54 protein-coding genes (2 of these 54 running past the window's edge) are annotated in these 55789 nt (G+C 74.9%); 10 read left to right on the forward strand and 44 right to left on the reverse strand.

Translation table 11 applies throughout. The features are described from left to right. A protein-coding gene (locus CUT44_RS01345; RefSeq protein ID WP_100200222.1) for an SDR family oxidoreductase crosses the window boundary here: on the reverse strand, positions 1-50 show its beginning. Its footprint begins 700 nt before the window's first position; the window shows 50 of its 750 coding nt (coding positions 1-50); it begins with the start codon at positions 48-50; its stop codon lies off the left edge, out of view. A 198-nt stretch (positions 51-248) separates the two neighbouring features. Between CUT44_RS01345 and CUT44_RS01350 the strand changes: the two genes are divergently transcribed. Beyond that, positions 249-1001 carry a GntR family transcriptional regulator gene (locus tag CUT44_RS01350; RefSeq protein WP_100200223.1) on the forward strand — a complete coding sequence of 251 codons (753 nt, stop codon included), beginning with the start codon at positions 249-251 and terminating at the stop codon, positions 999-1001. Positions 1002-1170: 169 nt separating this feature from the next. On the opposite strand, the gene CUT44_RS01355 is transcribed toward CUT44_RS01350, so the two are convergent. The 3 genes from CUT44_RS01355 to CUT44_RS01365 form a co-directional block, all read right to left on the reverse strand. After that, positions 1171-2325 (reverse strand): ROK family transcriptional regulator, encoded by a 1155-nt coding sequence (locus CUT44_RS01355; protein WP_100200224.1) that lies wholly within the window; start codon positions 2323-2325, stop codon positions 1171-1173. Positions 2326-2437: 112 nt separating this feature from the next. After that, positions 2438-3088, reverse strand: a complete 651-nt coding sequence (locus tag CUT44_RS01360; protein ID WP_100200225.1) for a response regulator transcription factor — start codon at positions 3086-3088, stop codon at positions 2438-2440. Between the two features lie 4 nt (positions 3089-3092). Then, positions 3093-4304, reverse strand: coding sequence for a sensor histidine kinase (locus CUT44_RS01365; RefSeq protein ID WP_100200226.1), 1212 nt, complete (start codon positions 4302-4304; stop codon positions 3093-3095). 109 nt (positions 4305-4413) lie between these two features. On the opposite strand from CUT44_RS01365, the gene CUT44_RS01370 reads away from it, so the two are divergent. After that, positions 4414-5175 (forward strand): ABC transporter ATP-binding protein, encoded by a 762-nt coding sequence (locus tag CUT44_RS01370; protein WP_199185546.1) that lies wholly within the window; start codon positions 4414-4416, stop codon positions 5173-5175. Between the two features lie 3 nt (positions 5176-5178). Next, positions 5179-5913 (forward strand): ABC transporter permease, encoded by a 735-nt coding sequence (locus CUT44_RS01375; RefSeq protein ID WP_100200228.1) that lies wholly within the window; start codon positions 5179-5181, stop codon positions 5911-5913. Positions 5914-6044: 131 nt separating this feature from the next. Here the strand turns inward: CUT44_RS01375 and mug are convergent, their stop codons facing one another. The 12 genes from mug to bioB form a co-directional block, all read right to left on the reverse strand. Further along, positions 6045-6575, reverse strand: a complete 531-nt coding sequence (mug, locus tag CUT44_RS01380) for a G/U mismatch-specific DNA glycosylase (RefSeq protein WP_408646695.1) — start codon at positions 6573-6575, stop codon at positions 6045-6047. 44 nt (positions 6576-6619) lie between these two features. Continuing rightward, positions 6620-8050, reverse strand: coding sequence for an adenylosuccinate lyase (gene purB / locus CUT44_RS01385; protein WP_100200230.1), 1431 nt, complete (start codon positions 8048-8050; stop codon positions 6620-6622). Between the two features lie 11 nt (positions 8051-8061). Next, entirely contained in the window at positions 8062-8940 is an 879-nt protein-coding gene (locus CUT44_RS01390) for an SGNH/GDSL hydrolase family protein (RefSeq protein WP_100200375.1), read from the reverse strand. A gap of 80 nt (positions 8941-9020) precedes the next feature. After that, positions 9021-10028 carry a hemolysin family protein gene (locus tag CUT44_RS01395; RefSeq protein WP_100200231.1) on the reverse strand — a complete coding sequence of 336 codons (1008 nt, stop codon included), beginning with the start codon at positions 10026-10028 and terminating at the stop codon, positions 9021-9023. Next, positions 10025-11503 (reverse strand): hemolysin family protein, encoded by a 1479-nt coding sequence (locus tag CUT44_RS01400; protein WP_100200232.1) that lies wholly within the window; start codon positions 11501-11503, stop codon positions 10025-10027. The genes CUT44_RS01395 and CUT44_RS01400 overlap by 4 nt, the downstream gene beginning before the upstream one ends. Before the next feature lie 188 nt (positions 11504-11691). Further along, positions 11692-12150 carry a GNAT family N-acetyltransferase gene (locus CUT44_RS01405; RefSeq protein WP_100200233.1) on the reverse strand — a complete coding sequence of 153 codons (459 nt, stop codon included), beginning with the start codon at positions 12148-12150 and terminating at the stop codon, positions 11692-11694. Between the two features lie 70 nt (positions 12151-12220). Next, complete coding sequence (locus tag CUT44_RS01410) at positions 12221-13111, reverse strand: LLM class F420-dependent oxidoreductase (RefSeq protein ID WP_100200234.1); 891 nt, start codon at positions 13109-13111, stop codon at positions 12221-12223. 70 nt (positions 13112-13181) lie between these two features. Beyond that, entirely contained in the window at positions 13182-13961 is a 780-nt protein-coding gene (locus CUT44_RS01415; protein ID WP_233221084.1) for an ABC transporter ATP-binding protein, read from the reverse strand. 150 nt (positions 13962-14111) lie between these two features. Further along, positions 14112-14798, reverse strand: coding sequence for a class I SAM-dependent methyltransferase (locus tag CUT44_RS01420; protein ID WP_100200235.1), 687 nt, complete (start codon positions 14796-14798; stop codon positions 14112-14114). 147 nt (positions 14799-14945) lie between these two features. Further along, positions 14946-15671: a dethiobiotin synthase gene (gene bioD, locus CUT44_RS01425; RefSeq protein WP_100200236.1), complete on the reverse strand. Its 726-nt coding sequence runs from the start codon at positions 15669-15671 to the stop codon at positions 14946-14948. A gap of 76 nt (positions 15672-15747) precedes the next feature. Then, the gene (locus CUT44_RS01430; protein WP_100200237.1) at positions 15748-17055 is read right to left on the reverse strand and encodes an adenosylmethionine--8-amino-7-oxononanoate transaminase; all 1308 of its coding nucleotides are present in this window, start codon (positions 17053-17055) and stop codon (positions 15748-15750) included. Beyond that, a complete protein-coding gene (gene bioB, locus CUT44_RS01435; RefSeq protein ID WP_100200238.1) occupies positions 17048-18235 on the reverse strand; it encodes a biotin synthase BioB in 1188 nt (395 codons plus the stop codon). Before bioB ends, CUT44_RS01430 begins: the two co-directional genes overlap by 8 nt. A 203-nt stretch (positions 18236-18438) precedes the next feature. Between bioB and CUT44_RS01440 the strand changes: the two genes are divergently transcribed. Next, complete coding sequence (locus tag CUT44_RS01440) at positions 18439-19599, forward strand: 8-amino-7-oxononanoate synthase (RefSeq protein WP_100200239.1); 1161 nt, start codon at positions 18439-18441, stop codon at positions 19597-19599. A 61-nt stretch (positions 19600-19660) separates the two neighbouring features. Here the strand turns inward: CUT44_RS01440 and CUT44_RS01445 are convergent, their stop codons facing one another. The 3 genes from CUT44_RS01445 to CUT44_RS01455 all read right to left on the reverse strand — a co-directional run bounded on the left by CUT44_RS01445 (position 19661) and on the right by CUT44_RS01455 (position 21246). After that, on the reverse strand, positions 19661-20176 hold the full coding sequence (locus CUT44_RS01445) for a DUF6328 family protein (protein WP_100200240.1): 516 nt from the start codon (positions 20174-20176) through the stop codon (positions 19661-19663). Positions 20177-20266: 90 nt separating this feature from the next. Further along, positions 20267-20584 (reverse strand): hypothetical protein, encoded by a 318-nt coding sequence (locus CUT44_RS01450; protein WP_100200241.1) that lies wholly within the window; start codon positions 20582-20584, stop codon positions 20267-20269. A 17-nt stretch (positions 20585-20601) separates the two neighbouring features. After that, a complete protein-coding gene (locus CUT44_RS01455; protein ID WP_100200242.1) occupies positions 20602-21246 on the reverse strand; it encodes an ATP-dependent Clp protease proteolytic subunit in 645 nt (214 codons plus the stop codon). 88 nt (positions 21247-21334) lie between these two features. Between CUT44_RS01455 and CUT44_RS01460 the strand changes: the two genes are divergently transcribed. Continuing rightward, the gene (locus CUT44_RS01460) at positions 21335-21637 is read left to right on the forward strand and encodes a type II toxin-antitoxin system Phd/YefM family antitoxin (protein ID WP_100200243.1); all 303 of its coding nucleotides are present in this window, start codon (positions 21335-21337) and stop codon (positions 21635-21637) included. Positions 21638-21734: 97 nt separating this feature from the next. Here the strand turns inward: CUT44_RS01460 and CUT44_RS01465 are convergent, their stop codons facing one another. Then, a complete protein-coding gene (locus CUT44_RS01465; protein WP_100200244.1) occupies positions 21735-22451 on the reverse strand; it encodes a lysophospholipid acyltransferase family protein in 717 nt (238 codons plus the stop codon). 344 nt (positions 22452-22795) lie between these two features. Here CUT44_RS01465 and CUT44_RS01470 point away from each other — a divergent pair, with 344 nt between their 5' ends. After that, entirely contained in the window at positions 22796-23326 is a 531-nt protein-coding gene (locus CUT44_RS01470) for a DUF421 domain-containing protein (protein ID WP_100200245.1), read from the forward strand. 66 nt (positions 23327-23392) lie between these two features. On the opposite strand, the gene CUT44_RS01475 is transcribed toward CUT44_RS01470, so the two are convergent. Beyond that, a complete protein-coding gene (locus tag CUT44_RS01475) occupies positions 23393-24082 on the reverse strand; it encodes a hypothetical protein (protein WP_199185548.1) in 690 nt (229 codons plus the stop codon). 147 nt (positions 24083-24229) lie between these two features. On the opposite strand from CUT44_RS01475, the gene CUT44_RS01480 reads away from it, so the two are divergent. Further along, the gene (locus CUT44_RS01480) at positions 24230-25465 is read left to right on the forward strand and encodes a cation:proton antiporter domain-containing protein (RefSeq protein ID WP_100200378.1); all 1236 of its coding nucleotides are present in this window, start codon (positions 24230-24232) and stop codon (positions 25463-25465) included. Next, complete coding sequence (locus CUT44_RS01485) at positions 25462-26469, forward strand: potassium channel family protein (RefSeq protein WP_100200246.1); 1008 nt, start codon at positions 25462-25464, stop codon at positions 26467-26469. The genes CUT44_RS01480 and CUT44_RS01485 overlap by 4 nt, the downstream gene beginning before the upstream one ends. A gap of 70 nt (positions 26470-26539) precedes the next feature. Here CUT44_RS01485 and CUT44_RS01490 read toward each other — a convergent pair whose 3' ends face one another. Beyond that, positions 26540-28258, reverse strand: coding sequence for a helix-turn-helix domain-containing protein (locus CUT44_RS01490; protein ID WP_100200247.1), 1719 nt, complete (start codon positions 28256-28258; stop codon positions 26540-26542). Positions 28259-28416: 158 nt separating this feature from the next. Here CUT44_RS01490 and CUT44_RS01495 point away from each other — a divergent pair, with 158 nt between their 5' ends. Further along, positions 28417-29553 carry a helix-turn-helix domain-containing protein gene (locus tag CUT44_RS01495; protein ID WP_158239551.1) on the forward strand — a complete coding sequence of 379 codons (1137 nt, stop codon included), beginning with the start codon at positions 28417-28419 and terminating at the stop codon, positions 29551-29553. Here the strand turns inward: CUT44_RS01495 and CUT44_RS01500 are convergent. From CUT44_RS01500 to CUT44_RS01575, 17 genes are all read right to left on the reverse strand, one after another. Next, entirely contained in the window at positions 29493-30353 is an 861-nt protein-coding gene (locus tag CUT44_RS01500; RefSeq protein ID WP_100200249.1) for an AfsR/SARP family transcriptional regulator, read from the reverse strand. The two genes, CUT44_RS01495 and CUT44_RS01500, sit on opposite strands and share 61 nt — an antisense overlap. A gap of 231 nt (positions 30354-30584) precedes the next feature. After that, complete coding sequence (locus tag CUT44_RS32640; RefSeq protein WP_146252154.1) at positions 30585-31379, reverse strand: zinc ribbon domain-containing protein; 795 nt, start codon at positions 31377-31379, stop codon at positions 30585-30587. 872 nt (positions 31380-32251) lie between these two features. Then, positions 32252-32860, reverse strand: a complete 609-nt coding sequence (locus CUT44_RS01510; RefSeq protein WP_233221085.1) for a phage tail protein I — start codon at positions 32858-32860, stop codon at positions 32252-32254. Then, positions 32857-34809: a putative baseplate assembly protein gene (locus tag CUT44_RS01515; protein WP_100200251.1), complete on the reverse strand. Its 1953-nt coding sequence runs from the start codon at positions 34807-34809 to the stop codon at positions 32857-32859. Before CUT44_RS01515 ends, CUT44_RS01510 begins: the two co-directional genes overlap by 4 nt. Then, on the reverse strand, positions 34809-35258 hold the full coding sequence (locus CUT44_RS01520) for a GPW/gp25 family protein (protein ID WP_100200252.1): 450 nt from the start codon (positions 35256-35258) through the stop codon (positions 34809-34811). Before CUT44_RS01520 ends, CUT44_RS01515 begins: the two co-directional genes overlap by 1 nt. Continuing rightward, complete coding sequence (locus CUT44_RS01525) at positions 35258-37048, reverse strand: VgrG-related protein (RefSeq protein WP_100200253.1); 1791 nt, start codon at positions 37046-37048, stop codon at positions 35258-35260. The genes CUT44_RS01520 and CUT44_RS01525 overlap by 1 nt, the downstream gene beginning before the upstream one ends. After that, positions 37035-37754, reverse strand: coding sequence for a CIS tube protein (locus CUT44_RS01530; RefSeq protein ID WP_100200254.1), 720 nt, complete (start codon positions 37752-37754; stop codon positions 37035-37037). The genes CUT44_RS01525 and CUT44_RS01530 overlap by 14 nt, the downstream gene beginning before the upstream one ends. Before the next feature lie 68 nt (positions 37755-37822). Beyond that, positions 37823-38245 carry a phage tail protein gene (locus CUT44_RS01535; protein WP_100200255.1) on the reverse strand — a complete coding sequence of 141 codons (423 nt, stop codon included), beginning with the start codon at positions 38243-38245 and terminating at the stop codon, positions 37823-37825. 108 nt (positions 38246-38353) lie between these two features. Then, positions 38354-38629 carry a hypothetical protein gene (locus tag CUT44_RS32645; protein WP_146252155.1) on the reverse strand — a complete coding sequence of 92 codons (276 nt, stop codon included), beginning with the start codon at positions 38627-38629 and terminating at the stop codon, positions 38354-38356. A gap of 2752 nt (positions 38630-41381) precedes the next feature. Continuing rightward, entirely contained in the window at positions 41382-41537 is a 156-nt protein-coding gene (locus CUT44_RS33380; RefSeq protein WP_199185550.1) for a DUF6760 family protein, read from the reverse strand. Next, positions 41534-42010 (reverse strand): hypothetical protein, encoded by a 477-nt coding sequence (locus tag CUT44_RS01545; protein WP_199185551.1) that lies wholly within the window; start codon positions 42008-42010, stop codon positions 41534-41536. Before CUT44_RS01545 ends, CUT44_RS33380 begins: the two co-directional genes overlap by 4 nt. Next, a complete protein-coding gene (locus CUT44_RS01550; protein WP_100200257.1) occupies positions 42010-42456 on the reverse strand; it encodes a phage tail protein in 447 nt (148 codons plus the stop codon). Before CUT44_RS01550 ends, CUT44_RS01545 begins: the two co-directional genes overlap by 1 nt. A 65-nt stretch (positions 42457-42521) precedes the next feature. Next, entirely contained in the window at positions 42522-44120 is a 1599-nt protein-coding gene (locus CUT44_RS01555) for a phage tail sheath family protein (protein WP_100200258.1), read from the reverse strand. Positions 44121-44279: 159 nt separating this feature from the next. Continuing rightward, positions 44280-46445: an ATP-binding protein gene (locus CUT44_RS01560; protein WP_408646696.1), complete on the reverse strand. Its 2166-nt coding sequence runs from the start codon at positions 46443-46445 to the stop codon at positions 44280-44282. Continuing rightward, positions 46442-47167, reverse strand: coding sequence for a DUF4255 domain-containing protein (locus CUT44_RS01565; RefSeq protein ID WP_100200259.1), 726 nt, complete (start codon positions 47165-47167; stop codon positions 46442-46444). The genes CUT44_RS01560 and CUT44_RS01565 overlap by 4 nt, the downstream gene beginning before the upstream one ends. Before the next feature lie 16 nt (positions 47168-47183). Further along, a complete protein-coding gene (locus CUT44_RS01570; protein WP_158239552.1) occupies positions 47184-50420 on the reverse strand; it encodes a DUF11 domain-containing protein in 3237 nt (1078 codons plus the stop codon). A 159-nt stretch (positions 50421-50579) separates the two neighbouring features. After that, positions 50580-51203 (reverse strand): helix-turn-helix transcriptional regulator, encoded by a 624-nt coding sequence (locus tag CUT44_RS01575; RefSeq protein WP_100200261.1) that lies wholly within the window; start codon positions 51201-51203, stop codon positions 50580-50582. 214 nt (positions 51204-51417) lie between these two features. On the opposite strand from CUT44_RS01575, the gene CUT44_RS33385 reads away from it, so the two are divergent. Next, positions 51418-52752 (forward strand): COG1470 family protein, encoded by a 1335-nt coding sequence (locus tag CUT44_RS33385; RefSeq protein WP_100200262.1) that lies wholly within the window; start codon positions 51418-51420, stop codon positions 52750-52752. 66 nt (positions 52753-52818) lie between these two features. Here the strand turns inward: CUT44_RS33385 and CUT44_RS01585 are convergent, their stop codons facing one another. The 5 genes from CUT44_RS01585 to CUT44_RS01600 form a co-directional block, all read right to left on the reverse strand. Beyond that, the gene (locus CUT44_RS01585; protein WP_199185553.1) at positions 52819-53211 is read right to left on the reverse strand and encodes a DUF4280 domain-containing protein; all 393 of its coding nucleotides are present in this window, start codon (positions 53209-53211) and stop codon (positions 52819-52821) included. Between the two features lie 244 nt (positions 53212-53455). Then, entirely contained in the window at positions 53456-53614 is a 159-nt protein-coding gene (locus CUT44_RS33390) for a hypothetical protein (RefSeq protein WP_199185555.1), read from the reverse strand. Between the two features lie 56 nt (positions 53615-53670). Beyond that, positions 53671-54621, reverse strand: coding sequence for a cytochrome c oxidase assembly protein (locus CUT44_RS01590; RefSeq protein WP_100200383.1), 951 nt, complete (start codon positions 54619-54621; stop codon positions 53671-53673). A 94-nt stretch (positions 54622-54715) separates the two neighbouring features. Next, complete coding sequence (locus CUT44_RS01595) at positions 54716-55444, reverse strand: type 1 glutamine amidotransferase (protein ID WP_100200263.1); 729 nt, start codon at positions 55442-55444, stop codon at positions 54716-54718. Between the two features lie 95 nt (positions 55445-55539). Further along, positions 55540-55789, reverse strand: the final stretch of a protein-coding gene (locus CUT44_RS01600) for a MurT ligase domain-containing protein (protein ID WP_100200264.1). The gene runs 989 nt beyond the window's last position; 250 of the gene's 1239 nt are visible here — the last part of the coding sequence; its start codon lies off the right edge, out of view; it ends in the stop codon at positions 55540-55542.

Below are 55789 nucleotides of genomic sequence, written 5' to 3' on the forward strand. Positions count from 1 at the left end.
GCTCCTATACCGCGGCTCCCGCCGGTGACGATCGTTACCTGCCGTGCCATGCCGTTCTCCCTCGCTCGCCGCCGGACCGCCGGATACGACAGCCGGGGAATATGATCGATCATTCACGGGGAGGGGCGCCAGTGGGCTGATTGGTCTTGACCAAGTGACCGGTGCATCCCTATCGTCGGCATACGCAAGGACCTTTAAAAAACAAGCGCACGTAAAACCGGCAGGACACGGCGACTGCGGAGGCAAGGGTGGGGACCACGCAACTGGAGACGGTGCCGGAGCCGAAGTACTGGCATCTCCGGACGGTGCTGTCGAACGCGCTCGACTCGGAGTTCGAGGTGGGGGAGATCCTGCCGAACGAACGGGAGCTGGCCGCACGCTTCGGCGTCGCCCGGGCCACGCTCCGCCAGGCGCTGGAGCAGCTGGAGCTGGAGGGCCGTCTCCAGCGTCGCCGCGGGGTGGGCACCACCGTCGCGCCGCCGCGTGTGGGCGTGGAGGTGAACCCCACCCGGCACAGCTGGCCCGGTGCCCCGGGGGACGCCTGGCAGACCGAGGGCTGCGCGGAGGACGTGCCGCCCGCCGTGGTGGGCAGGGCGCTCGGCAGGGGCGACGAGAAGGTGTACACCGTGCACCGGGTCCGTACGGTGCACGGCCAGCCGGTCGCCACCGAGCTGCTGTACGTACCGCCGGCCTCCGTGCCGGGGCTGTCCGGCATCGCCGGCCTGGAGACCGACGCGGGTGTCGCCCGAGGCCGGGCCGTTCTGCGCGAGCTGCAGCGCCTCGAACTGGGCGGTCAGGAGCGGACGGTGGAGCTGGGTTCGGCCCGCGCGGAAGACGCCAAGCGGCTCGACCGCCTGCCCGGCGCGCCCGTCCTCGTCCTCACCACCCGCTATCTCGCCGCGGGCGGCACGGCGGCGGTCGCGGTCTCCACCTACCGGGCCGACACCTGCCGGCTGACCTTCGGGGAATCCGCCGGCACCGGTCTGCTGGCGGCGGGCTGACGGCTCACCGGCCGGATCCCGGCGGGGTGCGGGGGCGCCTTCCCTGTCCAGGGAAGGCGCCCCCGCACGTATGTCCGCTGTCCGCGCGGAGCAGGCCTCAGCGGGGCCCGGCGGAGCCCGGCACCCTCGGTGCTCCAGTGCCCTCGGTGCTCCAGCGCCCTCAGCGCCCTCAAAAGGGCCCGGTGCCCTCCACGGTGAACAGTTCCTCCTCGACATGGCCGAGGGCCAGCCGCAGCGCGCCGGTCGTGATGGCCTCGCCGGCCAGCAGGGACAGCTCCACCCGCGGCGGCCGCAGACAGTAGCGGGCCAGTTCGCGGCGGAGCGGATCCAGCACGTCGTCCAGCCCGGTGGCCCAGCCGCCGACGACCACCAGCTCGGGATCCAGGGCCAGCACCAGCGCCGCCACGTCGTGCACCAGCCGCCGGTTGAACCGCTCCACGGCCCGCTGTGCCCGCGCGTCGCCCTCCCGCGCCAGTGCGAACACCTCCGCCACCGCCGCCTCGTCCAGCGGGTGAAGTGGTTCGCCGGTGGTGGACAGCAGTCGCTCCGGAGTGGCCTCACGGCCCAGCAGGTGCAGCGCGCCGATCTCTCCGGCCGCGCCGCCGAACCCGCGGTGCAGGCGTCCGCCGATCAGTGAGCCGGCACCCGGGCTCAGCCCGGCCAGGACGAACACCATGTCGCCGGAACCGGCCGCCACTCCCTTCCAGTGCTCGGCCAGCGCGGCGGCGTTCGCGTCGTTCTCCACCAGCACCGGGCAGCGGAACGAGCGCCGCAGCCGTTCGCCCAGGGGCAGTCCGGTCCAGCCCGGCAGTGCCGTGCACAGCCGTACCGTGCCGTCGGACTCCACGATTCCGGGGCTGCCCACCCCCACCGCCCGCAGAGTGCTGCGCGGCACCTCACAGGTACGCAGCAGTTCGGCGACGGTACCGCGTACCCGCTCCAGCCGCTCGTCGGCGGTGGCATGCTCGGACACCTCCCGCCCGAGCATGCCCAGCCGGTGCCCCGACAGATCGGCGAGGACGGCGGCCACCCGGTGCGGGCCTATCTCGACGCCGAGCAGATGGCCCGCCTCGGCGCGGAAACGGTAGCGGCGCGCCGGCCGGCCCTGTCGCCGGACGTCACCGGGACCCACCGCCGCCTCGGCCACCAGCCCGGCCGTCACCAACTGCTCCACCACGCCCTCGACCGTCGGCCGGGACAACTCCGTGGCCTGGGACAGGTCGGACAGGGTGGGTGCGCCGTCGGCGGCGCGCAGCGCGCGCAGAACGACCGTGGAGTTGATCCTGCGCAGCAGGGAGGGATCCCTGCCGGTGAGCCGCCCCAACGTCCGCCTCCTGGGAAGTGCGCATCTGTGGGCGGATCGTATCCGGTGAGCGGCAGGGCGGCGAGAGCCAGGGCGGGAGAGCCACGGAGGGCCCGGCCCCGGCCCGTCCCGCTCAGCCCGGCACGACGAAGCCCGACTCGTAGGCGGTGATCACCGCCTGAGTTCGGTCGCGCGCTCCCAGCTTCGACAGCACCGAGCTGACGTGCGACTTCACCGTCTCGGTACCCAGTACCAGCCGGCCGGCGATCTCCGCGTTCGACAGCCCTCGTGCCATCAGCCGCAACACCTCCTGTTCCCGCACGGTCAGCGCGGCCCGTTCCAGTACCCGCCGGGACCGTTCGTTGCCGCGTCCGACGGCCAGCCGCCGCAGGGCGGCGGGAAAGAGCAGTGACTCGCCCTCCGCCACCAGCCGCACCGCGTGCGCGATCTCCGCCGGACGCGCCCGCTTCAGCAGGAAGCCGTCCGCCCCGGCACGCAGCGCCTCGTAGACGTAGGCGTCCTCCTCGAAGGTAGTGATCACCAGGATGCCCGGCGGTTCGGGCACCGACCGCAGGACCGCACGGGTCGCCTCGATGCCGTCCAGCAACGGCATCCGCACATCCATGGCCACCACATCCGGCCGCAGCCTGCGCACCAGGGGGACGACCGCCACGCCGTCGGCGGCCTCGCCGACGACCTCGATGTCCGGCTGGGCGTCGAGGATCGCCCGCAGCCCGGCGCGTACCAGTTCCTCGTCGTCGACGAGCAGCACCGTGACAGCCATTCCGTCACCCCCGCGTGTATCCGCCCAGGGGGAGGCGGACCTCCAGCCGCCACTCGTCCCCGGCCGGCCCGGCCTCCGCCGCACCGCCCAGCAGCGCGGCCCGCTCACGGATGCCGCGCAGTCCGCTGCCGGTGCCCGTCGGCGGGGACGGCTCGGGCAGCGGATTGCGCACCGCCAGCCGCAGCTCCTCCCCGGTGGCGGCCACCCGCACCGCCACGGGAACGGGGCCCGCGTGCCGCAGCACATTGGTCAGCGCCTCCTGGAGGATGCGGTAGCCCTCCCGGGAGATCACCGCCGGTACGGCATCCAGCCCGCCGCCGGTCTCCGCGGTGACCAGGGCGCCCGAGGCCCGTGCCGACTCCAGCAGGCGTGAGGCGTCCTCCAGCTTCGGCGGCTTCCCGGCGGTCCGCGCCTCGTCGTCCTCCCGCAGCAGCCGCAGTACCCGCTCCAGGTCCTCCAGGGCCCGCCGGCCGGTCTCCTCTATCGCGGTCAGTGCCCGCTCGGTGAACCGGGCCGACCCGGCGGCCCGGGCCGCACCCGCCTGGACGACGGTGGTGGTCAGGGCGTGGCCGATCGAGTCGTGCAGTTCGCGGGCGAGCCGGTTGTGCTCCAGCAGCCGCTCGGTGCGCTGCTCCAGGGCGGCCAGCCGCTCGGCCGCCGAGGGCGCCAGCAACCGTCTGGCCAGGGCGGCCGTCAGTGCCCCCGACGAGACGACCAGGACCAGCAGGAGCAGCGGCGGCAGCGGTGCCAGCAGGGCGTACCAGCCGCCGAGGACGAAGGCCAGGTGCCATGCCGGTATGAGCAGCCAGACGGACAGCACCGTCAGAGGCAGACCCAGCGCCACTCGCAGCGCCAGCCACAGCGCCGTGCGCCACCGGTCGGGCCAGGAGCCCGAAGGTGTCACCGCGATCCCCGTCTCCGCGGCGGCGGGGCCCAGCGGCTCGCGCTGCCCGGGGACGAGCATCAGACGGGCCTGGATGCCCTCGGCCTGCCGCAGCACCGGCACCCCCAGGCCGAAGACCGCGGCCAGCCCGACGGGCACCGCCATGGCCCGCAGCCACTGCCACGTGGGGGCGTCCTCGAGTCCGGGGAAGACCATCATCACGACCATCGCCACCAGCCCTGCCAGCATCAGATGCAGCCAGCGGGTGTAGGTGACCGTCCGTGCCGATGCCTGCACCAGTGCGCGGAGGGGAGCCGGAAGGCGAAGGGACATACCGCCATCGTGCCAGCGTGCGCGATCACCGCGCCTCCCCCGCACGGGGGAGACCGAACCCACGGACGGGGGAAGCGGCAGGCCTCCGCCGGGCGGCAGCGTGGTGACCATGACCGCGATCGAACTGTGTGAGCTGACCAAGGAGTACGGCAGGGGCGGGAAGGCCGTCCGCGCCCTGGACGGACTCACCGTGACCGTCCGCCCCGGCACTGTCACCGGATTCCTCGGTCCCAACGGCGCCGGCAAGTCCACCACCATGCGCATCGTCCTCGGCCTGGACCGGCCCACCTCGGGCACCGCCCTGCTGGACGGCCGCCCGTACGGGGCGCGCCCCGAACCGCTGCGGCGGGTCGGCGCGCTGCTGGACGCCGGGGCAGCACACCCCGGGCGCACCGCCCGCGACCATCTGCGCGTTCTGGCGAGCAGCAACCGCATCCCCGACCGGCGGGTCGCGCAGGTACTGGAGGAGACGGGGATGGCACCCGCCGCCCGGCGCCGGGTGCGGACCTTCTCCCTGGGCATGCGGCAGCGGCTGGGCATAGCCGCAGCACTGCTGGGGGACCCACCGGTGCTGCTGCTCGACGAACCGGTCAACGGGCTGGATCCCGAGGGGATGGTCTGGCTCCGTGGGCTGGTGAGGCGGCTGGCGGACGAGGGCCGCACGGTGCTGGTCTCCAGCCATCTGATGGGAGAGGTCGCGCGGATCGCCGACCGGGTCGTCGTGCTCGGAGCGGGACGCCTGCTGGCCGACGCGGCGCTGGAGGACTTCCTGCGCGAGCACGGCGATCCGGCGGAGCCGGACTCGCTGGAGGCGGCGTATCTGCGGCTGACCGCCGGCGCCACGCGCCACCGGACGAAGAAGGAGGTGTGAGAGGTGAAGGACACACCGTTCACCGCCGTGCTCCGGTCGGAGTGGCTCAAGGTCCGTACAGCACCCTCGCTGGCGGGCAGCCTTCTGGCCGTCCTGGTCGCCACGGTCGGCGTCGGCGCCCTGATCACCGGCTTTCTCGGTGAGGCCGAGAGCGACAACCCGGGCTTCGAGCCGGTCTCCTTCGCCTTCTTCGGGCTCAACTTCGGACAGGTGGCCGCTATCTGTCTCGGTGTGCTGGCCGTCGCGGGGGAGTACGCACACGGCACCATCCACCTCTCGCTGGCGGCCGTGCCCAACCGGGAGATGTTCTACGGCGCCAAGCTCGCCGTCCTCGGCGGTCTCGCCCTCGCCGTCGGTCTGCCCACCGGTCTGATCACCGTGGTGATCGGCCAGACGCTGCTGGGCGAACACGGAGTCGGGATCGGTGATCCCGGAGTGCTGCGGGCCGGGATCGGCTGCGGGATCTACCTCACCCTGCTGACCTTGCTGGCAGTCGGTGTCACCGCAGTGCTGCGGAGCACGGTGGGTGCTCTGGGAATGCTCGTGCCGCTGATCTTCCTGATATCGCCGGTGGTGGGGCCGGACGTGTGGTTCCTGCCGGACCGGGCCGGGCAGCAGGTGCTGCACCCGGTCCCCGAGGGGCCGTTGGGGGCGTGGAGCGGGATGGCGGTGATGGCCGTCTGGACGGCGGCGGCCCTCTGCGCGGGGCTGGCCGTACTGCGCCGCCGTGACGCCTGAGAGCGTCGGAGGTGGCCGACACCCCCTCGGACACCCCTGTCCGACGCCCGGCTTCTGACGGCGGTGGGGACAGGGACGGAGAGTCCGACGGCGCCGACGGCGGCGGGACCGGGCTGCCGCCGTCAGGAGTGTCAGGAGGGGACGCCGAAGGCGGCCGTCCGCAGTCGGCCGAACTCCTCGGCCATCGTCTCCAGCGTCCAGTGGGCGTTGAGGCCGCTGGGGTTGGGCAGCACCCAGATCCGGGTGCCGCCGATCACCGCCTCCTGCGGGCCGATCCGCGCCTTTCTGTCGCCGAAGGCGGCCCGGTAGGCGGTCACCCCGACCACCGCCAGCCACGCCGGGCGCAGCCGGGTGACCTTCTCGGTCAGCACCCGCCCGCCCTCGGTGTACTCCTCGGCGGTCAGTTCGTCGGCACGGGCGGTGGGCCGGGGCGAGATGTTGGTGATGCCCAGGCCGTACTCCAGCAGCTCACGCTGTTCGGACGGCTTCAGCCGCCTCGGGGTAAAACCCGAGGCGTGCAGCACCGGCCAGAAGCGGTTGCCGGGATGGGCGAAGTGGTGCCCCAGCCGGGCGGTCGTCAGCCCGGGGTTTATCCCGCAGAAGAGCACCCGCAGTTCCTCGGCCACCACATCCGGGACGGTGCGGGCACGCAGCTCCTCCATCTCCTCCCCGGACATCCCCCGCCCCGGGGGCGGCGTCCCGGGGGTCAGAGGATCGCCCCGGGGGTGTAGGCGGCGGCCTCCGGACGCCGCTTGGCGATCTCCTCGATCCGGGCCACCACCGAGGCGACCTGGTCACCGGCGGCACCGGTGAAGGACAACCGGTCGGCCAGCAGGGTGTCCAGTTGCCCCCGGTCCAGCGGGAGGCGCTCGTCGGCGGCGAGCCGGTCCAGCAGTTCGTTGCGCTCGGCTCCCTCGCGGAGTGCCAGCGCCGAGGCGACCGCGTGCTCCTTGATGGCCTCATGGGCACTCTCCCGGCCCACCCCGGCCCGTACCGCGCCCATCAGCACCTTGGTGGTGGCCAGGAACGGCAGATAGCGGTCCAGCTCGCGGGCCACGACCGCAGGGAACGCGCCGAACTCGTCCAGTACCGTCAGGAAGGTCTCCAGCAGGCCGTCAAAGGCGAAGAAGGCGTCCGGCAGGGCGACCCGGCGCACCACCGAGCAGGAGACGTCTCCCTCGTTCCACTGGTCGCCCGCCAGTTCCCCGGCCATGGAGGCGTAGCCGCGCAGGATGACGGCCAGTCCGTTGACGCGCTCGCAGGAGCGGGTGTTCATCTTGTGCGGCATCGCCGAGGAACCGACCTGGCCCGGCTTGAAGCCCTCGGTGACCAGCTCGTGGCCGGCCATCAGCCGGATCGTCCTCGCCAGGGAGGAGGGCGCGGCGGCCAGCTGGACCAGCGCGGTCACCACCTCGTAGTCCAGCGACCGCGGATAGACCTGGCCGACGGAGGTGAAGGTGTGCCCGAAGCCGAGATGGGCGGCGATCCGCCGTTCCAGCTCGGCCAGCTTCTCCCCGTCCCCGCCCAGCAGGTCCAGCATGTCCTGGGCGGTGCCCACCGGGCCCTTGACGCCGCGCAGCGGGTAGCGGGCCAGCAACTCCTCCAGCCGGGCGTGTGCCACCAGCAGCTCGTCGGCGGCGGTCGCGAAGCGCTTGCCCAGCGTGGTGGCCTGCGCGGCGACATTGTGGGACCGGCCGGCCATCACCAGTTCGGAGTGCTCGGCGGCCAGCCTGCCGAGCCGGGCCAGCGCGGCGACGGTGCGGTCGCGCACCAGCTCCAGCGACAGCCGGATCTGCAGCTGCTCGACGTTCTCGGTCAGATCACGGGAGGTCATGCCCTTGTGCACGTGCTCATGCCCGGCCAGCGCGTTGAACTCCTCGATCCGCGCCTTCACATCGTGCCGGGTGACCTTCTCGCGCCCGGCGATCGAGGCGAGGTCGACCTCCTCCAGCACCCGCTCGTAGTCGGCCAGCGCCGCCTCGGGCACCTCGATGCCCAGATCCCGCTGGGCCCGCAGCACGGCCAGCCACAACCGCCGCTCCAGCACCACCTTGTGCTCGGGAGACCACAGGCGGGCCAGTTCCGCGGAGGCGTAGCGGTTGGCCAGGACGTTGGGGATGCGCGGCTTGTCAGTCACACCCGGGGATTCTACGGGGTGTCCTCGCAGGCCAGGGGCATCGGTCCGGACACCGGACGCCCCGCCCGGTCCGGGGCCGCCGCCGCCGGGGCCGGGGCCAGCGGTGCCAGTTCGGGCCGCTTGGGCAGGCGCCCGTCACCCGAGGATCTGCCGGTCAGCCTCCGGCCGATCCACGGCAGCAGATGCTGCCGTGCGAAGCGCAGGTCGGCGGTGCGGCGCCGGTACCAGCCGGGCAGGACGGCCGGTGGCAGGGGCGCGTGCCAGTCCGCCCCGGCCTCGTGCCCCAGCCGCTGCCAGACGGCCTCGGCCACCCGCTCGTGCCCCTCGGAGGACAGATGCAGCCGGTCGTCGGCCCACAGCCGGGGATCACCCAGCGCCTCACAGCCGTACAGGTCCACCACCAGCGCCCCGTGTTCCTCGGCCAGGACGTCGATGAAGTCGAACAGCTGCTCCATACGGACCCGGTACCGCTCCAGCACCGGTCCGCGCCGTCCGGGGCTGTGCATCAGCACCAGACGTCCGCAGTTCGGGGCGAGCTTGGCGACCGACTCCGCCAGCAGCCCGCACACCCGTCCCATGTCGCACTTCGGGCGCAGCACGTCGTTGAGGCCGCCGACCAGTGTCACCAGGTCCGCGCCCAGCGCGGCGGCGGCGTCCACCTGCTCGTCGGCGATCTGCCCGATCAGCTTTCCGCGCACTGCCAGGTTGGCGTACCGGAAGCCCTCGGTGCGGGCGGCCAGCCGGTTGGCGAGCAGATCGGCCCAGCCCCGGTAGCTGCCGTCCGGGAGCAGATCCGACATGCCCTCGGTGAAGGAGTCCCCCAGGGCGGCGAAACTGGTGATGACGGGCGGGGCGGGCACTTCGGGTGTGCTGTCAGTTGAGCTGTTCATGGCGCAGGCCATGGTAACCAACCGCCCGGTACCCGCCCCGGCCAGCCGCCTCCCGTCACCGTCCCGTTCTCACCGCCCGGCTACCTGCCCACCAGCTCGCGCAGCACGTCCTCCATGGTGACCAGCCCGACCGCCCGGCCATCCGTACCGATCACCGCCGCGAGATGCGTACCGCTGCTGCGCATCGCGCCCAGCACGTCGTCCAGCGGGGTGGTCGCCCGCACCCGGGCAATCGGCCGCAACGCGGCGGCCGGGAACGGCACCTCGCGGTGCACGGCGTCGAGCGCGTCCTTGACGTGCAGGTAGCCCAGCGCCCGGCCGCCGTCGTCCACCACCGGGAAACGGGAGAAGCCGCTGCGCGAGGAGAGCTGCTCCAGGCCCTCGGCGGTGACCCCGAGCTGGGCGGAGACCACGCGCTCGGTGGGCCGCACGACCTCGGCCACCGGGCGGCGCCCCAGCTCCAGCGCGTCGCGCAGCCGCTCCGTCGCGCGCTCGTCCAGCAGTCCGGCCTCGCTGGAGTCCGCCACCAGCCGCGCCAGCTCGTCGTCGGAGTACGTCGCGGACACCTCGTCCTTGGGCTCGACCCGCAGCAGCTTCAGCAGGGCGTTCGCCAGCGCGTTGATACCGAAGATCACCGGGCGCAGGGTCCGGGTGAGGCCGACCAGCGGCGGGCCCAGCACCAGCGCGGTGCGCTCGGGCGCCGCCAGCGCGATGTTCTTCGGCACCATCTCGCCGAACAGCATGTGCAGATAGGTCGCCACCGCCAGCGCGATCACGAAGGCGATCGGATGGATGAGGCCGTCCGGTACGCCCGCGAGGTGGAAGGCCGGTTCCAGCAGGTGCGCGATCGCGGGTTCGGCGACCACCCCCAGCACCAGTGTGCACAGGGTGATGCCCAGCTGGGCCGCGGCCATCAGGGCCGACACGTGCTCCAGACCCCACACCACACTGCGCGCCCGCTTCTCGCCCCGTTCGGCGAGCGGCTCGATCTGGCTGCGCCGTACGGAGATCATCGCGAACTCGGCGCCCACGAAGAAGGCGTTGGCGACCAGCGTCAGCAGGCCGATCAGCAGTTGGACGGCGGTCACCGGCGCACCCCCCGGTCGTCACGGGAGCGCTCGCCGCGTTCCCGTTCCCGTTCGTGTTCTTGTTCCCGCTCCTCGCGGTCCCGGCCACCGGAGACGGTGCCGACGGCCTCGGCGCCGTGATGACGGCCGCCGCTGTAGTGGTGTTCGGCGCCGTAGGGGTCGTGGTCCCGCTCGGCCGGAGCGGTCAGCCGCACATGGGCGGCCCGCCGCCCGGACGCGTCCACGACCTGGAGCCGCCAGCCGGCCACCTCCAGAAGGTCGCCCACCACCGGGATCCGCCCCAGTTCGGTGGCGACCAGCCCGGCCAGGGTCTCGTACGGGCCCTCCGGAGCGCGCAGCCCGATGGTCTCGAGCTGGTCGGTACGGGCCGCGCCGTCCGCGTCGTAGACCATGCGGCCCTGCCCGTCCTCGCCCGCCGGGACGAGGTCGGGGGTCTGGAGCGGATCGTGCTCGTCGCGGACCTCCCCCACGACTTCCTCGATGATGTCCTCCAGGGTGGCGACTCCGGCCGTGCCGCCGTACTCGTCGATCACCACGGCGATGCTGTTCTTCCCCGACAGCCGGTCCAGCAGCCGGTCGACGGTCAGCGACTCGGGCACCAGGACCGGCTCGCGCAGCAGCTCCGTGACCGGATGGTGGGGGCGGCGGTCGGCGGGTACGGCGAGCACGTCCTTGAGATGGGCGACGCCGACCACGGTGTCGAGGTTGCCGCGGTAGACGGGGAAGCGGGACAGCCCGGTCGCCCGGGCGGCGTTCGCCACGTCCTGGGCGGTGGTGTGCTCCTCCAGCGCCGTCACCTGCACCCGCGGTGTCATCACGCTCTGCGCGGTCAGCTCGGCCAGCTGGATGGTACGGACGAACAGCTCGGCGGTGTCCGCCTCCAGCGCGCCCTCCTTAGCCGAATGACGGGCGAGCGCGACCAGCTCCTGGGGGGAGCGGGCCGAGGCCAGTTCCTCGGTGGGCTCCAGGTCCAGCCGGTGCAGCACCCGGTTCGCGGTGTTGTTCAGATGGGTGATCAGCGGCCGGAAGGCGGCACTGAAGCCGCGCTGGACCACGGCGACCCTGCGGGCCACCGGCAGCGGCCGGGAGATCGCCCAGTTCTTCGGCACCAGCTCGCCGACGACCATCAGCAGCACGGTGGACAGCGCGGTGCCCAGCACCAGGGCCACCGAGGAGGCCGCCGACTGGGGCAGTCCGGCGGCCCCCAGCGGGCCGGCCAGCAGCCGGGCGGTCGAGGGCTCGGCGAGCATGCCGATGATCAACCCGGTCACGGTGATGCCGAGCTGGGCGCCGGAAAGCTGGAAGGTGAGTGACCGCACCGCCTTGAGGGCGCTGTCCGCGCCCGGCTCGCCGCGCTCGGCGGACCGCTCCAGTTCGCTGCGCTCCACGGTGGTCAGCGAGAACTCGGCCGCGACGAAGACGGCGCACGCCAGGGTCAGCAGCAGGGCCAGCAGCAGGAGGAGGACTTCGGTCATGAGGTCACCCCCGCCCCGTGATCCGAGAACGCGGGGCGCTCCGCGCGGTGGTCGTGGCGGGTTCTACTACTGGGAGGCTCGCCCATGGGCGGACGTTCACACACCTTTCTTTCGCACACGCGGGGCAACGCGCGATGGACTGTCCATCGTAAGCGAGCCGCCGTTCGCTGCCCGGCGCGGCGCCCGGCTCAGTATCCGGCGCGGCCCGGTGGCAGCGGTCTCACCCAGCGGCTCCACCGGTCCTGCCGGGCGTACCCCGCGGCGTGCCACGCCCGGTGGGCCGGTTCGTTGTGGTCGAGCACCATGGCGTCGGCGCGCCGGCCGCCCAGCGCGGCGAACCGCTCCTCGGCCGCGGCCAGCAGCGCCGAGGCCACCCCGCGGCGGCGGTGCGACGGGCGGACCGCGAGCCGGTACAGATGGCACCGCCAGCCGTCGAAGCCCGCGATCACCGTGCCCACCAGGAGTTTCCCGTGCTCGGCCAGCAGCAGTGCCCGGGGATCCCGTTCGAGCAGCCGGGCCACGCCCGCCCGGTCGTCGCTGATGCTCGTCCCCTCGGCGGCCTCCTTCCAGAAGACCAGGACGGTGTCGATGTCCGCCTCGGCGGCCGTACGTATCCGGAGTCCGGAGGTGTGCGGGGAGTCGCTCATGGCGGCATTCCACCACCGGCCGGGGGCGGGACGCACGGAGTTCCGCCGTGCGGACGGCGGGCCGGGGTGGTCAGGCGCCCCGCAGCTCCCTGAGCACCGGGGCGAAGGTCTCCAGCGCCGGTTCGTGCACGCAGAAGTAGGTGAAGCCGTAGCGCTCGCGGTGGACGAGCACCTGATCGGCCATCTCCGCGGTGCTGCCGCAGAGCAGGGCGGGATGCTCCAGGAGTTCGTCCTCGGACAGTCCCATGGCGTGCGGGACCAGCTCGCGGGCCGCAGCACGCCGGTCGTCGGTGACCGTCACCTGCTGGACCAGGAAGTTCAGCTCGGCGGGCGCCTCCCGGTCGGCGGCGAGACGCCGGTAGGCGGCCACCCGCTGCTCCAGCTCGCCGGGGGAGAGCAACCGCAGGACGCCGTCCGGCGCGCCGGGCAGCTGCCGTCCGCCGGTGAAGGCGGCGATGTCCGCGCGGCGGGCGGCCAGCGTCAGCACCCGGTCGCCGTTGCCGCCGATCAGCAGCGGTGGCCGGGGGCGCTGCTCGGGTGCCGGTACGTGCTCGGGGTCGGCCAGCAGCCGTTCCAGTTCGTCGACGGTGTGCTCCAGATGGTCCACCCGCTCGCCCGGCGACCCCCAGGGCAGGCCGGCACGCTCGTACTCGGAGCGTACGTACCCGGTGCCCAGGCCCACCTCCAGACGGCCGCCGGTGAGCCGGTCGCAGGTGGCGATCTCGCGGGCGAGGAGGGCGGGGTTCCAGAAGCCCGCGTTGAGGACGAAGGTGCCCACCCGGGGCCGTTCGGTCGCCTCGGCCGCGGCGGTCAGGGCCGGGAACGGCGCGGGTGCCCCCAGGTGATCGGGCACCAGTAGTACGTCGTAGCCCAGTTCCTCGGCGCGGCGGCACTTGTCGCGCCAGGCGTCGCCGGAGTCGACGACGGCGAGGTTGACGCCGAAGCGGAACGGTCGGGGCATCCGGTTGTCCTCCTCCAGGCCGGGAGTTCGGGGTCAGGGGCCGGGCCGGCGGGCCCGGGCGGAGCCGGTCTCAGGACTGCCGGGTGGGCTCGAAGCGCTTCATGCGCTCCAGGACCGCCTCCGCGCTGGGATCGGGCATCTCGTCGACGATCCGTCCGTCGGCGAGGAAGAGCACCAGATCGGAGTGGGCCGCGGCGCGCGGGTCATGGGTCACCATCACCACCGTCTGCCCCAGTTCGTCCACGGCCCGCCGCAGGAATCGCAGCAGTTCCAGACCGGAGCGCGAGTCGAGGTTCCCGGTCGGCTCGTCCGCGAAGACCAGCCGGGGCCGGGAGGCCAGCGCGCGGGCGCACGCCACCCGCTGCTGCTGGCCGCCGGAGAGCTGCGACGGCCGGTGTCCCAGGCGGTCCCGCAGCCGGAGCGTGTCGATCACCGTCTCCAGCCACTGCGGATCCGGCCGGCGGCCCGCGATGTCCATGGGCAGGGTGATGTTCTCCCTGGCGGTCAGGGTGGGCAGCAGGTTGAACGACTGGAAGACGAAACCGATCTCGTCCCGCCGCAGCTTCGTCAGCGCCCGGTCGCCGAGCCCGGTGATCTCCGTGCCACCGACCCACACCTGCCCGCGGGTGACCGTGTCCAGCCCGGCCAGGCAGTGCATCAGCGTCGACTTCCCCGAACCGGACGGGCCCATCACCGCCGTGAAGCGGCCCTCGGCGATGTCGACGTCCACGTCGTCCAGCGCCACCACGGTCGCCTCACCACCGCCGTACGTCTTGGTCAGGCCACGGCCCCGGGCGGCGACCCGCCCGTTCTCCGGGGCCTGTCGCGCCTTCTCCGCTGCTGTGGACACCGCACCTCCCGGTCTCGCGGGTCTTGAGGTCGGCTCCCCCGCGGGGAGCCGAGACCTGTGCACTACCCGGTGTGCGGACATCCATCCACCGCGCAGGTCCACGGGGCGCGCTCCGCCGTTCCGGCCGTGCCCCTCCGGAGTGTCAGGGACTCAGGGCCGCCGGGCGCGGCCCAGCACGTGTGCCGAGACCGGGGTCGGCACACCGCCCGGCGGTACCCGCAGCCGCCGGTGGGAGAGCGGGGCGAATCCCGCCGCGGTGATCGCGGCGACCGTGTCCCGGCCGGTGTGGCAGCCGCCGAACAACCGCGGCCACACCGTGCGGTCCAGCGCCCGCTGCAGCAGGACCGCCGTCCGTGTCCCGGCCCGGACGTGCTCGTAGAAGCGCAGTTCACCGCCCGGCCGCAGCACCCGCCGCAGCTCCGCCAGAGCACGGTCCGGGTCACCGACCGAGCACAGCACCAGGGACACCACGGCCGCGTCGAACTCGCCGTCCTCCGCCGGCAGCGCCTCCGCCACGCCCGGCACCACCGTGACCGGGACGGCGGCGCGCCGTGCGGCCTCCTCGGCCGACCGCCGCAGCCGGGGCTCCGGCTCGACCGCCACCAGCTCGCGCACGGCCGCCGGGCAGTGGGCGAAGTTCAGACCGCTGCCCGCCCCGACCTCGATCACCCGGCCCGAGAGCCCGGCCAGCAGCTCGGCGCGGTGCGCCCCCAGCCCTGCCCGCTCGTCCAGCGCCGGGGCGAAGCGGGCGTAGTAGCGCGCGAACAGCGGATGGTGCACGGTGTCGCGCCGGGAGCCCCCGTGCCCGAACGGGGTGCTGTCGCCGGGTGCCGTCATGGAAGCCCTCCGGCCGGAACGGGGATCAGGACGGGGATCAGGACGGGGATCAGGACGGGGATCGGGACGGGGATCGGAACAGGAGGGGAGCGTTTCAGCATGTTCCAGTATCGCCCGGGGGCCGGAGCAGTGGCGGCCGCGAGTCCGTCACCGGCCGGCCGGACCCGCCGCGGACGGTTCCGCGCCCGCCCAGGCACCGCCGAGCTCCGGGGCCAGCCAGTGCGCGGCCCGTGCCCGGAAGACCGCGGGCGGCAGGGCACCCGCACCGGCCGGCAGCAGCCCGGCCAGGGGTACGCCCGCCGCCACCGGAAGATCGGTCAGATTGCAGCGGGCCGCCAGATCCGGCTCGCGGGGCCAGCTCCCGACCACCACCCCGGCGCACTCCAGCCGCCGGGACCGCAGCGCCTGTGCCGTCAGCGCCGTGGCGTTCAGCGTGCCCAGCCCGGCCGCGGCGACCACCAGCACCGGCGCACCGAGCAGCTCCGCGACGTCGGCCAGGGTCGCTCCCCGCCCGTCGAAGCGCACCAGCAGCCCGCCCGCGCCCTCGACCAGCACCAGGTCGTGTTCCTTCGCCAGCGTCCGCGCGGCCTCCGCGGCCTCCCCGGGGTCCACCGGGGGCAGGCCGGCGCGGCGTGCCGCGGTCTCGGGCGCCAGCGGATCGGGGTAGCGCGCGAGCTCCACGGCGGTCACCTCCGCACCCGCCAGCCGCCGTACCTCGGCGGCGTCCCCCGGCTCGTCCCCGGCGACCCCGGTCTGCGCGGGTTTGAGCACGGCCACCGAGCGGCCCGCCACCACCGCCGCAGCGGCCAGTGCCGCCACGGTCACGGTCTTGCCGACCTCCGTACCCGTCCCGGTGACGACCAGCACCGACATCTCCCGTGCCTCTCCCGCGCTCCCGATCCGTGTCTCCGACGCATCCGGCCGTGCCTCCGGCGCCTTCGTGGCGCGCTCAGCCCGCGCGCGCCGCCGCGCACACCGCGTCCGCGATCCGCGCCACGTCCTCGTCACCGGTGACGTACGGCGGCATCGTGTACACCAGATCACGGAACGGCCGCAGCCACACACCCGCGCGCACCGCCGCCTCGGTCGCCGCCGCCATGTCGGCCTCGTGGTCGAGCTGGACCACGCCGATGGCGCCCAGCACCCGCACGTCCCGCACGCCCGGCAGCGCGGCCGCCCCGGCCAGACCGGCGCGCAGCCCGGCCTCGATCCGCTTCACCTCGCCCGCCCAGTCCTGGCCGAGCAGCAGGTCGAGGGAGGCGCCCGCCACCGCCGCCGCCAGCGGGTTGCCCATGAACGTCGGACCGTGGGCCAGCACCGGCACCTCGCCCCGCGAGATGCCCTCGGCCACCCGGGCCGTGCACAGTGTCGCGGCCATCGTCAGATAACCGCCGGTCAGCGCCTTGCCGACGCACATCACATCCGGGGTGACCCCGGCGTGGCCGGCCGCGAACAGGGTGCCGGTCCGGCCGAAGCCGGTGGCGATCTCGTCGAACACCAGCAGCACGCCGTGCTCGTCGCACACCTCGCGCAGCACCCGCAGATAGGCGGGGGAGTGGAAGCGCATCCCGCCCGCGCCCTGCACGACGGGTTCCACGATCACCGCCGCCAGTTCCCCGGCGTGGGCGGCGACCAGTTCCCGCAGCCGGGTCTCGTAGGCGGGGTCGGGGCCGGCGCCGAAGCCGTCCGGCGGGGCGTCCGCGAAGACCTGCTCCGGCAGCACCCCCGACCACAGCCGGTGCATGCCGCCGTCCGGATCGCACACCGACATCGGCTGCCAGGTGTCCCCGTGGTAGCCGCCGCGCCAGGTCAGCAGCCGTTGCTTGCCCGGTCTGCCGAGCGAGCGCCAGTACTGCAGGCACATCTTGACGGCCACCTCGACCGACACCGATCCGGAGTCGGCCAGGAAGACGTGCTCCAGCCCCTCGGGGGCGATGTCCACCAGCCGCTTGGCCAGCCGCACGGCCGGCTCGTGGGTGAGCCCGCCGAACATCACATGGCTCATCCGCTCCAGCTGGGCGTGGGCCGCCTCGTTGAGCACCGGGTGGTTGTAGCCGTGGATGGCCGACCACCACGACGACATCCCGTCGACCAGCTCCTCGCGGCCCCAGGCGGGCCGGGCCAGCCGCAGCCGGACCCCGGAGGCGGCGGAGACCACCAGCGGTTCGGTACGGCCCGGCATCGGGCCGTAGGGGTGCCAGACGTGGCGGCGGTCGAGGTCGAGCAGCTCCCCGTGCGGGAGCGGCGCGTCAGGCATTGGGCGGCAGCTCCGTACCCGCGCCCCGCCGCCGTACGGCCACCAGGTCGGTCCGGGCCGCGGAGGGCGGGACGCCGCCACCGGCCTGCCCGCAGGTGTCCGTACCGCCCGCGCAGTCGGATCCGTCCGCGCCGCCGCACGGCCCGCTGCCGCCGCCGGGGGCGGCGAGCGCGCCGGCCCGGTGCTCCGGCAGAGTCCGCTCCCCGGCGCCCTCCACCTCGAAACCGGCGTCGGCGATCATCTCCAGATCGGCCCGGCCCGCCTGGCCCTCACTGGTGAGGTAGTCGCCCAGGAAGACCGAGTTGGCCAGGTGCAGGGCCAGCGGCTGCAGCGACCGCAGATGCACCTCGCGCCCGGCGGCCAGCCGCACCTCCGCGTCGGGGCAGACGAAGCGGACCATCGCCAGGATGCGCAGGCAGCGCTGCGGGGTGAGGTTCCACTCCTTCGCCAGCGGGGTCCCCTCGAAGGGGATGAGGAAGTTCACCGGTACCGAGTCCGGGTCCAGCTCGCGCAGCGCGAAGACCACGTCCACCAGGTCCTCGTCGGACTCGCCCATGCCCGCGATCAGCCCCGAGCAGGCCGACAGGCCGGCGGCCCGCGCCTGTCGCACCGTCTCCACCCGGTCGGCGTAGGTGTGCGTGGTGGTGATCCGGCCGTAGGTCGCCTCGGAGGTGTTGAGGTTGTGGTTGTAGGCGTCCGCGCCCGCCTCGCGCAGCCGCTCGGCCTGGCCGTCGGAGAGCAGTCCGAGACAGGCGCACACCTCCACGTCCTCGTTCTGTTCCCGGATGGCGTCGATGGTCTTCGAGACCCGGTCCACGTCCCGGTCGGTGGGCCCGCGGCCACTGGCCACCAGGCACACCCGCTTGGCGCCGCCGGCCACACCCGCGGAGGCCGCCGCGGCGGCCTCCTCCGGCTTCAGCCAGGTGTACTTCAGGATGCCGGCCTTCGACCCCAGCCGCTGCGAGCAGTACGAGCAGTCCTCGGGGCACAGCCCCGACTTCAGGTTGACCAGGTAGTTGAGCTTCACCCGCCGGCCGAACCAGTGCCGCCGCACCCGTCCGGCCGCAGCCACCACGTCCAGAAGTTCGTCGTCGGACGTGGCCAGTACGGCCAGCGCCTCGTCACGTGTGGGCGGCTCGCGCCGCAGCCCCTTGTCCACCAGCGCGTTCAGCAGGTCCATGGTGCTGATCCTGTCCCATGGCACCGGCCAGGGCCAAGAACGCACCCCCACAACCGGGCGGACGGAGGTCTGTACGGCACCGCACCCGCCGCGGGCCCGTCCACGGTTACCGTCGGGCCTCACCGGCCGGAGCACCGGCAGGGCCGGGGAACAGACGCCACCCGACAGAAGACGCCACCCGACGGAAGACGAGGGACGGCCAGATGCCGCAGGAGCCAGACCGCAGCCCGGATCCGTTCGGCTGGATCGAGGAGCAGCGTGAACGGCGCAGCCGCGCGGGACTGGTGCGCACCCTGCGCCCCCGCCCCGCCGACTCCCCGCTGCTCGACCTGGCGGGCAACGACTACCTGGGACTGGCCCGCCACCCCGTCACGGTCGCCGCCGCCCGGGAGGCCGTACACCGCTGGGGCACGGGCGCCACCGGCTCCCGGCTGGTCACCGGCAGCACCGAACTGCACGCCGAGCTGGAGGCGGAGCTCGCCGACTTCTGCGGCTTCGAGGCCGCCCTGGTGTTCTCCTCCGGCTACACCGCCAATCTCGCCGCCGTCACCGCCCTGACCGGCCGGGACGCGCTGGTGGTCTCGGACGCCGCCAACCACGCCTCGCTGATCGACGGCTGCCGCCTGGCGCGCGCCCGGACCGCGGTCGTCCCGCACGCCGACCCCGGCGCCGTCGGCAGGGCGCTCGACGGTTTCGACGGGCGAGCCCTGGCCGTCACCGACGCCGTCTTCTCCGTCGACGGCGACGCCGCGCCGCTGCCCGGCCTGGCCGCCGTCTGCCGCGCCCACGGTGCCGCGCTGCTGGTGGACGACGCGCACGGGCTCGGCGTCCTCGGTGACGGTGGCCGGGGCGCCCCGTACGCCGCGGGACTGTCCGGGGCGCCGGACGTGGTGGCCACCGTCACCCTCTCCAAGTCCCTGGGCAGCCAGGGCGGTGCCGTCCTCGGGCCGGCCGGGGTGATCGACCACCTGGTCAACACCGCCCGCAGCTTCGTCTTCGACACCGGCCTCGCCCCGGCGGCGGCCGGGGCCGCCCTCGCCGCGCTGCGGCTGCTGCGGGCCGAGCCCGGCCGGGCCGCACGGGTCCGCGAGGCGGCCGGGCGGCTGTACGGGCGGCTGACGGCCGCCGGTCTGGAGGCCACCCGCCCGGACGCCGCCGTGGTCTCGGTGCGCGCCCCCTCCCCGGAGGCCGCCGTCCGCTGGGCCGCCGACTGCCGTGCCGCCGGACTGGCCGTGGGCTGCTTCCGGCCTCCGTCGGTGCCCGACGGGGTCTCCCGGCTGCGGCTGACCGCCCGCGCCGATCTGTCCGTCACCGAGCTCGACGCGGCGGCCGCCACCGTCGCCCGTACCGCGCCCGCCGTCTGACGGGGCGTTCTCCGGGCCGGTGCCTCCGGGGCGGGCCGGGACCGTGCCGCCCGGGGAGCGGTCAGGGCCGGCCCGCGGTCCGGTCCGGGGGCCGGCCCGCCCCGGAGGCACCGGCTCCGGGCACCCTGCGGCGCAGCCCGAAGGGCAGCAGGGCCCACACCGCGCCGCAGAAGGCGAGGACGCCCGCCGCCACCGCGATCCCGGCGGTGCGCCCCAGCACCACGTCCACGACCAGCAGCACCGCCCCGGTCAGGGCGAGGGCGAGCACCACGAGCCCGGCCCCGGCCAGCCGTGAGGAGACCTCGACGATCAGCCGTTTCGCCCCGCGCCGGAACAGCACCCGGTGCAGCGCCGCCGGGGCCGTGAAGAGGATCGAGGAGGCGACGGCGAGCAGCAGCGTGGTGAGGTAGGTGCCGCGCTGCACCGCGTCCAGTTCGGTGAAGCGCTGGGTGAAGGCGAGGGTGAGGAGGAAGGCGAAGAGGATCTGGACCCCCACCTGGATGACCCGCAGTTCCTGCAGCAGTTCGACGAAGTTTCGGTCATCGCGTTCCAGGGGTGTCTCGCGGCGCTCGTCCATACGGATCCGGGTTCCGCGTACGGCGGCCTTCACTCGTCGCCGCACCCGGGACCCGCTCACCGGTACCGGTGGCGGGATCGGTGAGCCCGGTCAGTCCGGCCGGCCTTCCGGTTCCGGCGGGAGCGCCACCAGGGAGGTGCGCCGCGGGCCGTCCAGTACGCGCAGCGCCCGTGCCAGGGTGGCGGCGTGCAGCTCGGACTCCCCGCGCCCGTGCATCACGGCCAGGGCGTCCCGCAGTGCCGCCGCCCGGCCGGCCAGGGCCTGGGCGGCGCGCAGGGCCCCGTAGGTGTCGCGTCCCCGGGCGGGATTGATCCGGCCCAGCAGGTCGACGATCTCCAGATAGCGGTCGATCACCTCGCCCTCCGCCCGGGTCAGGGCGGGCAGCGGCGGCAACTCGGGCGGCAGCACCGGGTACGGCCCCTCTCTCAGCCGGCCGCGCGTGCCGCGCGGGACGCCTTGCGGTCGGCCGTGAGCCGGTCCACGAGTCCGTAGGCCACCGCGGCCCCGGCGTCGAGGAACAGGTCCCGCTCGATGTCCCGCCGGACGCGTTCCAGGGGCTGCCCGGTGTGCTCGGCCAGCAGTTCCTCCAGTTTCCGGCGGGTGCGCAGCATCTCCTGGGACTGGATCTCCAGGTCCCTGACCTGCCCCCGGACGGGTTCGGCCAGGGAAGGCTGGTGGATCATCACCCGCGCGCCGGGCAGGGCCAGCCGCTTGCCGGGGGTGCCCGCGGCGAGCAGGACGGCCGCGGCGGAGGAGGCCTGTCCCAGGCAGACGGTCTCGATGTCGCAGCCGATGAACCGCATCGTGTCGTGGATCGCCGTCATCGCGGTGAAGGAGCCGCCGGGAGAGTTGATGTAGAGCGAGATGTCCCGTCCGGGCGCGGAGTGCTCCAGGTGGAGGAGCTGGGCCATGACGTCGTTGGCCACGGCGTCGTCGATCGGGGTCCCGAGGAGGACGATGCGCTCCTCGAAGAGCCTGGAGTACGGGTCCAGGGCCCGGGAGCCGTAGCCGGCGGACTCGGTGAACTCGGGCAGGACACGGCGGGCGGCGGGTCGGTTCGTCCGGTGCACGGTGTGGTCCCTTCATCGACCGGGAGGGCGCGGTCGGCAGGAGAAACGTACATAAATTGCAGAACGTACGTCTGGTTATGCTGGGAGCATGGCCTACGAAATTCCGGTGACGCAAGCCCGCGCCGAACTCGCCGACCTGATCAACCGTGTGGTGTACGGAGGTGAACGGGTGGTGGTGACGCGGCACGGGAAACCACTGGTGGCCCTGGTGACCGCCGCTGACCTGGAACGACTGGACCAGCTGGGCGAGGCAGGGCAGGACGGGGTGATCAGCACGGTCTCCACCGTGCGGGAGGTGCCGTCCGCTCCCGGCGAACGCGGTCGCTTCGGTATCGCGGCGCACCACCCGGATCCCGCCTCCGGGGAACGACGCCCGGGCCGCGGGGCGTAGGGCGCCGACGCTCGGGGCGGGCGCCGGGCGCGAGGCGGTCCCGGGGGACCGGTGGGAGGCGCGCCGCGGAGCGGTGCCGGGCTCTACGGGGCGGTGCTCACGGCGCGGCGCTTGCGGAGGACGGGCCGGAGCCGTCGCCCTTCTTGCGGGCCTTGGCGTCGGGCGCGTACAGGTCCACGTACTCCTGGCCGGACAGGTTCATGATCGCGTACATGATCTCGTCGGTGACCGCGCGCAGCACCGTGCGGTCTTCGTGCATCCCGGCGAAGCGCGAGAAGTCCAGCGGTTCGCCGAAGCGGATGGTCACCCGCCCGATCCTGGGAAGCTTCCGGCCCGGCGGCTGGAGCTCGAACGTCCCCACCATGGCGCACGGCACCACCGGCGCCTTCGACCGCAGCGCCATGACGGCGACCCCGGTGCGGCCCCGGTACAGCCGTCCGTCGTGGGACCGGGTGCCCTCGGGGTAGATGCCGAGCAGCTCGTCCCGGTCCAGGACCTTCAGCCCCTCCTCGATGGCCGCCCGGCCCGCACCCCTGCCCGACCGGTCCACCGGGATCTGCCCCACGCTGCGGAAGAACGCCGCGGTGAGTCTGCCCTTCACGCCCGGACCGGTGAAGTACTCGGCCTTGGCCAGGAAGGTGATGCGCCGCCTGAGGATCGCGGGCATCAGGAAATGGTCGGAGAAGGACAGATGGTTTCCGGCGACGATCGCCGCACCTTCGTCCGGAACGTGCTCCAGCCCCTCGATCCGGGGCCTGAACAGCAGCCGCAACAGCGGTCCCAGCAGGACGTACTTGAGCACGTAGTAGAACACGGGGCGGCTCCCGTCTGTACCGGGTCGGCTGGCGCGCTGCGTTCCGCGAGGTCACGGGGCAGCGCGAAGGGGATCAGTCTATGTACGGGCGCCGGCGTGCGTGACCGGCTCGGACGGGGGCGGTGCCGGCCGGGTGCCGGCATCTGTACGGGGGTGCCGGGTTCTTCCGTCTCACGTCCGACCTCTACCCGCCGGCCGCCGGGGCAGACGCCGCCCCGCCGCGGACGGTGCGGAACGGCGCTGGGAGTCCGGAAGGGGGCCGGTCCGGCGCCGGCGCGGGAGCGGACGGGGGAGGACGGGGGAGGAACGGTCTGCGGACGCGCTCCCGCGGGTAGCCGTGGGCAATGTTCTTCGACTCCTGGTACGAACTGCTGCGGGTGGCCGTCATGACCACCTGCGCCTACGTCGCCCTGATCGTGGTGGTGCGGCTGTCGGGCAAGCGCACGCTGGCGAAGATGAACGCCTTCGACCTGGTGGTCACCGTGGCCCTGGGCTCGACGCTGGCCACCATCCTCCTGAACCGGACCGTCTCCCTGGCCGAGGGAGTGCTCGCCCTGGCACTCCTGGTGGCCCTGCAGTTCGTCAGCGCGTGGGCGGCGGTGCGCTCCCGCCGCTTCCACCGGCTGATCAAGGCCGAGCCGACACTGCTGCTGAGCGACGGGCGCCTGCTCACCGGGGCGATGGCCCGGCAGCGGGTCACGGCGAGCGAGGTGCACCAGGCGATCCGCTCCCAGGGAGTCGGCGCGATCGAGGACGTCGCCGCGGTGGTCCTGGAGACCGACGGCAAGTTCAGTGTGCTTCCCCGGTCCCAGAAGGGGTCGGGCAGCTCTCTGCGGGAGGTCCGCAACCCGGCGGGCGCGGAACCGGACAGGTGAGGTGACCGGACAGGTGAGGTGACCGGACAGGTGAGGTGACCGGCCGGGCGGCGCGGCACGAGACCGTCACGCCCCGCCCGGCCGGTCGCCCTCCGGCGGCCGCCCCGCGCCGCGCGACTCGAGGAAGTAGGCCCCCAGACTGCCCGCGAGAGTGGCGAAGACGGCGACGGAGTAGACCGCCAGCACGATCTCCAGCACTCTGGCGAAGGCGTCGGGGCGGCCGAGGGGCTCCCCGGTGACCGCGGCCAGCGCGGTCGCGTGCAGAGCCTCCCCCAGGGAGGGGTAGACACCGAACTCGTACAGCAGCTCGGCGCTGCCCAGTACGGTGAGCGCGGAGACGGCCGCCAGCCAGCCGATCCGGTCGCCGAGCACCCGGCGCGCGGAGCGGGAGGAGCGCACCACCGAGGACAGCACCCGGCCGGTGCGCAGCATCCGCACCGAGCGGGCCAGCCGCAGCACCCGCAGGAAGGGCAGAAGCAGGAAGAAGAGCTGCCACCAGTTGCGGCGCAGAAAGGCCCCGGTGTCGGGGGCGACGGCCACCCGGACGAGGAACTCGGCGGCGAACACCGTCCACAGCAGCCAGCCGGCCACGGTCAGCGCCGTACTCAGCGCGCCGTCCGGACGGGCCAGCCGCTCCCCGAGGACGACCAGCAGGAACAGCACCCCCAGCACACTCATCACCGGAGTGGCGCGGTCCAGCAGTTCCTGGGCGAAGCGCTCGCGTTCGTCGCGGGGGCGGGAGGGCAGCTCGGGCACACCGCCGCCCCTACCCGCTGCCGGAACGAACAGTCCCGCGGCGGGAGTGCCCGGTACCGCGCCGCGGGCGTGCGCGTGCCACCGGAATCCGCTGTCGGTGTGCGCCGGTGACAGCGGGGCATGCCGCACTCACCGTCGGGCAGCCGCATGCACATGCTGGATGTGCTGCTGACCGTCGCCGGCCTCCTCGCCCTCGGGGTGGCCGTTCTCTTCCGCCGTATCCAGAGCGCGCCGCTGAGCGGACCGCTGCTGGCCCTGCTGACGGGAATCCTCTTCGGCCCCGGGGTACTGGGTGTCATCGACCTGCCCACCGTGCTGGACGCGCACAAGGAACTGCACGAGTTCTCCCGGCTGCTGCTGGCGGTCTCGGTGATGGCCGTGGCCCTGCGCTATCCGATCCATGACGTACGGGCCCTGGTGAAGCCGGTGTCCGTCCTGCTGGTCGTGGCCATGCTCGGGATGGCACTGCTCACCACGGCGCTGTCGGCCGCCGTCCTCGGCGTCGGCCTCGGCGCCGCCGCGCTGCTGGGTGCGGCCCTGTGCCCGACCGACCCGGTGCTCGCCTCCAGCGTGGTCACCGGCGACCCGGCGGAGAAGAGCGTCGCCGCCCGCACCCGGCAGCTGCTCTCCCTGGAATCGGGGGCCAACGACGGCCTCGCCCTTCCCCTGGTGGTGGCCGCGGTGGCGATCGCCGGGACGCTGTCGGGAACCGACGCGCTGCTGGAGTCCCTGTGGCAGGTCCTGGGCGCGGTCGCCCTCGGAGCGGTGGCGGGGGCGCTGGGCGGCAGGGTGCTGCGTGCCGCCGAGGCCAGGAGGGACGTCGAGGCGGGCCCGCTGCTGGTGTACACCCTGCTGCTGGCCCTCTCCGTCCTGGGCGTGGCCGGGCTGCTCCGCCTGGACGGCATCCTGGCCGTCTTCGTCTCCGGCCTGGCCTTCAACGCGACGAGCTCGGTGAGCGAGCGCGCCGACGAGAACAAGAACGACGAGGCGGTCAACCGCTTCCTGGTGCTGCCGCTGTTCGTGGTGTTCGGGGCCATGATCCCCTGGAGCGAGTGGGGAGAGCTGGGCTGGCGCGGCCTTCTGCTGGTCGTCGGGGTACTCCTGCTGCGCCGTCTGCCGGTCCTGCTCGCCCTCAGGCGCCCCCTGTCCCTGGGGTGGCGGGACGCCGTCTTCCTGGGCTGGTTCGGTCCCATCGGCGTCTCGGCCCTGTTCTACCTGACCATGGAGGCCCACCGGCTCGGCGCCGACCCCACGGTCCTGGCCGCCGGCACGCTGGTCGTCGCCGCCAGCACCGTCGTGCACGGCGCCACCACGGCCCCCGGCCTGGCCCTCTACCGCAGGGCGGGCGAACGCGGCGGGGAGCGGACGGAGGCCGCCGGATGAACGTGCCACTCGCACTCCTGGGCTGCCTCCTGCTCCTCCTCGCGCTCGCCGACGCCTCGATCACGGCCCTGTCCATGGTCAGGGTGACCGGCCCGGTCACCGGATGGGTGACCCGTGGGGTGTGGCGGCTGTTCCTGGCCGCCCACACCAGGAAGCCGGGCGGCGGGCTGCTGCAGTGGAGCGGAACGGTCACCCTCCTGATCACCTTCCTCACCTGGACGCTGCTGCTGTGGGCCGGGTGGCTGTTGTTCTTCGCCTCCCACGAGCGGGCCGTCGTCGGCTCCCTGACCTCCGCCCCCGCCGACGGCTGGTCGCGGGTGTACTTCACCGGCTACACGGTCTTCACGCTGGGCACCGGCGACTACGTCCCCGGCACGGCCCGGGCCCAAGTGGCCACCGCCGTCGCGGCGCTGTCGGGGCTGTTCCTGGTCACCCTGTCCCTCACCTATCTGGTGCAGGTGATCCAGGCGGTGGTCCACAAGCGCTCCGTGGCCGCGCAGGTCCACGCCCTGGGCCCGGACGCCGGGCGCATCGTCGCCGGGGGCTGGACCGGGGACGGATTCAGCTCCATGTTCAACCAGCATCTGGTCTCCCTGACCGAACCCCTGCTGCGGATGGGGGAGCAGCATCTGGCCTTCCCGATCGTCCACTACTTCCACTCGAACGTCCGCGGCAAGGCACCCGCCTGTGCCGTGGCCGACCTCGACGACGCCCTCCTGCTGCTGCGGAGCGGCACGGACCCGCGGGCCCGGCCCGACCCGGCGGCCACCGGCCCGCTGTGGGCCGCCCTCGGACAGGTGCTGGACAACCTGCAGGGCCGGTTCTTCTCCCGGGCGGAGGAGGAACGTCCCGCCCCCGCCCTGTCGGCACTGCGCGAGGCGGGTGTCCCCGCCGTCGACGAGGAGCGGTACGCCGCCCAGGTGCGTGAGCAGGCCCGGCGGAGGCGTGCCGTCCAGGGGTTCCTGTACAGCGACGGATGGCGCGACGGCCGCCCGGACTCCTGAGGACGCCGGGGAACACACCGGACGGAGGCCGGTGCGCGGGAGGGGGGCTCCGCCCGCGGTCCGCCCGCCGTCACTCCGCCGTGCGGCCGGTCCGGCCCGGGACCGCACACGCCGCCGGGACCGCCGGGGAGGACCCGTCCGGCCGGGTGCGCCGCCCCGCCGGGTCGGTGCGCGTGCCGGGCGCGGGAATCTCCCGCCGCCACGGATCATGGCCGAGGGAGGCGAAGACCCGGTGCATCGCCTCGGCGACGTCCGCGGCCCCGCACCGCGCCTCCAGACCGGCGGCCCACCGGACGGCCGCCGTCCAGTTGGGGAGTTCCGCGTCCAGCCAGCCCAGTGCCTTGGTCCGGCCGCCGGGGAAGTACGCGCTCTCTCCCCCCGCCTCGGCCGTTCCCCCGGCGGCCCGGAGCGCGGCGGCGGCACGGTGCAGCAGCGCGTCCGCCATACGGCTCTCGGCCGCCGCCCGGGCGGCCGGGCCGGCCGCCGTGCGCAGCTCCCCGGCCGCGAAGAGCCGCAGCAACTCGGGAAACCGGTACCGGAAGGCGGCCGCGGCGGGCTCCAGCAGCCCGGCGTCGGCCAGTTCCTCCAGTGCCGCTCCGGCGGCGGGGGGCGGCAGCGTGGCCAGCGAGGCGGCGAGCTCGGGACCGAAGTCCGGTCCCGGCACGAGGGCCAGCAGACGGAACAGCCGGCGTGTTCCGGGCGCCAGTTGCCGGTAGGAGGAGGTGTAGGAGGCACGGAGGCGCCGCCCCCCGGGCCCGAGGCGGCCGAGCCGCAGCTCCTCGGGACGCAGCAGGCCGACAAGCTGCCGTACGGGTGCCGCCGGGCCGGGTCGGCCGGCGAGGACCGCGAGACGGTTCCCGGCGGCCCGCAGCGCCGGCGGCAGGCGGCCGCAGAGCCGGGCGAGCTCCTCGGCCGCTCCGGGCTCGGCGGCGACCGTGCCGCCGCCGGCCACCCGGTCCAGCAGCCGTACGGCCTCCGCCGTGGACAGGACGCCCGGCCGGAGCCGCGCGGAGCTCTCCAGACCGGCCAGGGCCCGCCGGCCGGTGACCAGGACCAGACAGCGCGGGCCGCCCGGAAGCAACGGCCTGACCTGCTCCTCGTCGGCCGCGTCGTCCAGGAGCAGCAGCATGCCGCGGCCGTGCGTCACCGACCGGTAGAGATCACCGCGCTCCTCGGTGTCGGACGGGATCCGGGCGGCGGGGACGCCCAGGGCCGACAGCAGCCGGGCGAGGGCGGCTCCGGGGCGCAGCGGCCGTGTGCCGGAACCGCCCAGGGAGAGGTGGAACCGGCCGTCGGGGAAGTGGTCGGCGCACTCCTGCGCGAGCCGGAGCGCCAGCGCGGTCTTCCCCAGCCCCGGCTGCCCGGTGACGAGGGCGATACCGGCGGTGGCCCCCGTACCGCCGGCCGCCGCCGCGGCCAGCGGGCGCAGGGCGGCCAGCTCCGGTCCGCGTCCGGTGAAGTCCGCGGGCGGAGCGGGGAAGGCGGAAGGCGCCCTCCCCGGCGCCGGGGAGGGCGGGGGCGGCCCGGAGCGCCCCCGCCCTCCCCGGCCCGCGGTGGCGGTGCGGTGCAGCTCCGCGCGGAGCCGCGGGGAGACACCGAGCGCGTCCGCGAGCGCCTCGACGGTGGACTGCTGGGGGCCGCGGTTGCGGCCGCTCTCCAGCTCGCTGACCGAGCGGGTGCTGATGCCGGAGGAGGCCGCCAGCTCGCGCTGGGTGAGGCCCGCCGCCGTACGCGCGCCGCGCAGCAGCGGGCCGAGACCCGCGGGAGGTGGGGGGTGTCGGACTGTCATGACCGCCAGGATGTCGAGAGGAACCGGGCAGGTTCCCGGGAATTCGAAGGTGCCGTTTCGCTGCCCTTCCGGGAACTCGTAGAATGATTTCCGTGCAACCCCCAAGTGCACACCTACGGTTACCCGGAAAATCCGCCGATGCGGCCGACGGTACGGCAGTGGCGGGGACGGCCGGCCGGCGAAGTCCGCTGGCGGCGCTGCTCGCCGCCCACCGGGCCGGGGCGGGACTGACCCAGGAGGCACTGGCCGCGGCGGCGGGCATGAGCGTCCGGGCGGTCCGCGACCTGGAGGCGGGCCGGGTCCGCGTACCGCAGCGGCGGTCCGTGGAATCCCTGGTCGGGGCGCTGTCACTGACGGGCGGGAACCGGGAGCGCTTCCTCGGCGCGGTCGCCGAGGCACGCCGGGACCGGACGCGTGGCCGGAACGGCCCGGGGCGGGACACCGGCGGTGCGCCGGGCGACGGGGCCTGCGACGGGACGGGGACACCCGCGCACCCGGTCCCGGCCCAACTCCCTCCGGCGCCGGCGGACTTCACCGGACGGGCGGCCGAGACCACCGCGCTCCACCGGGCGCTCCGGGACGCCCCGCACCGCCCGCCGGGAACGGGGACGGCCGTCCTGGCGGTGACGGGCGGGGCGGGAGCGGGCAAGACCGCACTGGCCCTGCACACCGCCCACCGGCTGCGGGAGACCTTCCCCGACGGGCAGCTGTACCTGGACCTGCGGGCCAGCCGCGGCGGTCCGCCGGACACCGCCAGACTGCTGGCCAGGCTCCTGCGCGGCCTGGGCGTTCCGGCCGGGGCCGTCCCGTGGGGCGAGGAGCCCCGGGCCGCGCTCTACCACCGGATCACGGACGGCCGGCGCCTGCTGGTGGTCCTGGACGACGCCCCGGACGCGGCCGGCGTCCGGCCGCTGCTGCCCCGGACGCCGGCCGGCGCGGTCCTGCTGACCGGCAGGCACCGGTACGGCGGGCGGCTCCGCGGCGCCGAGGAACTGCGGCTGGGCCCCCTCGCCGGGCCGGCGGCCGAGGCCCTGCTCGCCCGGCTGGTGGGCCCGGAGCGGGTGGCCGCGGAACCGGAGGCGGTGGCCGCCGTGCTCGACCGCTGCGCCGGGGTGCCGCTGGCCCTGCGGACGGCCGCGGCATGGCTCGTACGGCATCCCCGGTGGAGCATCACCGCCGTGCTCGGCGGGTCGGCCGGGGGGTGGGCCGTTCCGTGGGGTGGGCCGGAGACTCCTCAGCGACCCGCGGCGCCCGGTCCGCTCTCCACCCCGAGCGAGCGCAGCGTACGGCCGTAGGCGCGGCGGGTGTGCTCCGCGGCGGCGGCGTCGCCGACCCGTTCCCGGGCCGCGACCAGGGTCCGCCACGCCGCGTCCAGGTACGGGTCGAGGGCGAGGGCCCGCTCGGCGGCCGTCGCCGAGGCGCACACCCGGGCCCGCCGCAGCTCGTACTCCGCGAGCGCCGCCCACAGCCGGGCGGCCTGCTCGCGCAGCCGCCGGCGTTCCCACGCCACCCACTCCGAGGCGCCCTCCTCGGGCAGCAGTTCACCGCCGTACCAGCGCAGCGCGGCCCGCAGGCCGGCGATCCGCTCCTCCACCAGCCCCTCGTCCGAGGCCCGCAGACAGTCGGCCAGCCGGTCGAACTCGCGGACGTCGGAGACGAACTCACGCCCCACGGCCAGACCGTAGGAGTGCTCGTTGCGCGGCAGCAGGGTGTCCGCCCCCCGTGCCGCCCCCGCGTCCAGCAGCGACCGCAGCCGGGAGACGGTGACCTGGAGGTTGCGCACCCCGGCCTCGTGGTAGAGGTCCGGCCACAGCGCGGCGAGCAGTGTGTCGCGGTGCACGGACTCGCCGGCCCGCAGCGCCAGCAGCCGCAGCAGACTGCGGGCCTTCGGCCGGACCGCACCGCAGTCCACCAGCACTCCCCGGACGGTGACGCGCAGGCCGCCGAAGCAGCGGATCTCCACCTCGGCCCCGGCCGCCCGGCCGGCCGGTGACGGAGTCCGTGCCCCCGCCGGGTGCGGCCGTGGCGTACCCGCCGTGCAGGACGACAGGCCCTCGGCGTCCTGTAAGCCGGTTCCCCCCTCGGGAATCCTCATCGGCTCGGCGTTACTGGAAGATCCGTACACAGCGCCGCTCCCCTCCGAGCGCGACTCGCCCGGCCCTGACCCACCCCCCGTACCGACGGGCCGCGGGGACCGTGAAGGCCGTCACGCCGCAGCCGCATCCAAGCAGACCATCCGGACCCGTCCGGAAGCGAGGCAGAACAGGTAGCAGAGTTCGGACCGCGGAGCGGACGGCGGGAGCCGGACCGGTTCCCCGGCCGCGGATCAGAAGCGTTTGAAGAACTCCACCTCTCCCAGGGCCACCAGGCGGGACGGACGCTGCCCGTGGACGGTCCGGATCGTCAGCCGCAGCCGGGACACGTCGCTCACGGTCAGCCGGACGGTCTGCTCGCCGGGCCGGTCCTCCAAGGCCACGGTGCGTTCGCCGACCTTCCTGCCGCCCTCGTCCCAGGCGGTGACGGTCAGCGAGGCCGGACGCGCCTGCCGGAGGTACTCGTCGGCCCGGTCCGAACTGCCGGAGTGGAAGAGGAGGTCGGTCAGCCGGAAGGGGGCGGCGAAGGACGCCTCCAGCCACTGGCCGTCCGGTGCCCGGCCCGCGGCCGGGGCCCAGTAGCGGTTCCAGGCGCCGTCCACCGCGAGTTCCGCCGGATGGCCCGCGGCGGAACTGGACGCCCGTACCGACTCCGGGCGCACGGAAGACGGTTTGCTGAACCGGTCCCGCACCGCGTTCACGGCCGAGGGGCCGTAGACGGTGGCGGCCCACCCGAGGGCGGCCAGCGCGAGCAGCAGGACCAGCCAGGTGAGCGGTCGCCGCAGCCGTCCGGCCGGACCGCGCCTGCGGGCCCCGCGGCGCCGCAGCAGCCGCTTCCACCAGGGCGGTTCGGCCAGGGCGGACGGGCTGTCCAGCGGGGTGCCGCAGCGGCGGCAGAACGAGCGTCCGGCCGGGTTCGCGGTACCGCACTCCCGGCACGACACGTCGTCCGCCGCGGCGACATGGTCGTCGACGACCTCCCGCACCCGGGGGCGCCGGACCGCCTCCCGGCCCGGGCGGACCGCCACCGGACGGGCCTCCGGCGGCCCGGACGGGGCCGCGGGGTCCCGCCGCGGCCGTTCGCCGGACCGGGACCGCGGGCGCGGGGTGCCGGCCGGTGCGGGCGCGAGCAGAGCGGCGGCCCGGGCGGCGTCCGCGCCGGGGACGGCCTCCCCGGCGTCGTCACCGGTCTCCCCGGGAGCGGAGCTCCGGTCCTCGCCGGCGTCTCCCGGCGTTCCCCCCGGGGCCCCCGGACCTTCCGTGCCTTCCGGGTTCTTCGGGGTCTGTGAAGCCCGTGCGCCCTCCTCCGGTCCTCCTTCCGGCTCCGCTCCGGAAGGCTCCTCCGGTACGGCGGGAGGCCCTGTCTCCGGCCCCGTCTCCGGCCCCGTCTCCGAAGCCGCCCCGCTCTCGGCGGTGGGCTCCCCTTCCGGTGCGGGACCGGCCTCGGGGGAGGAGCGTGTCGCCGGTGCTCCGGCGGAGGCGGGCGCGGGTGCGGGACCGGCCCCCGGGACCGCGGAACCGTCCGGAGGACCGGCGGCGGGAGGCGGTGACGGGGCCTTCCCGGGCCGGGGCGGTTCCGTCCGCGGATCCGGCAAGGGAGGCGGTGAGGTGTCCGGTGCGCCGTCGGCACCGCCGCTCGTGCCGCCGTCCGGACGCGCCACCGGGCCGGGAGCCGGCTCCGGCTCCGCCTCCGCCGCGGCGGCGGGACGGGAACCGCTCCAGTCCAGGAAGGCCCCGCACTCGCCGCAGAAGGAGTCACCGCCGCCCACCGCCGCGCCGCACTGCTCGCAGGTCGTCATCCGGCCGTCCTCCCCGTCCCGCGGCGCGCTGCCACCGCGCGCCGGTCCCCTCTGCCGTGCCCCGTCCCCGCGGGCGGGGCCTCAGCGCTTCTCACCGTTCCTCATCGCTCCTCAGGGCCCGCCGACTCGATCGTGTAAGGCACATGGGCGGGACGGCCGGCGTCGACGAGGGCCGTCAGCCGTGTCATCGACGGCGCGCCGGGGCCGTCGCCCCGCACCCGCACCCGGAGGAAGGGCTCCGGGGATCCCGGCAGGTCACCGCCCGGCGCCGCCGACCAGGCGGCGCCCCCGCTGTCGGTGACCTCCACCTCCACGCCGAGGGCCTCCCGCACCTGTTCGGCCAGCCCGCGCGCCGTACCGCGCAGCCGGTGCAGTTCCACCGCCCCCGCCACCGCCCGGCGGCGCTCGGCGAGCGGCCGGCTCTCGTCCGCGTCGGCCGCGACCCAGCCCGCCAGCCACCGGAGGAAGTCCTCGGGGGCCAGGCGGGGGTCCCAGTAGGCCTCCAGGCAGTCCAGTACGGCCAGTACGGGCGCCATGACCTCGTCGAAGGCCGAGACGAACCGCTGCGCGAAGGCGTCCTCGGCGTAGGGGGCGGGCAGCCGCGCGCCGAAGGGGTGCGGCGAGAGCAGTCCCTCGGTCCCCAGACGCCGGGAGGTGTGCTCGTCCGGTGCCGGACGGGGATCCCTCGCCGTCTCCGCCGCCTCCGTCACCGCCCCTCCTCCACCCTGATCTGGTGCCGGTAGGAGAAGACCAGCGCGTGGCGTTCCAGGTCGATCCGGTCGCCCACGTCGCTGCGCTCCCCGGTGAGGGGGTTCGCGGCGAAGAGCCGGAGGTCGTCGACCAGCTCCACACCGGGGACGTTCTGCAGCACCGAGTGGGCCTCACCGGTCTGCACGGGCCGGCCGAAGGGCCAGCCGTCGCCGTCGGGGCCGCCCACGACGGGGTTGAGATAGCGGTAGAGGGCGTCCTGCGCCCGTTCCCGCAGCCGGCCCGCCGGGACACCGGGAGCGGCGACGAGCCGTGCCACCACGGTGACGCCCTGGTAGAAGGGCGGCTGGACCAGCAGCCGGGCGCCGATCGCGCGGCGCGCGTCGAGGTGGGCGGCGATGCCCGCGAGCATCTCGTCGGGCGGCACGAGTTGCTCGAAGCGCAGCCGGTCGCCGGTGTCGGCGACCACCTCGGGCACCACGAGCACCCGCACCCCGCCGGCCTCGGCGGCGTCCTCGGCGGGGACACAGCGGATCCGGGCGGCCGACGGGGCGGCCTGGCGGGCGATCAGCTCGTAGTCGGAGGCCGTCACGGCGCGGTCCTGGGCACGCAGCTGGAGCGGGGCGCGCAGCCTGGCGCCCGCCACGGTCTCGCCGTCGACCCCGCCCGCAGCGGCCTGGCGGTTCTCCACCCGGGACACGTACGGGATGGAGGTGCGCAGCACGCTCAGCGTCCCGCGTGCGACGTTCCCGGACCGTCCGCCGCCGGTGCGGTAGCGGCGCACCCGGATCCGCGCTCCCCTGGGCGGCACCGCGCCGTAGTGGCGCAGCGTGCCGTCGGGCTCCCGCACGGCGGGGCCGAAGGACACCTCCCCGGTGGTCGGGTCGAGGCGGATGTGGCGGTCGCCGGGGAGCGAGTCGCCGAAGGAGTCGACCCGGGTCCACTCCTGCCAGCCGGCGCCGTCGGAGACCTCCACCACGAAGGGGGTGCCGTCGGCGACCACGGGGGGCCTGCCCACCGTGAACCGCTGCCCGGGCGTGCCCCCGGAGTCGCCGAGGACCTCCCCGTCCACGGTCTCGGCGTGCACCGCCTGTGTGGTGCCCCCGACGGTGAACGCCTCGACACCGCGGACGGTGGGCGAGGCGGAGTAGAACGGCTGGCCCTCCTCGGCCGGCACCACCCGGCAGCGCAGCCAGCCCGCCCGGCGCCCGGCGAGCGAGGTCCGGGCGTGGCTCGCGGGCACGTGCAGGACCACGTCGCCGGGCCGGTTGAGCCCGCCGGTGGTGTCCTCGTCCACCTCGCAGGGCCGCCACTCGGAGCCGTCGTGGGCCTCCCAGCGCAGCGGGGGCTGGCGCGGGTCGACACCGACGCCCTCGACCCTGCTGTCCAGCCGCAGGACCACGGCGCAGCCGGGCACCGCGGCGGAGAGCCCGACGAGCATGCTGTCCCCGGGGGCGGGGGCCTCGGCGAAGCAGGTGACGTCCTGCCCGTGCAGGACCAGGTCGGTCCGCTCCACGGGCCGTCCGTCCGCCGCCTCGGTGAGGAGGTGGGTGAACTCGCAGGGCACCACGGTGAGGTCGGACGTGGTGGCGAAGACCCGCGCCTCCTCGGTCTCGGTGCGGTCCGTGGCGACCTCGGTCCCCTCGTGGAGCACCACCGGCCCGGGCTGCGGGGCGGAGAGCCAGAACGTGACGTCCGTCCGGGCGGGGGCCGGCGGGAAGAGCGTGATGCCGAGGAGGTCGAGGAAGGCCAGGTGGTTCTTGTCCGGCACCCGGTTGAGCCGGTAGAGGAGCTGGTCCGTCATGTGGGCGAACGCCTCGATGAGGGTGACACCGGGGTCGGAGACATTGTGGTCGGTCCACTCCGGGCAGCGCTGCTGGACGAACCGCTTGGCGTCGTCGACGAGCTGCTGGAAGCGGCGGTCGTCGAGGTTGGGGGAGGGCAGGGCCATCAGCGGGCCTCCTCCCGGCCGTCGGGGCCGTCGGCCCCGTCCGCCGCCCCGGACTCGTGCGAGGGGATCACATAGAAGGGGAACACCAGGTTGCGCGGGTCGTTGGTGCCGCGGTGGACGTAGTGGATGTCGATGTAGAGGGTGCCGGGCCGCCGGGCGTCGGGGACGACGCCGACCTCGGTGACCTCGATCCGCGGCTCCCAGCGGTCCAGGGCCCGGCGCACCTCGTAGGAGAGGGCCCCGGCGGTGTTCTCGTCGGCGGGGGCGAAGACGTACTCGTGGATCCCGCAGCCGAACTCCGGCCGCATGGGGCGTTCGCCCGGCGCGGTGGCCAGGATGAGCCGGACGGACTCGGCGATCTCCCGGTCGCGCGAGACCAGGGCGATGCCCCCGGTGGGTCCGGTACGCAGGGGGAAGGCCCAGCCCGCCCCGATGAACTGCTCGGCCATCAGTTGATCTCCACGATCCTGGCGTTCACCGAACAACTGGTGCCGCCGTTCAGTTCCATGCCTCTTCTGGCGTTCACCGAGACCGACCGGCCGGTCAGCTTCAGCTCACCGCTCCCGGCGTCCAGGGTGATGCCCCGTCCGGTGACCGTGACCTCCTGCTGCGCGGAGACGGTGACCTTGCCGTCGCTGTGCACGGTGATCACCGTGTTCTGCTGGTCCAGATGGACCGAGAGCCGGTCCCGGTGGGTGCGCAGCCGTACGCCGGCGGGGCCGGGCACCGCGTCCAGCAGCTCGACCCGGTGGCCGCCGCGGGAGGCGAAGGACCGCCGGTTGACCTTGCCGCTGCGGCCGTCCACCAGCGCCAGGGAGTCCGGAGTGGGCTTGTCGACCCCGTTGTAGAGCCCGCCGATCACATAGGGCCGGTCGAGCAGCCCCTGTTCGAAGGCGACCAGGACCTCGTCGTTCACCTCCGGGCTGAAGACCCCGCCGCCGCCCGTACCGCCCAGCTGGACGGTACGCACCCAGTCGGTCACGTACGCCTTCTCCCGTCCCGAGTCGTCCGACAGCCAGGGCAGCTTCAGACGCACCCAGCCCTGGTCCCGGTGCTCGCGCGGCGCCTTCACATCGGTGACGACGCCGACGGCGACCCCGGGGACGCGGGGGGAGCGGGCCGGTGCGGACGCGCCCGAGGCCAGCCCGTACGGGGTGCGGTCCTGGCGCCCGCTGACGGTGACCCAGGTCTGGTAGCCGTCGCCCGGCCGGTAGGTGTGCCGGCTCGCGGTGACGGTGTACTTGCCGTCGAAGGGCTTGCCCGCGTGGTCCAGGAGGACCGGCGTGCCGACCCGCAGCCGGGGGTTGCCCAGGACCACTACCTCCAGTTCGGCCACGGAGTCGGCCAGTTCGGCGGCGGCCGCGGTGGACACCGCCTTCACCTCGGCGTCGGTCCGGTACGGGAAGTCGGTCAGCAGCGTCTCGGAGGGCCGGGAGGACTCGAACGGCGCGACGGCCTTCGGAGGGGTGAGGCCGATCCGCAGTCCGTCACCGGCCGTCACCTTCCGCTGGGCGTGCAGGCTCTTCTTCCGTTTGACGTCCCAGCCGCGCACCGCCACCCGGGCGGTCTGGTTCACGGCGGTCACCGCGGAGCGGACGAAGAGCACGTTCTCGCCCATCTTGATGCCGACCGGGCTCTCCTCGACCGCGCCGGAGGGGTTGGGGGCCGAGGCGGCGGGCACCGGAGCGCGGAAGAAGAACTTCCCGTCCTTCACCCCCATCTCGCGGTCGTTCTCCCCGGCGAGTTCGGCGAGGAACTCCCAGTCGGTCACATTGGCCTGGGTCCGCAGCGGATAGGCGGTGGCGGTCGGGTCGATCCGGCCCACCGGGACGCCGGCCGCCGCGGCCACCTCCCGGGCGATCTCGGAGGCCTTCCGGCCGACGAAGCCCCGTACCCGGCGGCCGCGCTGCAGCCGGTGGGAGCGGTCCATCGCCCGTACGGTGGTGAAGCTGCCCACCCCCGCGTCGTACTCGGCCTCCAGCGACACCACCTCGCCGTTGAACAGCGGGAGCTCCCCGGAGCCGTCGCCGGGCTTGACGTGGACCGTGAGCGGTCTGCCGATCTCGATGCGGGTGTCCTCCAGGAGTTTGCGGTGCGGGTCGGGGAAGCGCAGCTGCGCCACGGCCGGCAGGGTGTTGCTCTCCTCGACGTCCACCCGGAGCTGCGTCTCGTCCCAGGGCGGGGGCAGCGGGCCGGGTGCCCGGACGACGAAGGTGTTGGTGTTCTCACCGGTGGCCATCGGTCACCCCGCCCCCGAGTTCGTCCGCCGACGGGACCAGGAGTTCCGCGCCGGGGCGCAGCCGCAGCGGGTCGTCGATCCCGTTGGCCTCGGCGATCACCCGCCAGGCCGTCGGGTCGCCGTACTCCTCGTGGGCGAGGGCCTCCAGCGAGTCGCCCGCCACCAGCCGGTGCGTGCGGTGGGCGCCGGGAGAGCCGGAGGTGGGGTTCTGGCGGGGCGTCGGGTCGCCGGCCTCGGTCAACTGGATGGCACAGGTGGCCCGCAGCGGGGTGCCGTCGGCGTCGAAGAGCGAGTAGGAGGCGTTGACCTCCTCCAGGTAGCCGAAGAAGGACACGCTGTCGAACGACCCCCAGGAGAACTTCACCCGCGGTGCCGACGCCGCCTTGGCCGCGATGCTCCGGGCCGTGGGCACGCACCAGCTCAGCAGGGTCTCCACGGCCTTCTGGACGCTGGTGTCGTGGGTGGCGGTGGCGTCCAGGAACAGCTCCACGCCCAGCCGCCGCGGCAGCGAGCCGGTGAACTCCGGTACGCCCACCTGCCGGGCGCTCCGGGCCCGGTGGCGGATCCACTGCGCGCCCTTGCTCAGGGTGAGGGTCTCGGGGTTGAACTGGAACGAGATCGGGGACCCCAGCATCCCGCCGGGCGGTTTGCCGGGCTTCTTGGGTGGCTCGTACGCCGTCAGCCTGGCACGTGCCCGAGTGGCCATCGCGCGCTTCCTTCCGCTTGTGGTTCCGCTCGTCTCTTCGGGGGCCGGCCGGACGGCCGGGCGGAGGGTCACAGGAAGCCGTGGTGGGCCAGCTCGATGCTCTCGGTCGCCACCTCCGAGCGGGACGGGTCGAAGGAGGGTCCGGTCCAGCCCACCACCACCACGTCCCGCAGGGACCACTGGACGATGGTCTCCTTCAGGTTGGGCCGCAGCGCCGTGATCTGCGCGGTGCCGCGGTTGACCTGCTGCGGCAGCGAGGCGAGGAACCGCATCACCTTGGCCGAGTCGGCGGTCAGGGGCCGGGTGAGGGTGACGGCCGGGTAGGTGATCCTGGACGGGAGCTGCCAGACGAAGTCGTTGTTGCCCCCCTCCACCCGCCGCTCCACCTCGACCTCGACGCCGAGCCCCGTGCAGGTGTTGAACGGACCGAGGTCGATGCCGTCGATCTGCAGCCTGAAGTGGACGCTCGTGCCCGGATCCGTGGTGGACATGGTGCGGTCTCTCCGTCCTCTCGGGCGTTCCGGCCCCTGCGGCCGGTCCGTTCGTCCCGGTGCGGTGCTTCTCGGTGCCGGTGTGCCGACGGGCGCCGGCCGCGGGGGTCACCGGCCACCGTCCAGCAGCCGTCCGGCACGTTCCCGGCCGAGCCGCAGCTCGGCCCGGAACAGCCTGCCCAGCGGGCCGACGAGCCGGTGGGCCAGCGCGTCGATGTGCTGGGGGTCCAGGGCCCGCAGGACCGCGTCACCGTCCGGCGCCGCCGGGGCGCCGCCGTTCCCGTCCCGCCCCGCGGCCCCCGGGACGACGGCGGCGGTGTCCGGGGCCGCGTCGGCGTCCGGCGGGGCCCCGGGGGTGGACGGCCGGTCCGGCGACCCGGGCACGGCACGCTGGACGGCCGTCCGGGCCGTGCGCGGGGAACGGTTCGTGCCTGTCCGGGGAGCGCCGCCGGCCGCCGGGGAGGCAGAGGCAGTGGTGGGGGAGGCGGGCCGGACCGTGCCGGGGCCCGGCCCCGGCACGGCTCTCGCCGGGGGGCCGGTCAGAGTCCGCCGGGCCACGACGACCGTGGACGGCGGCGCACCACCGGAACCGGTCGCCGGTGCGACGGGCCCGCCCGGTGCCGGTGGTGCGGCGCCAGCCGGGCCAGCCGGGCCAGCCGGGCCCGGCGGACGGGCGTTCGGCGGGGACGGCGGGGTCGGTGGCCGGACCGTCGGCGGGTGGGGGACCGTGGCCGGTCCCGCCGTGCGAGGTGCCGCCGGGCCCGGGATCGGTGCGGTGCGGTGCGGGACGGACGGGGACGGGGCCGGCGCAGGACGGACCGGGACGGCGGGCGTACCGAGACGCTGCACGGTGGTGCCGGCCGGGGCGCTGCCGGCCGCGGGGGAGGGCGCTACCGCTGCCTGCGGCGGAGCGGCGGGTGTGCCGGGCCGCCCGGGGCCGGCCGGCTCCCGGCCGGTCGCCGCGGGGCCGTCGGCGGTGGCACGGCGGGGGGCGCGTGGGCCGGTGCGGCGCAGCGCCCGCCGCAGGATCCCCGGACCCCGGCCGCCCGGCGCGGTGCCGGGGGGAGCGGTGGACGGGCCGGTGTCCCCGGCTCCGGCCGGAACCGGAGCCGGGGACACCGGGAGGGCGCCGGGCGGCTCCGCCGCGGCGGTGTTCCGGCCGTCTCCGGAACGGCCGCCCCGCGCGGGCGGCCCCGGGACGTCGGTGTCCGGGCGTTCCGCACCGGGACGCTCCCGGCGCAGGGGGACCACCACCGGGGCGGCCCGCTGGACGGCGGGAGCCGGGCCCGGCGCGGTGTCCGCGCCCAGCACCGGCCGCACCGGCCGGTCGCCGAGGAGCCGGAGCACCCGTACGGGCGCTCCGGGCGACAGCACGCCGCCCGGTACCGGGTGCTTTCCGCCCCGTCCGTCGCCGCCCCGTCCGTCGCCGCTCTGTGCCGCCGGCCTCCCCGGCCGGTCTCCTTCGCTCCCGCCTCCGGCCGCGGTGCGCGGCCGGGGCAGTGGCAGCGCCTCGTCCGCGGCTCCCGGGGCCGGAGCGTCCGGGCCGGGGCCCGGGAGCCGGGTCCGCTGGGGTGTCCCGTGGCCGGTCCGCTGCCCGGGGCCCTCGGCGCCGATGGTCGGACGGACCCGTGCGGCGGGCTCCGCCGCGTCCGTTCCCGGTGCGTCCGGCCCCGCGACGGCGGGCCCGTCCGGTGCCGCCGGCGGGGGCGTGGCGGAGGAGGCGTCCCGGACGGGCCCCGTGCTCCGGGTGTCGCGGGGCGCTCGCTGGACGGCCGGGGGGCCGGACCGTCCGGTCCGGGCCGGTCCCTCCGGCTGCCCCGGAGGCGCGGGAGCCGGCGGCTCCGAGGCGGGAGAAGGAGGAGGGGGAGAGGGGGAGGAGGAGACGGAGTCGGTCCCGGCCGGACCCGGCCGGGGCGGGGAAGGCGGAGACGGTGGTGCCGGCCGACGGGAGCCCGGAGGCGTACCGGCACCGGGCGGTTCGGCCGTCTCCCGCGGTGCGGGGGCGCCGGGCGGTTCCGCACGCCTCCGGGCTCCCGTCGGCCGGGACGTGCCGGGCCGGGCCGCCGTCTCCCCGAGAGGCTCGCCCAGACCGGGGCGTACGGGCCCCTCCCGCCCCGGGGAGAGGGGGAGGGCCGGGGGCTCCGTCCGCTGTGGTGCGGCCGGCGCGGAGGGACGCCTGGCCACCGTCGGGCCGGGCACCGGGCCCGGAGCCGGGGCGGCACCGCCCGGCGTGCCGCCCGGTACTCCGCGCGGCGGCGCGGTCCGCCGGTCGGCCCGCCCGTCCGGCCGGGGCGCGGCGGAGGGCGGCAGCCCGGGCAGGGGAGCGCCGAGGCCCGTCCTGGACTCCGGCGCCGGGGACCCGGTGGTGGCCGGCCCGGACGGTTGTCCGGCGGGCCGGGGCGGACCGGTCTCCGCCGGGCCGGGAGCCGGGCGGGAACGGTCCGGTCCCCTCCGCGTGTTCTCCCCGGCGGGGGGCGTCGGTCCGCCCGCGGCACCGCGGCGGGGAGGCAGGGCCGCGAGCCGGCGGGCCGGCGGTGCCGCCGAGCGGGCCGTGGTCAGCGGGAGCCGGGACGGCCCGGCGGGCCCGGGGGCCGGGGCGCGGCTCACGGTGAACCGCGGAAGCCCGGAGCCGGAAGCCGCCGCCCGTCCGGCGGCGGGACTCCGGCCGGGTCCGGGCACCGGACCGGACGCCTGCCCGGCCTCCACCTCCGTCTCCGCCGTCCGCTGCCCGGCCTCCACCTCCGCCTCCGCCGTACCGCCCCGGCGGTGCGTCAGTTCCGTGTCCGCCGCACGCCGCACGGGCGTGCCGGCCGTCCGCCGGGCGACGGTGTGCACCAGCCCCGAGGGGGCCAGCGGATCGACGAGGTGTCCGAGTTCGGTCCGGAACACCGGTGACCGGTGGGCGGGGAGCCCGGCGCGGAAACCGAGCGGGTCGGACACCAGGGGCTGCTCCGCCGCGGTGCGCCGCGGTGGCGGTACGGCCCGCCACCCGCCGTCCGCCGGGGGCCGGGAAGGCACGTCGGCGGTCCCCGGCGCACCGGTGGTCTCCGGCGCACCCGCGGCGGGAGCCGGGCCGGCCGCCGGGCGCCGGGAGCGCCGGAGACCCAGACGGTGCCGCAGTGCCACGTTCCGTCACTCACCCCTCGTTGACACGTGTGTTGATCCGGGCGATCTCGCGGACCCAGCGGATCCGCTCGGCGTGGGTCAGATCGAGGATCTGCTCCCGCGGCCAGTGGAAGTGGTAGGCGATGTACGCGGCCTCCTCGTAGAGCCGGTCGGCCGCGTACGTCACGATTCCCCCAGGCGCCCACCCGCCAGATCGACCTCGAAGGAGGAGTCGCACTCCGGGCAGGTCACCGCGGCCCGGGTGTGGCCCTCGGCGTTGATCCGCCGGTAGAAGTCCTGGAGGAAGGCCAGGTCCGAGGCGAAGAACTTCTCCACCACGCCGCCGTGCACGTCGGTGACCGTCCCGATCCGGGTGATCACCAGACCGAGCAGCACCACCGACAGATAGGCCGGGTTCTCCTTCACCCGCAGGTCGGCCAGGGGCAGCAGCTCGTCGCGGGCGGTGGCCAGCCGCATCGCGCCGTGCCGGTGGACGGTGCCCGACTCGTCCACGTAGCCGCGCGGCAGCTCGAACTCGAACTCGGTTCTGATCGGTTCCGCGGCCGCCGCCCGCGGCGGGCCGGCCGGTCCGGTACGGAAGGGGTCGGAGTCGGTGCCGCCGGGAGGCGGGGGAGCGGCACCGGAGGCGCTGCGTCGCATCAGTTGAACTCGATGTCCTCGAAGACGACGGTGACCCGCTCGGTGGCCGGCTGGGCGTCACCGGCCTTCAGGCTGGGCCCCTCCCAGCGGTTGGCCCAGGCGTTCTTGAGGTTGATCGTCCGGTCCTGGCCGCCCTTGGCGTCGGTGAAGATGATGCTCAGCTGCTCGCGGGCCGCGCTGATGTCGCCCTGCTGGAAGGTCTTCTTGATCCACTCGGTGAAGGAACTGGCCTGGTCCATGCCCCGGGTGATGGTGACCTCGCCGCCCTTGCGGGCGCCGGGGAGCTTGCGGACCAGCAGCTGGCCCTGCTGGGTGATCTGGACGACGTCGATGCTGTCCAGCTCCATGGACAGTCCGCTGATCTCCTGGACGGTCTCCACCTGGACACCGCCGAGCTGGACCTTGAACGTGTGTGTGGCGAGTGTGTCGCCGGTCTCCTGTGCCATGTGCCGTTACCGCCTTTCCCCGCCGCCGACGGGAGTGCTGGGGAGATGAGGGAAGAGGGGAGGGTTCACTCGTTGACGAGGCTGGTGCTGTCGGAGAACTGGGCCAGCCGGAAGATCACGAACTCGGCGGGTTTCACGGGGCAGACCCCGATCTCGCAGATCACCTGGCCGGAGTCGATGGTCTGCGGGGTGTTGGTCTCGGAGTCGCACTTGACGTAGTACGCCTCGCCGGCGGTGGCGCCGAAGAGCGCCCCGCGGCGCCACTCCTCCATCAGGAAGGCGGAGATGTTGCGGCGGATGGTGCTCCACAGGTACTCGTCGTTGGGCTCGAAGACCACCCACTGGGTGCCCAGCAGGATGGACTCCTCCAGGTAGTTGAAGAGCCGCCGGACGTTGACGTACTTCCAGGCGGGGTCGGAGGACAGGGTGCGGGCGCCCCAGATCCGGATGCCGCGCCCGGGGAACGCCCGGATGCAGTTGACCCCGATCGGGTTGAGCAGGTCCTGCTCGCCCTTGGTGACGAGGGTCTGCAGCTCGACGGCGCCGCGCACCACCTCGTTGGCCGGGGCCTTGTGCACCCCGCGCTCGGTGTCGCTCCTGGACCACACGCCCAGTACGTGACCGCTCGGCGGCATGAAGCGGTTCTGGCCGGTCGCCGGGTCGAAGACCTTGATCCAGGGGTAGTAGAGCGCGGCGTACTTGGAGTCGTAGCCGGCCCCCTCCTGCCGCCACTGACGTACCTGGCGCGGCGTCATCTCGGGCAGCGGGTCGAGCACGGCCAGCCGGTCGCCCATCAGCTCGCAGTGGGAGATCATGGCGAGCTGGACGGTCTTGACGCCCTCCTCGTCGATCAGCCCCGACTGGTAGGCGGCCATCAGGTCGGGCACGGCCAGCATGGTGATCTCGTCGATCGCCTCCAGCCCGCCGAACCCGGTGCGCTCGTCGGCGTCCCCGATGTACTCCCGCGGCCCGACCTCGGCCGGCAGCGCCTCGCCGGTGCCGGGCTCCGGGGCGGCGGCGGGTACGGACACGCTCTGCTTGCGCGGCCGGGCCGCCGTGCCCGTACCGCCCTCGGTGACCACGATCAGGGCGGACTTCTCCCGCACCTGGCCGACCACGTAGTTCTTGGCGTTCTTCCTGGCCGAGACGTCGAACCGCTCGGCCTCCTTGCCGCCCTGCCGGACGACCAGGGCGAAGTGGTCGTCGGCGGCGTCCTCCGCGTCCGGGTCGGTCACCTCGACGGTGAGGTCGGTGCCCGAGCCCGGCCGGGCCGCGACCCGGAAGGAGCCCAGCGCCACCGGTTCCCCGGCGGCAAGCTCCTTGGTCCGGCCTCCGGACCCCCTGGTGCCGCCCGCGCCGCCACCCGCCTTGCCGTCCGTCCCGCCGTCCGCCCGGCCGCCGCGGTCGCCGACCCGGACGACGTAGGCGATGCCGCCGCCGTTGGCGAAGAAGCCGTAGACCGAGTGGGCCAGGTACGACCCGTCGACGAAGTCGCCGAACGTCTGGGTGAACTGGCTCCAGTTCGTCACCAGCGTCGGAGTGTGGAAGGGCCCCTTCTCGGCGAACCCCACGAAGGCGGCGACGGAGGTCCCGACCGACTCGATCGGGCGGGGTCCGCCCGGCGCCTCCTCCACGTAGACGCCGGGTGACAGATACGACGGCATTCCTGCTCCTCTTCGAGGGGGCAAACCGGTTCGCTCCGCAGCCTCGCCCACGCGCGGTCCCGGCGAGAACGGCCGACGGGGCACCTGAACGGCGCAGGGACGGATGCCCGAAGGGGCACGGAGGGCTCCGCACGCGATGGCGGCCCGGCCGGAGCGCCGTCAGCCCTCCTGCCGTCCCACCGGGTACGGGGCGAACTCGCCGGCCAGGACCAGCCGTCCGAGCTTGCGGTACTCGCGCTGCACGGCGGTCACCAGATCGGCCGTGCGCAGCGGCCGGCGGGTCTCCGCCGCCAGATAGGCGGCGGTCACCGCGCAGGCCCGGATCGATCCGCCGGCCAGCTCGAAGCGGGCGCAGAAGTCCAGGTCGAGGTCGTCGGCACGCGGCACGACGGGGCCCAGGCAGCGGTCCCACAGCGTCCGGCGCAGGGGGGCGTCGGGCAGCGGGAAGTCCACGACCACGTCCAGCCGCCGGGTGAAGGCCTCGTCGAGGTTGGCGCGCAGGTTGGTGGTGAGCACGGCGATGCCGTCGAAGGACTCCATCCGCTGGAGCAGGTAGGCGCTCTCCAGGTTGGCGTAGCGGTCCCGGGCGTCGGAGACCTCCGAGCGCTTGCCGAAGACGGCGTCCGCCTCGTCGAAGAGCAGTACCCCGTTGACCTCGGCCGCCTCGGTGAAGATGCGCTCGAGGTTCTTCTCCGTCTCACCGACGTACTTGTCCACCACCGAGGAGAGGTCCACCACGTACAGGTCGAGGCCGAGATCGGCCGCGACCACCTCGGCGGACATGGTCTTGCCGGTGCCCGAATCGCCGGCGAGGAGCGCCATCACCCCCCGGCCCCGCCCGCCGCCCGGACGCATCCGCCAGTCGCCCAGCACCCGGTCGCGGTGCCGGGCGCGCAGCGCCAGCTCGCCGAGCTGCACGGCGGTGTCCCGGGGCAGCACCAGGTCGTCCCAGCCGACGGACGGCTCCACCCGGCGCGCCAGCCGCTCCAGGCCGGCGGCGTTCTGCGCCCGCACACCGGAGAGCAGATGGCGCGCGGAGACCGGACCGCCGTCCTCGGCCAGGGCCTGCCGCCGGGCGGTGCGGGCGGCCCGGCGCACCTGTTCGGGACCGAGCAGGAAGGGGGCGAGTGCCGCGGCCGGTTCGGTGCCGGGGGCGAGCGCGGCGCCGTCCAGCGCGTCCCGCCACAGCGCCGCCCGCTCGGCGGCGGTGAGCGGGGGCGCCGTCAGCGGCAGCGGGCCGTCCTCGGCCCACAGCGGGTCCCAGCCGCACCGGCCGGTCAGCAGGACGGGCACGGGCAGGCCCGCCAGCGTGCGCAGCAGCCCCGCCGGCCCCGGGGGCCCGGCCCCGGATCCCGCACCCGCACCCGCACCGGCGAGGACGTCGACAGGGCCCGCCACCACCCCCGCCCCCCGCAGCCGGGCCTCCCGGGCCAGCGCGCGCAGCGCCGCCTCGGGGTCCGGCCCGGCGGCCAGCGCCGCGAGGTCCAGCCCCAGGGCGGGACGGCCGGCGGCGGCCAGGGCGGCGGCGGCCAGGCAGACCGCGGAGCCGCCGGCCCGTTCCCGCAGGTACACCAGCCGTACGCCGTCCCGCAGCGCGTCGCCCAGCCGGTCGGCCCGCGGCGAGGGCAGCGGGGTCGGCGGGGTGAGCAGTCCGCGCAGCCGGGGATCGGGTGTGTCGTCCCCCAGCAGATGCGCGGTCACCCGGTCGGGTACGCGCAGCGAACGGGAGAGGAAGGGCCGGTCCTCCTCCTCGACCAGCAGCAGTCCGCCGTCCACCAGCGGCGCGCCCGGGGCGAGCCGGGCCCGGGCCGCGGCGTGCAGCGGCCCGGCACCGGCCAGTTCCAGGGCGAGCCCGACGCCGGCGCGGCGCCGGGTGACATCGTCGTTGAGGTAGCCGTACAGCTTCTCGAAGCGGCCGTCGAGGTCCGGGAGCAGGGCGATCAGCAGCAGCTCGACGTCCAGAGGTGTCAGCGCGAAGCCGCGGGCCAGCGCGCGCAGGGGCAGCCGCGCTCCGGCGGCCTCGGCCTCGTCGGCGCGCGCCTCGGCCTCGTCGCGGGCCGCCCCGCCGGGACCGGGTCCGGCGGGGGCCGGGTCCGGCGGGGCCGAGGCGAGGATCCGGTCCACGGCCTCCTCCGACAGGTACAGCCCCCGCATGGGGTCGTCGGGCCGGGGATCGGCGCGGCGGCGTTCCCCGACGGCACGGTGGACCCGCCGCTCGGCCGCCCGCAGCCGGGCGGTGAGATGGAGCAGCCCCGCCGGGGGCCCGCCCCCCGTCTCCTGCGGTTCCGTCCCGGTCTCCGGCCGGTCCTCCGTGGCGGCCGTCACCGGGGCACCGGTCCGGGCGGCGGGCGGCGCGCGGCCTCGCCGCGCACCCGGCGCGTCCCGACCGGGACGGCCGGGGCGCCCGGCTCCTCCCGGTCGCCCTCGTAGCGGGGCCGCCGGACCTCCTCGCGCGCCGGCGTCTCCAGCGGGCCCCCGGAGGCGTCGACGGCGCGCACCAGCAGCGCGTCGGTCACCGGCGGGGCGGCCACCCGGCGGCCGGCGGACAGCGGGGCGGTGACGACCAGGTCCAGGGACGGCTTCAGCTCCCCGCCGAGCGCGCTCCACACATCGGCCAGCGCCCGCCCCTCACCGGGCGGCCGCGCGATGTCGCAGGGGACGGCGAGGCCGAGCGCCCGCAGGGAGCCCGACAGCCGGTCGGCGGGCAGCACCGGATGGGGCAGCAGCCCGGCGAGCAGCACCGACAGCAGCCGGTGCTCGTCCTGGGGCCGCTTGGTCCAGGCGGTGGCGAGGTAGGACAGCGCGAACCAGCGGGGCGGCGAGTGGATCGCGACCGTCGTCCCGTCAGCGTCGTACTCGGGCACCCGGCCCTGCTGCCGGTGGACGACGGACTCGCGGATGTCGTACAGGAAGAGGTTGACGGTGGGCGCGTTGCGCCGGGCCGCCCACTCCCTGGTGGGTGCCTCGAAGACGACCTCCACCCCGGTGCCGGCCAGGACGTCGGCGGTGAGCAGGGACTGCAGGGCGTCGTCCACCTCGTGGATCACACGGTGCCGCCTTCCGTCAGAAGTTCCGGCTGTCGAACAGCGGCGGGTCCGGTGTCCGGTCCACCACCAGGAACTCCGCCGTCGCCGGGGCCAGGGCGGCCGGGCCGGTGGGGCGGGCGTCGGTGGCGGTGACGGTGCGGGGGCCGCGCGCGTCGTTGGGCAGGATCAGCAGCTGCGCGGTGAAGGTGCCGTCGGCCCCCGGGACCGCCGGCCGGGAGGCGGGGGTGATGCCGGGCTCCCAGGTGAGCCGCACCGGCACGCCGGGCGGGAAGTCCCTGCCGCGCACACTGGTGACGAAACCGGGGGGCCCGACCTCGGGCACCACCTCGATGCGCGGCCGCAGCACCCGTACGGTCTCCACCGCGCGGTTGTTGCCCGCTTCGGCGTCGGGCCCGGTGCTGGTGAGCCGGGCGGTCAGGCGCAGGGCCCCGGCGGAGGTGGGGGCGAGGACCACCCGGAGCACCTGTGAGGTCCCGGGCGCCAGGTCACCGACCCGGCACAGCAGCCGCGCGTCGCACTGTGCGGGCCGTCGGGAGACGGGGACGCCGGAGGGCAGCGTCAGCCGCACCCGCACTCCGGCCGCCGGACGCGCGCCGCCGTTGGACACCCGGTAGGTGGCCGTGACCAGGCCGCCGACGTACGCCGGATCGGGGGTGACCGTGAGCCGTACCGCCGGGTCGGCGGACGGGGCGAGCCTGGGCGGACCGGGCGGGAGGAGGGTGGGCGGAGCGGGCGGGGGAGGGGCGGAGGGGCTGCCGGGCGTCGGACCGGGGCTCGGGGGTGCGCTCGGTGACGGAGGAACGCTCGGGGAGGGGGAGGGGGAGGGTGACGGGCTCGGCGGGGGCGAGGTGGGCGGTGCCGGCTCGGTGACCACCACCTGGGTGTCCCCGCGGTTGTCGGGCTCGTAGGGGTCGGGCAGGGTGCCGCCGACCGTCCAGGTGACCGGGAAGGTGCCCGGGGTGTTGCCCGTGAAGGTCAGCTCGACGCGCACCACCTGACCGGACGGCAGGGTGCCCAGGTCGCAGTGGAGGTCCTCGGTGCAGCTGCCGGTGCCGGGCACGGTGCCGGCCGGCCGCAGCTCCTCGGGGACGCCGATCGTCAGCACGGTACCGGGCGAGGGCGCCGGCCCCCGGTTGACGACGGTAACGACGAGGCTCCCGGTCTCGCCCTCGGTCACCGGTTCGGGCGGTACGGCCAGCTCGGTGCCCAGGTCGGAGGTGGGCTGCCAGGTGGGCGCGACCTGCTGCCCGTCCTCGCCCGCGGCGCCGCGGAAGCGCGCGCCCGTGACGCGCCGCGCCTCGCCGGTGACCGGGTCCACCAGCGCGATGTACCGGCGGACGGTCTCGGGGTCGTGGGGGGTGGCGGTCGCCTCCTCCATGCCGCTCGCGGCGATCCGGGTGCCGTCCGGCGACCAGGCGGGATCGCCGCAGCCGTCGCCGTAGCTCTCACTCACCCGGCAGACGCCCTGCGGATCGGGGAGGGGCTGCGGGCCGGTGCCGTCCGCGCCGACCAGGCCGAGCCGCCCGGCGGGGGAGTACGCCAGGGTGGCGCCGTCGGGGGAGTACGCCGGGTGGCTCTCCCGGGTCCGCGCGCCCAGCGGATCGTCCACCGCGGTGAGGTCCCGCTGCCCGCCGCCGTCGGCCGCCGCGGCCGTCCACAGGTGGGAGATGTCCTCCTGCCCCTCCCCGGTGGGCACCTGCCGGGCGAATGCCAGGGTGGCGCCGTCGGGGGACCAGGCGGGCTCGGTCTCGGACTGCTCCTCGGTGGAGGGGACCACGTAGAGCTGCCGTCCGGTGGCCACCTCGAGCACCGCGATCTCGGTGTCGATGCGGCAGGGGATGCAGGACCGGGTGACGGCGATCCGGGTGCCGTCCGGCGACCAGGCGGGGAAGCCGGTGCTGGCCGTCGCCGGGGTGGCCTCGTCGGGCAGCGGCCGGGGGTCGCTGCCGTCGGCACCCGCGAGCCACACCCGGCTGCGCCGCGTGTCGTTCTCGTAGTCCACCCGGGTGAAGGCGATCATGCGGCCGTCCGGCGAGTACTGCTGGCTCACGTCCGCGGGGCTGTAGCCGTAGGCCCGGTCCTGGTTGAGGTCGCGCAGCGGCACCCGGAGGTCCCGCGGGTCCGAGCCGTCGGGGAGCACGTCCATCAGGTTCATGGTCGCGGCGGTCGCGGCCGTGGTACGGCTGACCAGCAGCCCCTGCCCGCCCGGCGGGTACCAGGTGGGGCCGGCGACCAGCCGGTCCTCCGCCAGCCGCAGCAGTGGCGTCCCGGCGCTGCCGTCCGCGCCGACCTCCACGGTGTAGACCCGGTCCGGCGCGCCGGCGCCGGTGGGACCGCCCGGCAGGGAGTTGCTGACGAACGCCACGGAGGTGCCGTCCGGGGACCAGCTGCCCTGGCGGGAGTCCTGGCCGGGCAGGATCTCCACACCGGTGGTGCCGAGTGTTCCGGAGGCGGGGATCACCTTGAGCCGGGCGGGCTCGTCACCCGCACCCTGGGAGTAGCGGCAGGTGACGAGGATGCGGTCGTGCGCCGCGACCGGGTCCCAGGACGGCTGGAGGTTGCCGAGATCCTCGGTCCGGGCCGCCTCCTCGTCCACGGCGTCGTCGGTGAGCTGGTCGATGGCGCCGCCGGCGGCGGGGACGCGGTAGATCTGCCAGTCGCCGCCGGTGCCCCGCTTCCCGCTGAACGCCAGCGATTCGCCGTCCGGGGACCAGGTGGGCCAGACGTTGTCGCCCCTGCCGTCGGTCACCCGCCGCGGGTCGCTCCCGTCGGCGTCCACCACCCAGATGTCGTGGCCGCCGTCCGGGCGGTCCGCCGTCGCCGCGTACGCCACCCGGGAGCCGTCGGGAGACGGCACCGGATGCCGTACGCCCTCGGCGGAGTCGGTGAGCCGGACGACCGGGCCGTCGCCCCTCCTGAGGTACACCTGCGGGCGCGCCGAGTCGCGCAGGCTGGTCCACACGAGGGTGTCGCCCCTGGCCGAGACCTCGTCGTCGTGGTGCTGCGGCCCGTCCGGGAAGAGAGGGCCGCTCCGCCCGGTGTCGCCCGGGTCCACCGTGCCGATGCTGCGGTGCTGGGTCCCGCCGTAGGCGATCCGGCCCGGGGCCGTGGTGCCGTCCGGGCCGGCCTGGGCGGGCGCGGCGGGCAGCTGCACGAGCACGCCGCCCGTGACGAGGAGCAGTAACGCCAGGACGGCGGTGCACAGCCTGCCGCCCGGTCCGCGGTCGAGAGGACGCACCAGCTGGTATCCCATCAGGGGGACGGGGGGCACCCGCCTGCGGTCGGATCGTTCGGGTCGTCGGATTCCCGGGACTTCCGGATCGCCGCCCATCCTCGGTGTCCCCCGTCCGGCGCGCAGTGGCCGCCTGGACGGGGGATGGGGAAGAGCGCGCTGCCCGATGGGGCAGGCCGGTCAGATCAGTCCCTCGCGGATGGCGTACGCCACGGCGTGCGAGCGGTTGCGCAGCTGGAGCCGGTTGGTGACGTCGTACAGGACGTTCTTGACGGTGCGCTCGGAGTAGGCCAGGTGCTCGGCGATCTCCCGGGTGCCGAATCCCTCCGCGACCAGCCTGAGCACCTCGATCTCCCGGGGCTGCAGACCGGAGAAGGCCAGCCCGCGCGGGTCCAGGGTCCGGCGCTGGAGCCGGCCCATCTGCTCCAGCAGCCGGCCCAGCAGGTCGGGCGGCATGCTGCCCCCGCCCCGCGCGGCCGAGACGATCGCCCTGACGAGATTGGCCGGAGTGGCCTCGTTGCGCCGCTCCAGGGCGACCACCCCGCACTCGACGGCCGTGGTCAGCCCCGTGTCGTCCACCCGTGAGACCACCAGGACGAGCTGGGCCGGGGTGGTGCGGCGCAGCCGGCGCAGCAGCGCGGCCGTCGGATCGTCGACGGTGTCGGCCACGACCAGCAGGACCTCCGCGCGGTCCTGCTCCTCCGGAGGCAGGATCCGCAGCTCGGGGCAGGTGCGTAACTGGCTGAGCAGACCCGAACGTGAGATCGGGTCGTCGGTGTGGATGCAGACGGCGACGCGTTCCACGGAACTCCTCGGGGAAGACGGGTGCACGGGAGGGCACGGGAAGGTGTGGAAGAGCGCGGTACGGCCGGGCCCGGGTACGGCGTTCGGCTGCGCCCAGTGTGCGGAACGGCTCCTGCCAGGCCCATAACGGCGGCCTAACAGCCTCCGGGACTGCCCCGATGGGTTCCCTTTCCGGCCCTGCGCGGTGCCCGGCGGCTGCCTACAGTCGGCGGCCATGAGCACCACCGCCCATGTGGACCACTCCTCCGTCTCCGTCGCCCCGGGCGACGAGCGGCACGTCGTCCTGAACGTGCGCAACAGCGGGGACATCGTCGAGTCCTACGGATTCACCGTCGTCGGCGACACCGCGGAGTGGACCGCCGTGGAGCCCCGGACCCTCTCGCTGTACCCGGGGACCGAGGGGACCGTGACGCTGGTCTTCCGGCCGCCGCGCTCCCCGGAGGTGCGCGCCGGGGAGGTGCCGTACGCGGTCCGCGTGCTGCCCTCGGAACGCCCCGGGGGAGCGGTGGTCCCCGAGGGCCGGGTGACGGTGCTGCCGTTCCGCGAACTGGCGGCGGAGGTGCTGCCGGCCCAGCGGAAGCGGCGGCTGCGCGCCCGGTTCCAGTTACGGGTGGCGAACCTCGGCAACACACCGGTGTCGGTGCTGCTCTCCGCCGAGGGGGCCTCCGAGGAGGTGGGCCACTCCCTGTCCGCCGAGACGCTCACCCTCGAACCGGGCGAGGAGACCTTCACCGACCTGACCGCCCGGTCGCGCAAGCTGCTCTGGTTCGGGGCGGCCGTACCGCATCCGTTCGAGGCGCGGGTGCGGGGGGAGGACGAGGAGGAGCCGGTCACCGCCGAGGGCGTGTACGTCCAGCAGCCGGTTCTCCCCTACTGGCTGCTGGCCCTGCTCGCGCTGCTCATCGCGCTGCTCCTGCTGTGGTTCACGCTGGTCCTGCCCTCGGTCCGCTCGGCTGCCCGGGAGCAGGCCGACGCCGCGATCGAGGAGGCCACGGACACCTCGGGTCTGCCGTCTCCCTCCGCGTCCGGCGGCCAGGACGGCGGCCCCGGCGGGGGAGCGGCCGACGGCGGCGCCGGGCCCGGCGGCTCCGGGGGCGAGGGCCAGACGGACGGCGGCGGCAGCACCGGCCGGCAGGGCGGTACGGGGGGCGGGAGCGCCCGGGAGGGCGGCGGGGTGGAGTTCGCCACCGTGCTGGAGACCAGGGTCTCCCCGGGCGGGAGCGACCGGCAGGTCTTCCGGGTGCCCGACGACCGGATGCTGCTGATCACCGACATCGTGGCCGACGCCCCGCAGGGCGACACCGGCACCCTGCGGGTCACCATCGACGACAGGACGGTCACCTCACTGGCGCTGGAGAACTTCCGCAGCTACGACAACCACTGGGTGACGCCCATCGAGGCGCCGCCGGGCAGCGAGATCGTGATGACGGTGACCTGCCGCAGGCCCGGGAGCCCTCCGGACGCCCCGCCGCCCGGCACCTGCGCCGAGTCGGTCTTCGTCAACGGCACCTCGGTCCCGTTCTCCTCGGCGTCGCCCGACGGCGGCTGACCCGTACGGTCCGGGGCCGGGCCGGTGGTTTCCGCCGGTACGGCCCCGGACCGTACGGCGCGGCTCCTAGCCGCCGACCCGGACGCTCCGCTGGCCCGCGTTGACGACCGTGACCATGCCCGACCAGCGGCACACACAGGTCGAGGCGGCGGTGAGCGCGGGCTGCCGGTTGACCCGCACGGTCGGGGAGCCCGGCACCCAGGGGGCGGCGATCGCCGGGACGCAGGGCGCCGGGGTGGGCACCCCCGCCGCCGCCGCGGTGGCCGCCACCACCGCGGGGTTGAGCGGGCTGGCGCACATGCCGAACGTGGGGATGTTCACCACCGGCCGGATGTCCTGGACGGTGGCGACCGGCCGTCTCGCGGAGGTGGTGTTCCGGGGCGGTACGACCAGGACCGCCGGAGCGGCCCCGAACGAGCACCGCAGCATCGCCCCCGCGACGACGAGTTCTCTGCGCACTGTCCCTCCTGGGGAATCGGGTTCGCGGACGCGGAGCCCTCCGGTCACGCGGGGCTGCCCCGCGGGGTGCCCCGGTACTCGTTCCGGGCCGGTCCGTTCTCCAGGACTACGGGACGGGGCGGCGGGGCGGAAGGGGCACCGGGGCATCCCGCGGGGCAGTCCCGCCCCGTACGGCGCGGCGGTGGCCCGGATCCGTCCGGATCCGGGCCACCGCCGCGCCGTCGTGCCGCTGCCCGCCGGGCCGTCAGCGCTCCCGCGCGGTGACCATGCCCAGCGTCACCAGTACCAGGACCACCCAGGCGAACCACACCCATCCGCTGCCGCCCAGCGCCACGGAATAGGCGGTCGCCAGCACCAGAGCGGCCACGGTGGTCACGGTCATGGCCTTCGCCGTGTCCGGCATCGCCCACACCTTCCTCCCGGTCGGCGGACGGTGCCGCGCCGTGCCGTCCCGGCGCGTCACCGTCCGCGTGTCTGCAACGACGCCAGGTAGGCGTTGTAGGCCGCCAGTTCCCGGTCGCCGTTCCGGTCGGCGGCCCGGTCACTGCGCCGGGCCTGCCGTTGTTCGGAGAAGTACCACTGGAAGACGAGGGCAATCAGCACGAGGACCGACGGAATCTCACTGAAGGCCCAGGCGATGCCGCCCGCCGCGTGCTGGTCGGCCAGCGCGTCGACCCCCAGCGAGGCGGGCGGGTCCGCGTACGTGCTCACCATCGGGGCGCTCGCCATCATCAGCGCGATGCCGAAGAAGGCGTGGAAGGGCATGCCGGCGAACAGCTCCAGCATCCGCATCACGTAGCCCGGGCGGTTCGGTCCCGGGTCCACGCCCATGATCGGCCAGAAGAAGACCAGTCCCACCGCGAGGAAGTGCACCATCATCGCGATGTGCCCGGGCCCCGAGCCCATCAGGAAGTCGAACAGCGGGGTGAAGTACAGCGCGTACAGGCTGGCGATGAACATCGGGATGGTGAACGCCGGGTGGGTGATCACCTTCATGTAGCGGCTGTGCAGCACGGCGACCAGCGTCTCGCGCGGACCCCGGCGGCCCCGGCCGGCGGCCGGGAGGGCGCGCAGGGCCAGGGTGACCGGCGCGCCCAGCAGCACCAGGATCGGCGACAGCATGCTGAGCACCATGTGCTGCACCATGTGGACGCTGAACAGCACCATGCCGTAGTCGTTGAGAGCCGTGCACATCACCAGCGCGACCGTCAGCACACCCAGCGCGAAGGCGACCGTGCGGCCCGCCGGCCAGGAGTCGCCGCGCCGCCGCAGCCGCAGCACGCCCCAGCCGTAGAGGGCCAGCGCGAGCAGGCAGCCGACCAGGAAGAACGGCTCGCCGGAGAACTCCAGACCACGCCCGAGAGTGAACGGCGGCAGATCCGTCGCCGTGCCGTGTCCGTCGTGGTCCATCCGCAGCTCTCCCATACCGTGCCGATCCGCTCGAACCAGAGTAGAACCGCCCCCGGCCGGAGCTCCGGCCGGGGGCGGTGTGCGGACGTGCGGGTCAGGCCGGCTGGGTGGCCGCCGCGATCCGCTCGGCGCGCAGTGCCTCGTACCAGCGGTCCTCCACCGGCGGCAGCGCGTTCACGTCCAGCGCCAGCTTGACCAGCAGGTCCGCGATCTGCGGGTTCCTGGCCAGTACCGGCCCGTGCATGTAGGTGCCGAAGACGGTGCCGTTCCAGGCACCCTCGGTGCCGTCGCCGGTGCCGTTCCCCCTGCCCAGCCGGACCCGGGCCAGCGGCCGGGCCGTCGGGCCCAGATGGGTGATGCCCTGGTGGTTCTCGAACCCGGTGAGCTGGGGCAGCCCCAGCCGCTCGTCGATGTCGGCCAGGACGTCACCGACGCACCGCTCGCCCTCGCCGCGGGTGCTGGTCACGTCCAGCAGCCCGAGCCCCGGCTCGCGCTGCCCGAGGTCGTTGACGAACTCGCGGCCCAGGATCTGGTAGCCGGCACACACCGAGAAGACGATCGCGCCGTTGTCCACGGCCCGGTTCAGCCCGCCGTCACGCCGCAGCCGCTCGGCCGCCAGCCGCTGCGGACGGTCCTCGCCGCCGCCGATCAGGTAGATGTCACCGGAGGTGGGGATCGGCTGGTCGGAGCGGACGTCCGTCCGGTGCACCCCCAGCCCGCGCTGCTGGGCGCGCCGCTCCACCACCAGTACGTTGCCCTGGTCGCCGTAGGTGCTCAGCAGGTCCGGGTAGACCCACACCAGCCGAAGGCCGCTCTCGCTCATGTTCGCCGTCCTCGCCGTGCCGGGGTTCGAAGGGATCGGAAGGGATCGAAAGGGGGGTGAAAGAGGGGGTAGGAATCCGGAGGGTGTCCGGGGGGTCAGTTGCCGACAACGCGGCGCAGGTCCTGGAACGCGGTGTAGTTCGCGATCGCCTCGATCCGGCCGGGCGGGCACTGACGTACGGCCTCGGCGGCGTTCTGGCACACCTGGAAGTCGACGCCCGCGACCTCCAGCCGGACCGCCAGGTCCAGCTTGCGGTCGCCGATCACGCAGATGGGGTGCCCGGCCAGCCGGGAGTAGTCCACGTCCCACAGCCAGGAGGTGTCGGTGCCGTCCGCGCCGCGGGCG

This window comes from Streptomyces carminius, from assembly GCF_002794255.1.
Classification (GTDB): Bacteria; Actinomycetota; Actinomycetes; order Streptomycetales; family Streptomycetaceae; genus Streptomyces; species Streptomyces carminius.

Bases quoted from the DNA above. Each gene is read 5' to 3' on its own strand.
- CUT44_RS01360 (WP_100200225.1), bottom strand. From the start codon at position 3,088: ATGGCTGTCACGGTGCTGCTCGTCGACGACGAGGAACTGGTACGCGCC.
- CUT44_RS01365 (WP_100200226.1), bottom strand. From the start codon at position 4,304: ATGTCCCTTCGCCTTCCGGCTCCCCTCCGCGCACTGGTGCAGGCATCG.
- CUT44_RS01370 (WP_199185546.1), top strand. From the start codon at position 4,414: ATGACCGCGATCGAACTGTGTGAGCTGACCAAGGAGTACGGCAGGGGC.
- mug (WP_408646695.1), bottom strand. From the start codon at position 6,575: ATGGAGGAGCTGCGTGCCCGCACCGTCCCGGATGTGGTGGCCGAGGAA.
- CUT44_RS01390 (WP_100200375.1), bottom strand. From the start codon at position 8,940: ATGAACAGCTCAACTGACAGCACACCCGAAGTGCCCGCCCCGCCCGTC.
- CUT44_RS01400 (WP_100200232.1), bottom strand. From the start codon at position 11,503: ATGACCGAAGTCCTCCTCCTGCTGCTGGCCCTGCTGCTGACCCTGGCG.
- CUT44_RS01405 (WP_100200233.1), bottom strand. From the start codon at position 12,150: ATGAGCGACTCCCCGCACACCTCCGGACTCCGGATACGTACGGCCGCC.
- CUT44_RS01410 (WP_100200234.1), bottom strand. From the start codon at position 13,111: ATGCCCCGACCGTTCCGCTTCGGCGTCAACCTCGCCGTCGTCGACTCC.
- CUT44_RS01420 (WP_100200235.1), bottom strand. From the start codon at position 14,798: ATGACGGCACCCGGCGACAGCACCCCGTTCGGGCACGGGGGCTCCCGG.
- bioD (WP_100200236.1), bottom strand. From the start codon at position 15,671: ATGTCGGTGCTGGTCGTCACCGGGACGGGTACGGAGGTCGGCAAGACC.
- CUT44_RS01430 (WP_100200237.1), bottom strand. From the start codon at position 17,055: ATGCCTGACGCGCCGCTCCCGCACGGGGAGCTGCTCGACCTCGACCGC.
- bioB (WP_100200238.1), bottom strand. From the start codon at position 18,235: ATGGACCTGCTGAACGCGCTGGTGGACAAGGGGCTGCGGCGCGAGCCG.
- CUT44_RS01440 (WP_100200239.1), top strand. From the start codon at position 18,439: ATGCCGCAGGAGCCAGACCGCAGCCCGGATCCGTTCGGCTGGATCGAG.
- CUT44_RS01445 (WP_100200240.1), bottom strand. From the start codon at position 20,176: ATGGACGAGCGCCGCGAGACACCCCTGGAACGCGATGACCGAAACTTC.
- CUT44_RS01460 (WP_100200243.1), top strand. From the start codon at position 21,335: ATGGCCTACGAAATTCCGGTGACGCAAGCCCGCGCCGAACTCGCCGAC.
- CUT44_RS01470 (WP_100200245.1), top strand. From the start codon at position 22,796: ATGTTCTTCGACTCCTGGTACGAACTGCTGCGGGTGGCCGTCATGACC.
- CUT44_RS01480 (WP_100200378.1), top strand. From the start codon at position 24,230: ATGCACATGCTGGATGTGCTGCTGACCGTCGCCGGCCTCCTCGCCCTC.
- CUT44_RS01485 (WP_100200246.1), top strand. From the start codon at position 25,462: ATGAACGTGCCACTCGCACTCCTGGGCTGCCTCCTGCTCCTCCTCGCG.
- CUT44_RS01490 (WP_100200247.1), bottom strand. From the start codon at position 28,258: ATGACAGTCCGACACCCCCCACCTCCCGCGGGTCTCGGCCCGCTGCTG.
- CUT44_RS01500 (WP_100200249.1), bottom strand. From the start codon at position 30,353: ATGAGGATTCCCGAGGGGGGAACCGGCTTACAGGACGCCGAGGGCCTG.
- CUT44_RS01515 (WP_100200251.1), bottom strand. From the start codon at position 34,809: ATGGCCCTGCCCTCCCCCAACCTCGACGACCGCCGCTTCCAGCAGCTC.
- CUT44_RS01520 (WP_100200252.1), bottom strand. From the start codon at position 35,258: ATGGCCGAGCAGTTCATCGGGGCGGGCTGGGCCTTCCCCCTGCGTACC.
- CUT44_RS01525 (WP_100200253.1), bottom strand. From the start codon at position 37,048: ATGGCCACCGGTGAGAACACCAACACCTTCGTCGTCCGGGCACCCGGC.
- CUT44_RS01530 (WP_100200254.1), bottom strand. From the start codon at position 37,754: ATGGCCACTCGGGCACGTGCCAGGCTGACGGCGTACGAGCCACCCAAG.
- CUT44_RS01535 (WP_100200255.1), bottom strand. From the start codon at position 38,245: ATGTCCACCACGGATCCGGGCACGAGCGTCCACTTCAGGCTGCAGATC.
- CUT44_RS01545 (WP_199185551.1), bottom strand. From the start codon at position 42,010: ATGCGACGCAGCGCCTCCGGTGCCGCTCCCCCGCCTCCCGGCGGCACC.
- CUT44_RS01550 (WP_100200257.1), bottom strand. From the start codon at position 42,456: ATGGCACAGGAGACCGGCGACACACTCGCCACACACACGTTCAAGGTC.
- CUT44_RS01555 (WP_100200258.1), bottom strand. From the start codon at position 44,120: ATGCCGTCGTATCTGTCACCCGGCGTCTACGTGGAGGAGGCGCCGGGC.
- CUT44_RS01570 (WP_158239552.1), bottom strand. From the start codon at position 50,420: ATGGGATACCAGCTGGTGCGTCCTCTCGACCGCGGACCGGGCGGCAGG.
- CUT44_RS33385 (WP_100200262.1), top strand. From the start codon at position 51,418: ATGAGCACCACCGCCCATGTGGACCACTCCTCCGTCTCCGTCGCCCCG.
- CUT44_RS33390 (WP_199185555.1), bottom strand. From the start codon at position 53,614: ATGCCGGACACGGCGAAGGCCATGACCGTGACCACCGTGGCCGCTCTG.
- CUT44_RS01590 (WP_100200383.1), bottom strand. From the start codon at position 54,621: ATGGACCACGACGGACACGGCACGGCGACGGATCTGCCGCCGTTCACT.
- CUT44_RS01595 (WP_100200263.1), bottom strand. From the start codon at position 55,444: ATGAGCGAGAGCGGCCTTCGGCTGGTGTGGGTCTACCCGGACCTGCTG.